At 64.5% G+C, this 57671-nt stretch carries 44 protein-coding genes, 1 tRNA gene and 1 other RNA gene (2 of these 46 only partly in view); 16 read left to right on the top strand and 30 right to left on the bottom strand.

Going from position 1 to position 57671, the window contains the following annotated elements:
• Nucleotides 1–40 carry the 3' end of an alpha-amylase family glycosyl hydrolase gene (locus H162_RS0106690; RefSeq protein ID WP_020652682.1) on the top strand. 1283 nt of this gene lie to the left of the window's left edge, so the window shows 40 of its 1323 coding nt (coding positions 1284–1323); its start codon lies beyond the left edge, outside the window; it ends in the stop codon at nt 38–40.
• A 105-nt stretch (nt 41–145) separates the two neighbouring features.
• Here the strand turns inward: H162_RS0106690 and H162_RS0106685 are convergent, their stop codons facing one another.
• Nucleotides 146–877, bottom strand: coding sequence for a helix-turn-helix domain-containing protein (locus H162_RS0106685; RefSeq protein ID WP_026354322.1), 732 nt, complete (start codon nt 875–877; stop codon nt 146–148).
• Nucleotides 832–2640 carry a sensor domain-containing diguanylate cyclase gene (locus H162_RS30280; RefSeq protein WP_051109890.1) on the bottom strand — a complete coding sequence of 603 codons (1809 nt, stop codon included), beginning with the start codon at nt 2638–2640 and terminating at the stop codon, nt 832–834. Before H162_RS30280 ends, H162_RS0106685 begins: the two co-directional genes overlap by 46 nt.
• A 242-nt stretch (nt 2641–2882) precedes the next feature.
• Here H162_RS30280 and H162_RS0106675 point away from each other — a divergent pair, with 242 nt between their 5' ends.
• The 3 genes from H162_RS0106675 to H162_RS0106665 all read left to right on the top strand — a co-directional run bounded on the left by H162_RS0106675 (nt 2883) and on the right by H162_RS0106665 (nt 6536).
• Nucleotides 2883–3779: a LysR family transcriptional regulator gene (locus tag H162_RS0106675; RefSeq protein ID WP_020652679.1), complete on the top strand. Its 897-nt coding sequence runs from the start codon at nt 2883–2885 to the stop codon at nt 3777–3779.
• Nucleotides 3780–3911: 132 nt separating this feature from the next.
• Nucleotides 3912–5318, top strand: coding sequence for a carboxylesterase/lipase family protein (locus H162_RS0106670; RefSeq protein ID WP_229451962.1), 1407 nt, complete (start codon nt 3912–3914; stop codon nt 5316–5318).
• 267 nt (nt 5319–5585) lie between these two features.
• A complete protein-coding gene (locus H162_RS0106665) occupies nt 5586–6536 on the top strand; it encodes an acyltransferase family protein (protein ID WP_020652677.1) in 951 nt (316 codons plus the stop codon).
• Between the two features lie 27 nt (nt 6537–6563).
• Here the strand turns inward: H162_RS0106665 and H162_RS0106660 are convergent, their stop codons facing one another.
• Together H162_RS0106660 and H162_RS0106655 are read right to left on the bottom strand one after the other, a co-directional pair.
• Nucleotides 6564–7964 (bottom strand): M20/M25/M40 family metallo-hydrolase, encoded by a 1401-nt coding sequence (locus H162_RS0106660; protein ID WP_169444452.1) that lies wholly within the window; start codon nt 7962–7964, stop codon nt 6564–6566.
• A gap of 127 nt (nt 7965–8091) precedes the next feature.
• On the bottom strand, nt 8092–8739 hold the full coding sequence (locus H162_RS0106655) for a YitT family protein (protein ID WP_020652675.1): 648 nt from the start codon (nt 8737–8739) through the stop codon (nt 8092–8094).
• Between the two features lie 517 nt (nt 8740–9256).
• Here H162_RS0106655 and H162_RS0106650 point away from each other — a divergent pair.
• Together H162_RS0106650 and H162_RS0106645 are read left to right on the top strand one after the other, a co-directional pair.
• The gene (locus tag H162_RS0106650; protein WP_020652674.1) at nt 9257–9985 is read left to right on the top strand and encodes an SDR family NAD(P)-dependent oxidoreductase; all 729 of its coding nucleotides are present in this window, start codon (nt 9257–9259) and stop codon (nt 9983–9985) included.
• Nucleotides 9986–10109: 124 nt separating this feature from the next.
• Nucleotides 10110–11117: a Bug family tripartite tricarboxylate transporter substrate binding protein gene (locus H162_RS0106645; RefSeq protein WP_020652673.1), complete on the top strand. Its 1008-nt coding sequence runs from the start codon at nt 10110–10112 to the stop codon at nt 11115–11117.
• Nucleotides 11118–11448: 331 nt separating this feature from the next.
• Here the strand turns inward: H162_RS0106645 and H162_RS33915 are convergent, their stop codons facing one another.
• From H162_RS33915 to H162_RS0106630, 5 genes are all read right to left on the bottom strand, one after another.
• Nucleotides 11449–12141, bottom strand: a complete 693-nt coding sequence (locus tag H162_RS33915; protein ID WP_156885492.1) for an MAE_28990/MAE_18760 family HEPN-like nuclease — start codon at nt 12139–12141, stop codon at nt 11449–11451.
• Nucleotides 12138–13292, bottom strand: coding sequence for a DUF262 domain-containing protein (locus H162_RS33130; RefSeq protein WP_084676949.1), 1155 nt, complete (start codon nt 13290–13292; stop codon nt 12138–12140). Before H162_RS33130 ends, H162_RS33915 begins: the two co-directional genes overlap by 4 nt.
• A gap of 381 nt (nt 13293–13673) precedes the next feature.
• Complete coding sequence (locus H162_RS0106635; RefSeq protein ID WP_020652671.1) at nt 13674–15677, bottom strand: DUF3732 domain-containing protein; 2004 nt, start codon at nt 15675–15677, stop codon at nt 13674–13676.
• Complete coding sequence (locus H162_RS33125; RefSeq protein WP_084676948.1) at nt 15674–16135, bottom strand: three component ABC system middle component; 462 nt, start codon at nt 16133–16135, stop codon at nt 15674–15676. Before H162_RS33125 ends, H162_RS0106635 begins: the two co-directional genes overlap by 4 nt.
• Nucleotides 16132–17364 (bottom strand): hypothetical protein, encoded by a 1233-nt coding sequence (locus H162_RS0106630; RefSeq protein ID WP_020652670.1) that lies wholly within the window; start codon nt 17362–17364, stop codon nt 16132–16134. Before H162_RS0106630 ends, H162_RS33125 begins: the two co-directional genes overlap by 4 nt.
• Nucleotides 17365–18209: 845 nt before the next feature.
• On the opposite strand from H162_RS0106630, the gene H162_RS0106625 reads away from it, so the two are divergent.
• Nucleotides 18210–18464 (top strand): helix-turn-helix transcriptional regulator, encoded by a 255-nt coding sequence (locus H162_RS0106625; RefSeq protein WP_020652669.1) that lies wholly within the window; start codon nt 18210–18212, stop codon nt 18462–18464.
• Here H162_RS0106625 and H162_RS30270 read toward each other — a convergent pair.
• Nucleotides 18461–19318, bottom strand: a complete 858-nt coding sequence (locus tag H162_RS30270; protein WP_020652668.1) for a nucleotidyl transferase AbiEii/AbiGii toxin family protein — start codon at nt 19316–19318, stop codon at nt 18461–18463. The genes H162_RS0106625 and H162_RS30270 overlap by 4 nt on opposite strands.
• Entirely contained in the window at nt 19315–19920 is a 606-nt protein-coding gene (locus H162_RS0106615; RefSeq protein WP_026354318.1) for a type IV toxin-antitoxin system AbiEi family antitoxin domain-containing protein, read from the bottom strand. Before H162_RS0106615 ends, H162_RS30270 begins: the two co-directional genes overlap by 4 nt.
• A gap of 204 nt (nt 19921–20124) precedes the next feature.
• Here H162_RS0106615 and H162_RS30265 point away from each other — a divergent pair, with 204 nt between their 5' ends.
• On the top strand, nt 20125–21861 hold the full coding sequence (locus tag H162_RS30265; protein ID WP_020652666.1) for a class I SAM-dependent methyltransferase: 1737 nt from the start codon (nt 20125–20127) through the stop codon (nt 21859–21861).
• A 54-nt stretch (nt 21862–21915) separates the two neighbouring features.
• Here the strand turns inward: H162_RS30265 and H162_RS34965 are convergent, their stop codons facing one another.
• From H162_RS34965 to H162_RS0106575, 7 genes are all read right to left on the bottom strand, one after another.
• Nucleotides 21916–22233: a hypothetical protein gene (locus H162_RS34965; RefSeq protein ID WP_020652665.1), complete on the bottom strand. Its 318-nt coding sequence runs from the start codon at nt 22231–22233 to the stop codon at nt 21916–21918.
• Between the two features lie 129 nt (nt 22234–22362).
• A complete protein-coding gene (locus H162_RS0106600; RefSeq protein WP_020652664.1) occupies nt 22363–23571 on the bottom strand; it encodes a tyrosine-type recombinase/integrase in 1209 nt (402 codons plus the stop codon).
• 177 nt (nt 23572–23748) lie between these two features.
• Nucleotides 23749–23838, bottom strand: a tRNA-Ser gene (locus H162_RS0106595).
• A 58-nt stretch (nt 23839–23896) separates the two neighbouring features.
• Nucleotides 23897–25933, bottom strand: coding sequence for a putative bifunctional diguanylate cyclase/phosphodiesterase (locus H162_RS0106590; RefSeq protein WP_020652663.1), 2037 nt, complete (start codon nt 25931–25933; stop codon nt 23897–23899).
• Between the two features lies 1 nt (nt 25934).
• Nucleotides 25935–27107, bottom strand: coding sequence for an HDOD domain-containing protein (locus tag H162_RS0106585; protein ID WP_026354316.1), 1173 nt, complete (start codon nt 27105–27107; stop codon nt 25935–25937).
• A gap of 94 nt (nt 27108–27201) precedes the next feature.
• Complete coding sequence (locus H162_RS0106580; protein ID WP_020652661.1) at nt 27202–27882, bottom strand: response regulator transcription factor; 681 nt, start codon at nt 27880–27882, stop codon at nt 27202–27204.
• Nucleotides 27879–29243, bottom strand: a complete 1365-nt coding sequence (locus H162_RS0106575) for a cache domain-containing protein (RefSeq protein WP_020652660.1) — start codon at nt 29241–29243, stop codon at nt 27879–27881. Before H162_RS0106575 ends, H162_RS0106580 begins: the two co-directional genes overlap by 4 nt.
• Nucleotides 29244–29442: 199 nt before the next feature.
• Here H162_RS0106575 and H162_RS0106570 point away from each other — a divergent pair, with 199 nt between their 5' ends.
• From H162_RS0106570 to H162_RS0106555, 4 genes are all read left to right on the top strand, one after another.
• Nucleotides 29443–31509: a carbon starvation CstA family protein gene (locus H162_RS0106570; RefSeq protein ID WP_020652659.1), complete on the top strand. Its 2067-nt coding sequence runs from the start codon at nt 29443–29445 to the stop codon at nt 31507–31509.
• Nucleotides 31509–31706, top strand: coding sequence for a YbdD/YjiX family protein (locus H162_RS0106565; RefSeq protein ID WP_026354314.1), 198 nt, complete (start codon nt 31509–31511; stop codon nt 31704–31706). The genes H162_RS0106570 and H162_RS0106565 overlap by 1 nt, the downstream gene beginning before the upstream one ends.
• Nucleotides 31707–31859: 153 nt before the next feature.
• The gene (locus tag H162_RS0106560; protein ID WP_020652657.1) at nt 31860–34793 is read left to right on the top strand and encodes a hybrid sensor histidine kinase/response regulator; all 2934 of its coding nucleotides are present in this window, start codon (nt 31860–31862) and stop codon (nt 34791–34793) included.
• Entirely contained in the window at nt 34793–36931 is a 2139-nt protein-coding gene (locus H162_RS0106555; protein WP_020652656.1) for a putative bifunctional diguanylate cyclase/phosphodiesterase, read from the top strand. Before H162_RS0106560 ends, H162_RS0106555 begins: the two co-directional genes overlap by 1 nt.
• 105 nt (nt 36932–37036) lie before the next feature.
• On the opposite strand, the gene H162_RS0106550 is transcribed toward H162_RS0106555, so the two are convergent.
• Nucleotides 37037–39433: a penicillin acylase family protein gene (locus H162_RS0106550; protein ID WP_020652655.1), complete on the bottom strand. Its 2397-nt coding sequence runs from the start codon at nt 39431–39433 to the stop codon at nt 37037–37039.
• A gap of 181 nt (nt 39434–39614) precedes the next feature.
• Here H162_RS0106550 and H162_RS0106545 point away from each other — a divergent pair, with 181 nt between their 5' ends.
• Nucleotides 39615–39911 (top strand): hypothetical protein, encoded by a 297-nt coding sequence (locus tag H162_RS0106545; protein ID WP_040786658.1) that lies wholly within the window; start codon nt 39615–39617, stop codon nt 39909–39911.
• A gap of 207 nt (nt 39912–40118) precedes the next feature.
• Here H162_RS0106545 and H162_RS30255 read toward each other — a convergent pair whose 3' ends face one another.
• The 7 genes from H162_RS30255 to ubiD all read right to left on the bottom strand — a co-directional run bounded on the left by H162_RS30255 (nt 40119) and on the right by ubiD (nt 47140).
• The gene (locus tag H162_RS30255) at nt 40119–40943 is read right to left on the bottom strand and encodes a DUF2334 domain-containing protein (protein WP_040786657.1); all 825 of its coding nucleotides are present in this window, start codon (nt 40941–40943) and stop codon (nt 40119–40121) included.
• Entirely contained in the window at nt 40930–42069 is a 1140-nt protein-coding gene (locus H162_RS0106535) for a glycosyltransferase (RefSeq protein WP_020652652.1), read from the bottom strand. Before H162_RS0106535 ends, H162_RS30255 begins: the two co-directional genes overlap by 14 nt.
• Nucleotides 42070–42171: 102 nt before the next feature.
• On the bottom strand, nt 42172–42762 hold the full coding sequence (gene recR / locus H162_RS0106530; RefSeq protein WP_020652651.1) for a recombination mediator RecR: 591 nt from the start codon (nt 42760–42762) through the stop codon (nt 42172–42174).
• Between the two features lie 40 nt (nt 42763–42802).
• Nucleotides 42803–43129 (bottom strand): YbaB/EbfC family nucleoid-associated protein, encoded by a 327-nt coding sequence (locus tag H162_RS0106525; RefSeq protein WP_020652650.1) that lies wholly within the window; start codon nt 43127–43129, stop codon nt 42803–42805.
• 37 nt (nt 43130–43166) lie between these two features.
• Nucleotides 43167–45320, bottom strand: a complete 2154-nt coding sequence (locus H162_RS0106520; RefSeq protein ID WP_020652649.1) for a DNA polymerase III subunit gamma/tau — start codon at nt 45318–45320, stop codon at nt 43167–43169.
• A gap of 170 nt (nt 45321–45490) precedes the next feature.
• Nucleotides 45491–45589, bottom strand: an RNA gene (gene ffs, locus H162_RS33120) — signal recognition particle sRNA small type.
• Nucleotides 45590–45655: 66 nt separating this feature from the next.
• Complete coding sequence (gene ubiD / locus H162_RS0106515; protein WP_026354311.1) at nt 45656–47140, bottom strand: 4-hydroxy-3-polyprenylbenzoate decarboxylase; 1485 nt, start codon at nt 47138–47140, stop codon at nt 45656–45658.
• A 624-nt stretch (nt 47141–47764) separates the two neighbouring features.
• On the opposite strand from ubiD, the gene H162_RS0106510 reads away from it, so the two are divergent.
• Nucleotides 47765–48514, top strand: coding sequence for a transglycosylase SLT domain-containing protein (locus H162_RS0106510; protein ID WP_020652647.1), 750 nt, complete (start codon nt 47765–47767; stop codon nt 48512–48514).
• 516 nt (nt 48515–49030) lie between these two features.
• Here the strand turns inward: H162_RS0106510 and nusB are convergent.
• Genes nusB through ribBA form a run of 3 tightly spaced genes read right to left on the bottom strand, consistent with a single transcriptional unit; the run spans nt 49031 to nt 51160 of the window.
• Nucleotides 49031–49501 carry a transcription antitermination factor NusB gene (gene nusB, locus H162_RS0106505; RefSeq protein ID WP_020652646.1) on the bottom strand — a complete coding sequence of 157 codons (471 nt, stop codon included), beginning with the start codon at nt 49499–49501 and terminating at the stop codon, nt 49031–49033.
• A 17-nt stretch (nt 49502–49518) separates the two neighbouring features.
• Nucleotides 49519–49998: a 6,7-dimethyl-8-ribityllumazine synthase gene (gene ribH / locus H162_RS0106500; protein ID WP_020652645.1), complete on the bottom strand. Its 480-nt coding sequence runs from the start codon at nt 49996–49998 to the stop codon at nt 49519–49521.
• A 49-nt stretch (nt 49999–50047) separates the two neighbouring features.
• Complete coding sequence (gene ribBA, locus H162_RS0106495) at nt 50048–51160, bottom strand: bifunctional 3,4-dihydroxy-2-butanone-4-phosphate synthase/GTP cyclohydrolase II (RefSeq protein WP_026354309.1); 1113 nt, start codon at nt 51158–51160, stop codon at nt 50048–50050.
• Nucleotides 51161–51512: 352 nt separating this feature from the next.
• On the opposite strand from ribBA, the gene H162_RS0106490 reads away from it, so the two are divergent.
• Together H162_RS0106490 and H162_RS0106485 are read left to right on the top strand one after the other, a co-directional pair.
• Nucleotides 51513–54185 (top strand): two-component system response regulator, encoded by a 2673-nt coding sequence (locus H162_RS0106490; RefSeq protein WP_051109893.1) that lies wholly within the window; start codon nt 51513–51515, stop codon nt 54183–54185.
• Between the two features lie 85 nt (nt 54186–54270).
• Nucleotides 54271–57120 (top strand): M16 family metallopeptidase, encoded by a 2850-nt coding sequence (locus H162_RS0106485; RefSeq protein ID WP_020652642.1) that lies wholly within the window; start codon nt 54271–54273, stop codon nt 57118–57120.
• Nucleotides 57121–57178: 58 nt separating this feature from the next.
• Here the strand turns inward: H162_RS0106485 and H162_RS0106480 are convergent, their stop codons facing one another.
• On the bottom strand, nt 57179–57671 hold the 3' portion of the coding sequence (locus H162_RS0106480) for a riboflavin synthase (RefSeq protein ID WP_020652641.1). The gene runs 134 nt beyond the window's last position; 493 of the gene's 627 nt are visible here — the last part of the coding sequence; its start codon lies off the right edge, out of view — the gene reads right to left on this strand; it ends in the stop codon at nt 57179–57181.

Here is a 57671-nt window from a genome sequence, read left to right as displayed (position 1 = left end):
CAGGCTGGCGGCCTGGGATTACCGGATCGACGCGCAGTAGCGTGGGCGGGTCTCCCGCCCACGCGTTCAACCGGCGTTCACACCCCCGATATGCGATTTGCCCGTATCACCGCGTGGGCGGAATCCGCCCACCCTACGTGTTCAACTACCGCCGCAAGGCCCCGAACGCCGCCGGCTCCCACTCGCGCAGCGCCAGCAGCAGGCCGCTGCCGCGGCGCTGCGCCAGCGGCGCCGCCAGGCTCTCCTCGTGCAGCTGCGCGAAGCGCGCCCGCAATTGCCGCAGTTCCGCGCGCAGCTTGGCCTGCGCGCTCTCGGTCAGCATGCCGTGCGCGAAATCGAGCGACTCGCCCTGCTGGTCGAAACCGCCATCGAGGAATTCGTGCATGCCCTGTTCGCGGAAGTAGCGCCGGATCGGCCCGTCGGCCAGCCAGTCGAAATCGCGCGCCACGTTCAGGCGGATGCGGTTACCCGGCAACAGCGTGATCAGCCGCAGGCGGTCCAGGCGCAGCAAATGCTGCACGCATTCGGCTTCGGTCAGCCGGTAGACGGCCAGCATGTCGGCCAGGCTCCAGTGATTCAGCGCGCACACCGCCACCAGCAGCAGCTTCGCGTCCGACACCAGCTCGCCCTCCTGCTCCGCGCTCAGGGTGCGCAGGCGGCGCTGGCCCTGCTGCGCTTCCTGCGCCAGTTCGGCCAGCGTGAAGCCGAGCAGGTTGCAGACCTCGATCACCCGGTCCAGCGTGAACTGCTCGCTCGCGAACAGGCGCTTGACGCTCGGCTCGGACAGGCCGAGGGCCGCCGCCACGTCGCGATAAGTCATCCCCTGCTGCTTCAGCTGGCGCTTGAGGGTGACGATGAGTTGGCTGATTTCTGACATGGCGTTCGGGCGACGGGAAGTGCGGCGAATGGTAGCAGCCCGCTTTGCATCCGGGCAAGCCCGCCCTCAGACAGGGTCGCCGCCAGCGCCACCTGGTTCTTGCCGGCGCGCTTGGCCGCATACATCGCGTGGTCGGCGCGCGCCAACCAGCCGTCCAGGTCCGGCGCCTCGTCCGGCCGGTGCAGCGCCACCCCGATGCTGGCGCCGACCGTCACCTCGGTGGTGCGCAGCGCGAAGGGTTCCTGGATGCGTTCCAGCAGCTTGCGCGCCGTGTCCTCGGCATCCAGGCCGTCGGTCAGCATCTCCAGCACGACGACGAACTCGTCGCCGGCCAGGCGCGCCACCATGTCGGTCTTGCGCAGGGCGTGGGCCAGGCGCGCGCCGAACTGGCGCAGCAGCTCGTCGCCCTCTTCGTGGCCATAGGTATCGTTGACCGCCTTGAAGCCGTCCATGTCGATGAACAGCAGGGCCGCCGGCCGGCCGACGCGCCGCGCGCGGCCCATCGCTTCCGGCAAGGCGCCGAGCAGCGCGCGGCGGTTCGGCAGGCCGGTCAGCACGTCGCGCAGCAGCAGCGCCTGCAGTTCGGCGGTGCGCTCGGCAACCGCGGTTTCCAGCCGCTCGTTCAGCGCCAGCAGCGCGCAGCGGCTTTCCCATTCGCTGCGCACGAGCTTGCCCATCGTGCTCGACAAGACATTGGCTTCATGGAAACCGTCGACCTGCGGGATCGGCGGCGGCTCCGCCCCGAGGGCGGTCGCCTCGGTGGCGCGTTCGATGGCCTGGCCCAGCTGCGCCATGGGACGGCTCAGGCGGCGCGCCAGCAGGGCCACGACGATGACCAGCGCCACGGCAAGCAGGATACTGCCGAGCAGCATGCGCCGCTGCAGGTCGCGCGTGCCTTCGAGCGCCTTGTCCTCGACCTGGCGCACCAGGACCGCCCAGCGCAGCGAGGCCGGATTGTCCGCTTCGCCGGTCTGGCTGTAGCCGGTCAGGTAGGTGCGGCCGTCCGGCCAGCGCTCGCGCAGCGCCCCGGTCTCGCCCTGCAGGGCCAGTTGCAGGCTGGTGGTCACGATCTTCTTCTCGACCAGCTCGTCCGGGCCGAGCATCACGGTGCCGTCGCCGCGCACCACGATGATCTCGGCGCCGTACTGGCGCAGGGCCGGGGTCAGCAGCCTGCGCGCGCGGCGCCGCGCCCAGTCCCAGCTCAGGTGCACCCCGAGCACGCCCAGCACCTCGCCCTTGGGCCCGAGCACCGGTCCGGAGAGATCGACGAAGCGCCAGGGGTCGGGGCTGCGCGGCAGCAGCTTGTCGAGCAGCAGCGCCGGATGGTAGTCGGTGGCATGGACGGTGTGCCGCCCGGCCTGGAACCAGGGACGCGCGCCGACGTTCGCGCCCTCCAGCAAGCCCTTGGTCGAGGCCACCACCTTGCCCTCGGGGTCGGCGATGCCGATCCAGGCGTAGTCGGGGAAGGTGCGCTGCAGGCTTTCCAGCGCCGCCCGGGCCGCGGCGGGATCGCGCGCCTGGCGTACCTGGGGCAGCTCGGTCAGCAGGCGGATGTCGCCGCCGGCCTGCTCGATGACCCGGTTCAGCGAGTCGCGCATCTGCCAGGACAATTGCTGCAGCCGCAGCTCGGCCTCGGCGCCGGCCTGGCGTACCGCGAAGTGGTTTACCAAAGTCAGTTGCAACACGACGGTCAGCGCCACGGTCGCGCATACGGCAATGGTCACCAGGCTGGACAGCCGCAATCTGCAGAGGAAGCCTTTCATGCAACACGAATGAAGTCAAAAGCTGACGATGATACTGCGATCCGGCGCTCACGTTGCCGAAAAGGCAGTACTTAACGGAATCTTTTATTCCCAAGAGGCTATTTTGGCTGAAAAGCAACACTCTCACACAAAATCACACTTCCGCAGCGCCTGTCCTGACCGGAAATCGCGGCATTGTGCTGCCGAACAATTACAAGCATGATCGCCATACTTCATCCAGGGATAACAGCATGACAAGCCACATGGACCGGTTCCAGGAGATGCAGATCTTTACCCGCATCGTGGAACGGCGCAGCTTCACCCTGGCCGCCGACGAACTGCAACTGCCGCGTGCGACCGTGACCAACGCCATCAAGCGCCTGGAAACCCGGATCGGCGCGCGGCTGCTGGAACGCACGACCCGGGTGGTGGCGCCGACGCTCGACGGCCAGGCGTATTACGAGCGCTGCGTGCGCCTGCTGGGCGACCTGGACGAGATGGACAGCGCGTTCTCGCAGTCCGCGCCGAGCGGCCTGTTGCGCGTCAGCCTGCAGGCAAGCCTGGCGCGCCATGTCGTCGCGCCCGCCCTGCCCGCTTTCCTGGCGCGCTATCCCGGCCTCGAGCTCCAGATCGGCGAAGGCGACCGCCTGGTCGACCTGGTGCGCGAAGGCATCGATTGCGTCCTGCGCGCGGGAAAGCTGCAGGATTCGTCGATGGTGGCGCAGCAGGTGACCCGGCTGGAACAGGTGAGTTGCGCCAGCCCCGCCTACCTGGCGCGCCACGGCCGGCCCGGCAGCCTGGACGAACTCGGGCGCCATCGCGCCGTCAATTTCATCTCGTCCGCGACCGGCAGGCCCTACCCGCTCGAATTCGTCGTGGACGGCGAACTGCGCCAGCTGACCCTGGCGGGCCCGGTAGCCGTGACGGGCGCCGACATGTACGCCGCCTGCGCGCTGGCCGGCCTGGGCATCGTGCAGGTGCCGCGCTACCGGATCGAGGCCGAACTGCGCGCCGGCGCACTCGAGATCGTCCTGCCCGCCCTGGCGCCGCCGCCGCTGCCGGTCTCGGTGCTGTATCCGCAGAGCCGGCAGCTGTCGCCACGGGTACGGGTCTTCGTCGACTGGCTCAGGGAGATCTTCGCCGGCAAAGATTCACGTTGACGAGCTGCCGGGCCCTCATTACGATCGAGACAAGTTTGTCGCATGCCCACGCTCCGGCCGTCGTTCCCGCTCATCCACACCAACACCACAGGAGACTCACCGATGCCCATCCCCCGCTCTCGCTCCCTGATTATGTTAGCGGTACCACTTGCCTTGTTCGCGCCGCTGGCGTCCGCATCCACCGGTCCGGTGATCAGGATCGACACGGGCAAGATCGAGGGCGCGATCAGCCACGGTATCGCAAGCTGGAAAGGCATCCCCTTCGCCGCCCCGCCGGTGGGCGCCCTGCGCTGGCGCGCGCCGCAGCCGGCGGCGGCGTGGAGCGGCGTGCGCCAGGCGGGCAGCTACGCCGCCGACTGCATGCAGCTGCCGTTCGCCAGCGATGCCGCCCCGCTCGGCACGGCGCCGGCCGAGGACTGCCTGTACCTGAACGTGTGGAAGCCGGCCAGGGCCAGCGGCAAGCTGCCGGTCATCGTCTGGATCTACGGCGGCGGCTTCGTGAACGGCGGATCGTCGCCGCCGACCTACTCTGGCGCCCCGCTGGCGCAGCAGGGGGCGGTGCTGGTCAGCTTCAACTATCGCCTCGGCCGCTTCGGCTTCTTCGCCCACCCGCAGCTCACGCGCGAGCATGCCGACGGCGCCCCGCTCGGCAACTACGGCTTCATGGACCAGCTGGCCGCGCTGCAGTGGGTCAAGCGCAATGTGGCGGCCTTCGGCGGCGATCCGGCCAACATCACCCTCATCGGTGAATCGGCGGGCGGCATGTCGGTCAACACCCTCCTGACCTCGCCCATGGCCAGGGGCCTGTTCGCGAAGGCCGTGGTGCTGTCCGGCGGCGACGGCGGCACGCCCGCGCCTGGCCTGGGCGCCGTCGAAAGGATCGGCGCCGATTTCGCCGCCGGCAAAGGCATCGCGGCGGACGATCCGCAGGCGCTGGACAAGCTGCGCGCCCTGCCCGCCGAACAGGTGGTCGATGGCCTCAACCTGGCGAACCGCTCGGTGCAGGGCGCGCCGACCTACCACGGCCCGTTCGCCGACGGCACACTGGCGATCGACTCGGGCGCCGCCTTCGCCGCGGGGCGCTTCCACAAGGTGCCGGTGATGATCGGCGCGACCGGCGCCGACATCGGCGGCAAGACCGGCTTCATGGTGGCCGGCGCGCGCAGCCTGGCCGCCACCCTGGCCGACCAGGGCGTGCCGGTGTACGCCTACCGCTTCTCGTATGTCGCCGACTCCGTGGGCGTGCCGGGCGCCCGCCATGCGACCGACATCCCCTTCTTCTTCGATACCGCCGACATCAAGTACGGCGCGAAGAGCACGGCCAGGGATGCCGCCATGAGCCGGGCGATGGCGACTTACCTGGTGAACTTCGCCAGGAAAGGCGATCCGAACGGCGCCGGGCTGCCGGCCTGGCCGCGCTACGCGCGCGCCAGGGACGAGATCATGGATTTCGCCGACACCGGCAAGCCGGTGGTGACGAAGGACCCATGGGGCGCCGAGATCGACGCTGCGCGGGCGGCGGTCGCCAGGCGCCAGTGACGGACCGGAACGGGCGGACGCTACCGGCGGCGACAGCCGGTAGCGGTCCGCTCGTTCGCCATGTGGCCAATTCGGTACATACAAAGAAAATATGTGTGAACTTGCCTTTACCCGAAGTTACAATATTATAAATTTCTTATAGACGATTCATCGTTCCCGTCTCGCGAGCTTGAAAAGACGTCCTGTCTTCCTTGCAGCATTGCAAGGCTTGTTTCTGACTACCTATTCAACCTACGGGCAGCCTGCTGCCCCGTTGCCCATTGGATCATGGATAGCAAAACTCTCAGCCAGAACTTTTCAGTCGCCAAGGTACTCGCCATTTTCATGGTGGTAACCAGCCACTGGTTCACCCATCTTCCCCTGTGGATTCCGTCTGCCGTCGCCCTGTTCATCTTCGGGTTTGCCTCGACCTTCTTTACCAGCCGGCTCCACGGGACGATCATCGATGTCGGGGCATTCTGGAAAAACAAAATCCAGCGGCTCGGCATCCGATATTGGTTCATCCTGGGCGTGCTGTCGGTGCTACTTATCCTGCAAGGCAAGGAGGTGTTCCACTGGCATAGCCTCGTCCATTTCATGGGGATGTCCGGGATCCTGAATCTCTTTGGAGCGAGTGAAAGCGGCCTGGGTCGCGGATTGTGGTTCTTCACGCTGTTATTGCTGTTCTATGTGCTCTACCCATATACAGCGAAAAGGCTGATTGCCTCCCGGGAGACCCCTTTTCTGCTGGCGATCGTGGTGGCAGCCCTGTTGCTTGTCAACCAGGAAGTACGCCTGGGTTTTTCGCTTTGGCTGACGATGATCGGCTTTATTCTCGGGATGTATATCGGCGTTAACCGCTTTCGACTGTCGCGGGCTTTATTGCTTGCCCTTGTTCTGCTATCCGCCTGCGCCTTCGGCATGCTGAATGCGTTCTTCGCCTACCGGGAACTGAACGGCCTGCTGTTATTTGTCCTGTCGACGGCGCTCGCGCTATGGCTCACGGTGGCCGAATGCCCCCGGTTTCAATTCATCGGTTCACTCGCCAGACTGGAAAAATATCTGCTTGAAATCTATCTGATCCACAGCTATTTCTTCATTCGTCCGACAGGTAACCCGATCGTCGATTTCGTTCTCAGTCTCGGGCTGATCCTCGCGGTGGCGATGATATTGAATACTGCCGGGAACAAAATCGTCGGATGGATGTTCCAGGCCAAGCCTCTGCGGGCTGCCCCATGAAGTCGCGTGCGACTTCATGGGGACCGCTCAGGGTTTTCCCGCCAGCCTGCCCAGCATGAATACCCAGTGGTCGACGTCGTCGTCGAGCGCCTTGACCGGCAGCCGTTCATCGCGGCCGTGCGCCCGCAGGTCATCCGGGACGATGCCCCACGAACCATCCACGCCATAGATCGGGATCCCGGCGATGCGGAACGGATTCGCGTCGCTGGCGCCGGTGCTCATTTCCGGGAACACGGGGGAGTCCGGGTGGCGCGCCTTCACCGCGTCCGTGTAGGCGCCGACCACGTCGGGCCGCAGGGGCGAGACGAGCGAGGACACCGCCTCGTCGTTGCGCGTCACGGCGATCGTCCGGTCGGCCACGATCTTCTCGAGTTCCGCCTTGATCGCATCGGGCGAGACGCCCGGCATGATGCGGCAGTTGACCGTGGCCGTCGCCAGCTGGGGCAAGGCATTGTCGGCATGGCCGCCGGCCAGGCGGGTGGCGACGCAGCGGGTGCGCGTGAGGCCGGTCTCGCCCTCGTCCGCCTCGATGGCGTCGGCGGCGCGGCCATCCTTCGGGTTCTTGAGCCACGCGCGCATGGCCTTGCCGAGTGCGCCGGGTTCGGTCTTTTCGCGTCCCGCGAAGTAGGCGCGGGTGGTCTCGTTGAGGCTTGGCGTGAAGCGGTAGCTTTCGAGGCGCCGCAGCGCGTTGGACAGCGCGTAGATGGCGTTGTCGGCGCGCGGCTTCGACGAATGCCCGCCGCGGTTGCGTGCGCTGAAGGTATAGGTCGCATAGGTCTTCTCGGCCGCCTGCAGCGAGAATCCGAGCGCCCGTCCGTCCGGCGCGAAGCCGCCGCCGCCGCCATCGGCATTCAGGCCGAATTCGACGTCGAGCAGCTCGCGCCAGGTAGTGGCGCCCAGTTCGGCGCCGTGGCTGGCCGTCTCCTCGTCCCCGGTGTAGAACACGATGATGTCGCGCGTCGGCTGGAAGCCACCTGCCCTGAGCTTCATGAGCGCCGCCGTGGTGGCCGCGATGCCCTGCTTGATGTCGCTGGTGCCGCGGCCGTAGTAGTAGCCGTCCTTCTCGGTGAAGACGAAGGGATCGGTGTCGCCCCAGTCCTCGCGCTTGGCCTCGACCACGTCCATGTGGGCCATGACCATGATCGGGCGCGCCGTCGGATTGCTTGCCCGCCAGCGCACGATCAGGGCCGCGGTTTTCTCATAGGGCATGACCCGGATATCGGCGTCCGGGAACCCGGCCGCACGGTACTGCTCAGCCAGGTAATGCGCCATTTCCGGAGTCCGCGTACCGCTCGGGACGGTCGGGATATTCACGGTGCGCTCCAGCAGTTCGCGCGCTTTCGCGTGCCAGGGGTCGTCGGCCGGGGTCGCGGTGGCGGCGCCGGCTGCACACAGCGCGGCGATCGGAAGCAGTTTGCGCAAGCTCATCTGGGGCATCCGGGGTAAGTTGTGATGCCCCAGTGTAACTGTTCAATTTATTAACAACAAGCGTGGAGCGATGCCGGCCGCGGCCTGATTGCTTGTGCAGGGGATCGGCGCCAGGCGCCCGTGGCGCTCAGCTGCCGAAGTAGCGCCCCGCCCGGTGCCAGGCCATCACCATGCCGCTCATGGCGATGGCGCTCAGCGCCGACCAGCCCACGCGTTGCGGCGCCACGAGCGACAGCGCCACCAGCAGGATGACGCTGTCGATGAGCACCTGGGTGCGGCCGGCATTGATGGCATAGGTCTTCTGCATCCACAGCGTGAGAATGCCGGTGCCGCCGACGCCGGCGCCATGGCGCGCCAGGGCCAGGATGCCCATGCCGCAGAAGGTGCCGCCGCCCAGGGCAGCCACCATGGGATCCACGTGCCCGATCACCAGCCCTTGGGGGATGAGCTTGAGCAGGGTCATGATCAGCACGCTGCCGGCCAGCGACTTCATGGTGAAGAGCGGCCCCATGAACAGGTAGCCGAACAGGAAGAACGGCACATTGATCAGCATGAACAGCAGGCCGACCGGTTGCTCGGTCACGTAGGACACCAGCAGCGCAATGCCCGCCACCCCGCCCGTGATCAGTCCGGCGGCCTGCAGCAGCAGGATCCCGGTGGAGACGAACAGCACGCCCACGGCGATCCCGTAGACGTCGTCCAGCAGGGAATGCGGCTTGACCGAAAGCGGACGGCTTGCCGGCGCCGTTTGCCGTTGCAGGGCGCCCTGCATCATCGCACCACCGCTGCGACCGGGGCGGAGAACGGCGTTGACGCGCGTCCGCGCGCACGCGGACAGCCGGCCGCGAATACGAAACCGCCCAGGCGGGACGAACACTCGACGAACATGGCGCGCCCGACCGGGGCGGGCAGGAGATGATGCTTCATTTTCCTTACAGTGTACAAAGGCAAACCCAGCCGCTGGTCGTGTCTGACCGTGGCAATCATGGTAATGAAATGGGGAAATCCGGGCGATAGCCCTCCATTATCGCCCATGTTGCACCGCAATGTAACTAAGGGACATCCACAAGTACATCACTCGGCGGCAAGTTGTTTAATACTCTACTGGTTTCGCCCATGGCAAAAGGGTAATGGCCAGGGAAAGCCTGCTAATATTACAAAAACAATGCCTGTCCAGTCGGGAGACGATCGCCCTGTCCCGGGCTGTCGTTTCGACGGACAAGGCAGACATTCATCCCGCACGCGTCCGGTTTCCTGCATGCGTGCGGTGACTATCAGTTCTGGAGACAAAGATGAGTCAACAACAAGTCGCCCTGGTCACGGGCGGCAGCGCCGGCATCGGCCGGGCCATTTGCGAAGCCTTGCTCGCGCAGGGCCGCACTGTCGTCAATCTCGACTACAACAAGCCGGACTGGAGCCACGAGAATCTCGTGTCCTTCCAGGCCGACCTGACGAAGGAACAGGAAACCAAGGCCATTGCCCAGCAGATCACGTCGGCCTACGACGTCACGGCGCTGGTCAACAACGCCGGCGCCACGCGCCCCGGCACGATCGACACGGCCACGATGGCCGACCTCGACTACGTGGTCGACCTGCACTTCAAGGCCACCATCATCCTGATCCAGGCGGCGCTGCCGGCGATGCGCGCCTCGGGCCAGGGCCGCATCGTCAACATGTCCTCGCGCGCCAGCCTCGGCAAGCCCGAGCGCATCGTCTATTCGGCCACCAAGGCCGGGCTGGTCGGCCTCACGCGCACGCTGGCGCTGGAGCTCGGCGGCGACGGCATCACGGTCAATGCCGTGGCGCCGGGCCCGATCGCGACGGACCTCTTCCGCAAGAGCAATCCCGACGGGGCGCCGCAGACGAAGCGCATCATCGACAGCATCGTCGTGAAGCGTCTCGGCACGCCGGAGGACGTGGCGCGCGCCGCCATGTTCTTCCTGTCGCCCGACAACGGGTTCGTCACCGGCCAGGTGCTCTATGTATGCGGCGGCACGACGCTCGGCGTTGCACCGATCTGATCCAGCTTCGCTACGGGGCCGCAGACCGTGCACCCGTGCATTCCTGTGGACGGGCCTGTCCCGTCCGCTTTGCGCCCAGGCGGCAACCCGCCTGTGTTGATTCAACTTCCTCGGAGGCTCTTCCATGCCACGTTTCTCTTCTGATGCCGCTCTGAAGCGCCGCACCTTCATCCTCGCCGCCGGGGCCGCCGTCGGCGCCCTGTCGCTGGCGCCCCTGGCTGCGCACGCCCAGGCGTTCCCGACCAAGTCCATCACGATCGTCGTGCCCTTCTCGGCCGGTGGCACCACCGACATCCTGGCGCGCGTCATCGGACAATACATGAGCAAGGACCTTGGCCAGCCGGTGATCGTGGACAACCGCGCCGGCGCCGGCGGCAACATCGGCGCCCAGGCCGTGGCGCGTGCCACGCCCGACGGCTACACGCTGCTCATGGGTACGGTCGGTACGCATGCCATCAACCAGAGCCTCTACAAGAAGATGTCGTTCGACCCGATCAAGGACTTCGCGCCGCTGTCGCGCGTGGCCCTGGTGCCGAACCTGCTGGTGGCCAACCCGTCGCAGCCCTTCAAGAATGTGAAGGAAATGATTGCTTATGCCAAGGCCAATCCGGGCAAGGTCACTTTCGGCTCGTCGGGCAATGGCAGCTCCATTCACCTTTCCGGCGAACTGTTCAAGCACATGGCCGGCGTCGACATGCAGCACGTGGCGTATCGCGGCAGTGCGCCGGCGGTGACCGACCTGCTCGGCGGGCAGATCGCGGTGATGTTCGACAATATGCCGTCGGCGATTGGGCATGTGAAGACCGGAAAGCTGCGTCCGCTGGCGGTGACCACGCCGAAGCGCTCGCCGGCGCTGCCGGATGTGCCGACCATTGCCGAGGCTGGCGTGCCGGGGTATGAAGCGACGTCGTGGTTCGGGTTGCTGGCGCCGGCCAAGACGCCTGCGACGGTGGTGGCCAAGCTGAATGCGTCCATTCTCAAGGCGCTGGCTGATCCGGAGGTGAAGAAGAAGATGGCGGAGCAAGGAGCGGAGCCGTATGGGGAGAAGCCGGAGCAGTTTGCGGCCTTTATTCAGAGCGAGACGGCGAAGTGGGGCAAGATTGTGAAGCAGTCGGGGGCGACTGCGGAGTGATCGCGAGATAGCCTAGTCTTTCTCCGCAAGAAGAACAAAAAGCCCCAACTTCTGGGGCTTTTTCACAATTGTAGTGGAAGCGGTGTCAGCAGTATTTTCACTATGAAAAAGAAGACATTTTTTAGCGGCTACCCACCGGCCTACCCACTGCCCTCTTCACTCAACGTTTTAGGAAATATTCCTTAGTATAGATTCGGCGCCGAATCGTCCAGTAAATTCCACGATCGACGCAGGCTGTGTAAAAACGCTGGCAAGAGGCTGCACCGCAAAACCCAGCCTCTCAAAACGGCCGCTACGGCTGCGCATGAATACGCACCCATTACAAGCAATATTATCCAGCCTCAAGTCGATAACCTGCGCTATTTACATATTCCTCAACTTCATCAATCAGGTTCTTCAAATAATTGAGCGTAGCGTCCTTGAGTGCACTTAATTGCTGAATGGACAATTCGCGACCATACTCTTCAAAAGAAACTTCACCATGAGCTAATTTATTTCTTCCATTCTTGATTGTTTGCAGCTCACTTGCAGTTTCCCTCACCACCACCCCATATTTTGAAAAAGTTTCTTTGATTTTTCGGGAATCAAGGTTCCCGCTATAGAGAGAATAGTGCTTTTCCATTTCCTCATAGGAAACTTCAAATTTCGCATTTCTCATCAACATACCAATTAAACTTTGAACAAAAGGAACGGCATCATGAAAGCTTTGCTTCTTCTCGATCACAGAATTAAAATATACCAGGGTAAGATCCTTGATTTTATCATTTAAATCAAAATACCCCACATCCTTAGATATTACGACTTCATGAATCCTAATCAATAGCTTAGTAACCACCGATTCTACAATGTTATACAAGAGTAGTATGGCCGAAGCTTTTTGCGTTGTCTTAACAGTGGTAGGCAAATTCACATAATTGCCTTGATAATGCAAAAGATACTCACCATCTTCAATCTTCCTCAACAGATCGAGGTATTGATCGATCTCACTCCTTCTAGCGGTAAAATCACCACGTATTGAAATCATTTTGCACCAAGCTCAATAAGCATATCGAAAATAAAATCAACTCGACCTTTGAGGCGAGTCTTCTGGTGCAATTCATTGGCAACGTGGGTAAACTTCTTAAACTCGCCGTCCTTTAGATATTTTTCAATAGTTTCAGGCTTAAACTTCTCGAAGTCTGGCTTATGGTTAACACTTTCGAGATAGCGCCAAACCCCCACAGAAATAGCCTCGAATACTGAACGCTTGGTTTGCGGATTTCTAGTATGTCTAAACCCATATGGGAAACATTTATCGACGAAATCGACCACAGCATTAATTTTACGCGCATGCTTTGACATTTCAATCTCACGCCCGGTCTCGTCCAAGTCTTCTAATTCTCTATTCTTTTTATCCAAGTATGCATCCAAATAGCCAGCAATACCGCTACCGCTGATCCCTTTCTGATGCATATCATTTTCAGAAATCGCAAAGAATCTCAACAGCAACTCTTCACGCTCTTGCCGCTTCTCCAGCCATTTGTCAATTAGCGTAAGATTCGAGAATTTCTCCTCCGTCTTACAGTAATCATATAGGAATTCATTAAACGGCCCAATATAGATGCCTTTTCTCTTCTCCATCGGCTTTAGAAGATCGCTACCCCTATTAATCCTTTCAAACATGTCCTTTTTAACATCATCGGCAGTTTCTTCGGAAAGGACGATAAGCCGTAAAGCTGTGCTCAATATCTTGCCTCGGCGCGAAACGTCTAGTTCATTAAATTTATATCCATTTAGAGCATCAAGCGATTCCAGATTATTGAGTTCAAGCTCATTCCTAACGAAACTGTGGAGCGTTCGCACCCTCTGGGAACCGTCTACTATTTCCCAAGAGCTATCCTTGTTTTCGGCGACAAAAATGAAGGGAATTGGCAATCCGAGAATAATAGATTCGATCAGCTTAGACTGTCTTTTCCGATCCCAAGTAAAGTCACGCTGATATTCTGGAATAAAGATGTAATTATACTTCCCTGGATCCGTTACCTTTTCCGAGTTTACCTCATCAAGACTTGAATCGTATTTTGCGACAATTACCTCGACAGTTAAGTCGCGAATGTCATAACGTACAGATTTTCTTTTCTGATAAATCTGGTCCTCAACCTCTGATAACTGCATGCGATGGTTTTGGCTACTCATAAATATTTTCCAATAACGTGTAAAGTGGTTAGGCAAAGCAAACTTTTAGCAGGTCGACCAAGTTTATTTCAGGCTGGAGATGACGTAACGAACGTGCATTGGCACCTTTAGAATTTTTAGCAAAGAGCGGGATTACCTGCTTACGAAGTTATAGAGACTTTCATGATTTACGATGTCAATAAGAATTAGCAATCTCAAAAATCCCTCAGGAACTCGAAAGACTCAGTAGAATTTGACATCATTAAGGAACTAAAAACACGCATTCTAGAAGTCATAGGGGAGTCAGACCTAATACTAGACCAGACATAGAGCTTGTTTCTGTACTGTATTTACAATACGAATTTGATGGAAACTCAGCTTCACCTCGCTTCACCATCGATATCAATTTTCCGAAATGAAGCCACGCGTGCGCCAGATCGCGCGGACGTAATCTTGAAATCTATATCCCTCGCCGAGCAAGAGCTTGTCAGCGTGGTCCGATACGATGACTTGAGGGATCACGCCAGTGCGCTTACCTGTCTCTGCGCAAAATTTCGCGAGTTGAGTAAACATGTTGGTCACGGCCTTCATATCTTCATCAACGTCGTCCTCGCGCTTAGCTTGCTTGGCCAACACCCCAGCGTCGAATTCATCCGCATCATCTAAAGACGCCGGGAAGTAAACTTGGGTAGGTTGATCCAAGAAGAGGATTGGCGGAATTTTACAGCCACTCTCTGAACGCGCGGCGAATTGGTAGTGTAATGCCATAAATAGGACCAAGTGGGAGTACAGCCAATTCGCACCACTTCCCATTGACCGGAGATAAACGCGCGTTTTAGCATCCTGCTGATACCACAGATCAAACGTCTCTATATCGAACCGAAGTGCCGAAGGTTTGTACGTTTCCTCAAAGTCAAAGTGGTTGCCGAGCTCGCACATTTTAGCATCGATATCTTGACTCAATAGATGGAGCCTATCTTTAATGTCGTATTGAGCGAGTAGCCCAGCAAGTCGTTCCACCTCTTTGAGCCAAAGTTTTTCTTGCTCAGATAGCTCTGATTCAGGTTTAGCCAACTGATCTTGAATAGCGATCTCCAGTCGGAGCTTGGCTTTTGTCGCCTGTTCATTAATCGATTTTGAAGTTTTGAGCCTTTCGATTTCTTCATCGAACGGCCGGATATCGGCCTGAATGTGACGAAGCTCCTCATTTACAACGTTGAGTTCATTCAAGAGCTTTCGGCGCTCATCCGCGAAGCTCTCTCGGGCATAGGAAGAGAGTTTGAGCTCCTTGTTTAGCCACTCAATAGCACCTACAAGCTTGTTGGCTTCAACAGCAGGAGTTGAACTGTGAGTTTCACACAGAGGACAGTAGGCCTCAGATAACACCGTGGACACTGGCAACCTTTCCGCCATCATGCCCAGGCTAAATTGAGTTGCCGATGTGATTGAGTCATTAATCATCCTAACTTGGCCCTGAAGCTTACGCTTCTTTACAAGGGCGTTCGATTGCTGTGCTTGTAGTTCCCCCCGGCGTATTTCGATTTTATCCGAAAGAACATCAATTTTAATCGAGCGTTCGGAAATTAATTTTAGAAATAGCTTTGGCTTTAGATATATCTCTTCAGCCGTGGCATTCACAAGTGAAAAGCCGGCCAAGCTCTCGAAATCGGTTAAGTGGCGATTATAAGAAGCAATAGCCGCTTCTCTACGCTGTGCCTGCTTTGGAATTTGTGCCTGGAGTTTGTTAAGCTCGTATTTTGCAACCTCGAATTCCTTATAAAGGTCGAAATAGTTTTCATCGACAAGGCCCATGAGGATTTTAAAATGGTTGATTGCTTGGTCGCGCTTTTCCTTCTCGTCAAAGCGATAAAAGATTGCATGCTTGTTAGCAATCAAATTCTGGTGCTGAAGCATGAAGGACAAAAAACTCCGAACTGACGGAGTTGGAGATTTTTTGCGACCTACCGCTTTGAGGAATGGATCTTCATCAACATTTTCCAAAGTGATCCCAAAATACCTCCCGATGCTTTTCTTAAAGTCAGAAAGCGGCATGTAGTGTTTGGGATCGAAAAATGCTTTCGGTCGCTCGATGAATTTTAACAGTTGATCTGCATCGGTACCTTGTACCTCTAACAGGAAGCAGCGTTCCGATTTCTTCTTCCGTCCAGCTACGAGAAAGTAACCGGGAAATTGCAGCGCGATGAAGAACATCTCGGCTCGCTCAGTGATTTTGCCCACGGGAATAGTATCTTCGGTACTACCTAGACAATAATCGAATATTTCAAGGATCGCACTTTTGCCAGTGGAGGACTTACCGGTGATTACATTGAGCCCAGACTCGAAACGTACATAGTGAAGCTTCTCTTTGATGTCAACGACACCGATGTATCGCAGAAAGCATTTCATAGCGACTTAAATCCTAACGTCCTGTAAATGGAAACAATATCGACTTCAGCGAAAATGATAGACAGTCGGCGAGCGGCTTCAAGTTGATTTGGGTTGGCATTATCTGTCGTGACATCGCCTGCTGTCTTCACCGTCAAGCCATCCGTGATTTCAATCTTTCCCTCTGCTTTAAGAACAAGCATTGCAGCGTGAGTCAGCGGTTTGAACTGCTGAGCGTTTCGAGTCAATCCCACAAGCCTAGACTGCTCTTTACAGAGGGTCCGAAGATTGCTAGTTTTCCTTACAGTAAGAAGATATTCCTGCATAGCAGGGTATAACACCATAGGAAGCACTAAATAGCTGAGCAGAAAATCTCTTTCGCGAGGCTGAGAGCTGGCGAAGAACTGATGAATGACTGGAGCTAATGCAATAGGTGAGCGATGAAGCGTAAAAAGGTGTTCAACAGGGCCTCTAGTCATTTCCAAAGCCTCCAGTGAAACTCCTTAAGTGGGCTTGCAGGCTCTTCGTCAGCCAACATATGGTAAATTCCATTACGGAATTCAATAGGCGTGAAATCGTAGGTACTAAAGCGCTCAGCAGCTTCGGCGCAACGTTCATCATAAAAAGTACAGGATGCCTTTTGTAGCTCAGCATGAGACCACGCCGAACTACATTTCCGCATGAAGCTCGACCGACTAGATCGATGCATCCTTAGCTGATTCTTGCTGTAGTCTTCTATGTCCTCTTGGGCCGTAGTGCAGTCCTTGATCAGTTCAGCAATGTATTGCTGTGCATGAAGCAAGTCAGCTGTTGCTTGAAGAATGATCTCTTCGTCACTGCCAATTTCATCTAGTTTTATGGCATAGAGGCGATCGCGCACATCCATTCTGGAGGCTTCGATCTCTACATCATCGCTGTTAAGACGCGGGAATTTCAACGACCCAATAAGGTATCGGGCGGTAAGTTCAGCGAATTTTTTATCAAACTCTGCAGCGGTAAATCTCCAGCCTCCTGTAATCTTAAGAGCGCTGGTCATGAAACCGAAGAGGTCATCTAGAAAAGAGTCCATGCGATGCGGTTGGATACCCTTGAGATAGCGCATTTTGTATGTGGAAATCAGCCCTAGCAAGTCGGGCTGGTCCGTGATTATCTTGACCTTAGATAAAGCTTCCATCAATGACTCTCGAACGTTCGTTGCCAACACCTTGCGCTGAAGTTTCAGCACTTCCGATGGATTGACACTTTTACGCTCAATCTTCCCATCGTCAGAGGCCTTATCGTTTGGCTTGCTTCCGCCGTTATCCGCAGATTGCTTTGCCTTTTCAAACCTAGCCTCGGCCGCCTCGTGAATAGTTTTAAGTACAGCCAGACGGCCATGGACATCGAGTTGCTCCCAATTCTTTAGCGACGCACGCTCGCCATATGCTTGAGTCGTCAAAAGAATAAGATTGGCATATTGTTGGTGACGAAAATCGGGCTTTAGCCAATTATTGAGTGTGTTCCAAAAATTTTCGTGACCGTCGGTCAAGCTATCACCGTAGTCCTTGATCTCTACTTGGTCACGCCCCTCCACAGTCACGTCACCGAAGACCTCAATCCATAGCACGTCGTGCTTTTCGAGAGTATGACAGTAGTTAATCGCCACATGAATCTGGTACTTCAAAGCCTCAAAAAGCTTCGTAGCATCAAAGTCGAGTTTTACGTTCACACCGCTCCAATCTTTATAAAAACGATCGACGACACAACAATTGGTTGCGCTTTTTTCGCCTGGGATTATCCTATACTGTATAAAAATACAGCTTTTCCCTGAGAAGACTAAAGCTTATCAGCATTCATTGGCCGAAAGCAATTCATGACATTGCTCAGTTCAATTTGGCACCTTCGCGCTTTGCAAGCCTGGAAACGAGCCCTGTATCGTAGTAGCTAGGGCTGTGGGGTAAGAAACGCTGGGACTTGGCTGTTCAAGACTTCCGCTGTGCAGCTTTCGCGAGGGTAGGACAGGTAACCCTTTCGAGGCAAATTCAGTGCCAACGCGTCACGACATGTGCCGGTACAGACAGCCAGATAGAACTTTATCGCCTACGGTCCGCTGTTTCGAAATCCCGCACTGGCAATATTTGGGGCAGCGGGAAGCCACGGCGTGAGGGATGTATGCCGCTCCCTTCGCTGATGTTTACTCGGGCGGCAGCGGTAGATTAAAGCCTCTGGCGTAGATGATGATGCATTAGCGGGGCTCTTCCTTGTTGGACGGCTCCTCCCTAATCAACATCGCTTGCCCAACGAGCAAAGGTTAACGTTTTGAGACGCTAGTCTATCCTGCCCGAAGAACCGAACCCAAAAATGCAGTCTTCAACGCGTTCGATCTCCATGCGAACGGCGCCGACACCGGCATTTGCGCAATACCTCAGCAGTCACCGGAAGTCAAACTGCCGTTCAGCATCCGCACCACATGACCCTGCCACGCGCTTACGCAACTGCGAGGCGACGCGGCACTAAATCAATCTGGCCGATGCGACCATAGGGCAACGGCTCACATTCACACTGGAGGCATACATGGATCAGCAAGCGATTGACACCGTTATCGAGCGGCGCGCATCAAGCAACCGTGCCGACATTCGGTTCATCAGGTTGAAGGAGGTGATGGCGATCTGCGGGAAGTCGCGCAGCAGTGTCTACGACGCGATCAAGAGGGGCGCTTTCCCAAGACCAGTAAAGCTCCAGGGTCGATCGGCGGCATGGATCAAGAGCGAAGTCGAGCAGTGGGCCGTGCAGTGCATTCGTGCTAGCCGCCGAGACTGCAACTCCTAGCCTGCCGCCCCACTGTCGAGTAATCCCAAGAGACGCCGTAGTTCCGCTGTCACTTCCGTCAGGCCCGGCGCTATGAGCTTGCTTTTCGAGAGGAAGGCTTGCCACTGCTGCTGTTTGATCGGACTCACCGCAAAGGAATCAGATAGCCCGAGGGGCGCCGCCTTCGGCACCTCGATTCGGCGGCGGGCAAACGTGGCCTGGATCGCCTGAGGGAGAACAGCCTCATCGATTTCAGCATAGGTGGCAAGGAACCACAGGTCGAAGTAATCCTTCAGGCGCGTGTTGGCCATACCCAGGCTGACGATCGCTTCGTACTTCTCGGCGATCACGGTGTACACGGGATAGGCACGCAACGATGGTGGCGCGACATCCTCCAGGAGCGCCGGAAACTGCACGAGTTCTGCTGCAGGCGTAACGGCATCGCCGTATCCAACGTCGATCTGCACCGAGCAGCGCGCACCGTCCAGTGTGCCGAGCAGTGTAACTCGCACGCCTTCATAGTTGGCTTCCTTGCGAATCCGCGCCGCCTGCACGCTGCCCTGGTCGAAGACCATCCCGTCATCGGATGGCTGAACACAGACCTGCTGAAAGACCTCGATCAGGTCGTCAAGCTCGGAAGGTCCGAAGCCAAGCAAGTCGATGTCCCGGGTTGGCCAGTGCGGCTGGTCGAACCACAAGTCGAAGAGGAGCGCCCCCTTCAGCAGGAACTGATCGGTCCAAGGCGACACGCTCAAACGGTACAGCAGCCGCTCGAGCGAATACCGCGTCAGGATCAGGTTGAAGTCCGTCCTGTCGGCCCTTGCGCGGTTCAGAAGCCGTGCGCGAACCGATGCAGCGCGATTCGTTGCTTTCATGCCGCCCCCACCGCTTCCAGATACGGACGCATGACGTTTGCTACCCTGCAGATCTCCGCGTAGCGCCACAGTTCGTCCATCGTCGCACGCTTACCGTTCCAGGCTTCGCGCAGGGCCTCGAGCGCAACATCGAGGCCAATCTTGTTGCGGAACTTGAAGCAGTCAGCAACCGTCTTCGCCACGCTGAACACGCGCACCTGGGCGCCAGCAAGGTCTGCAATTTCGACGCCCTCGGTCATCGCCGGTCCCGACATGCGGACTACCCGTAGCGGCGGATAATCGAAACGCGGAGCACGAGCCTTGTGCGGTATGGCGAGCCAGACGTCGGATGACTGCTGCGTGGTCAGATCATGAAAACGCAGCGCGGAAAGCAGGCATAGCACCCCGCTTCCACTGCGTGTCGTTACCTCGGCAAAGCTCTCGTACTCGGACGCAGACCGGTCGGGCAATGTGTACAGGCCTCGGCCGAGTTTGAGCAGCCGGCCTTCGTCGGTCAGCGAGGCCAGCAGTGCGCGCGATGCACCGGCACTGTCCACATCTCGTGTACGCAGTATGCCTTTGGACCGGGCAAGCTCAAGAATTCGTTCAGCTTGTTGACTCATGAAGCCAGTCTACACAAAACATCGGCACTTATCCATATTTGCCGACATTTTGTTCAATATCTCCTATTCTGGAGTGCCTGAACTGGATGCAGACTGAAGGTATCGAATCCACTAGATTTGCCTACGATTGCAAAACCGATCGATTGCCCTACGGCAGCATGCTTCGGCATACAATTGATGAGTCGACAAAACACACCGAAGGTCATGCAGACCATTCCTCACTACGATCAGAACGCCGAGCAGCTTGTCTACCAGTACGAATCGCTGACCTTCGAGCATGTGCACCCTGCTCTGCTGGATCTGCTGCCACCGCCCGGCGCGACGATTCTGGACGTCGGCGCCGGTTCCGGAAGGGACGCCGCCTGGTTTGCGGCCAAAGGATACGATGTCGTCGCCGCCGAGCCCTCGGAAGCGATGCGCACGCTGGCGCGCCAGCGCCATCCTTCGCCACGCATTCACTGGCTGGCTGACAGCCTGCCGGACCTGGCCCAGGTACGCCGGCTGGGACTTACCTTCGATCTGATCCTGCTCTCGGCGGTCTGGATGCACGTTCCACCGGCTGCACGCCAGCGTGCCCTGCGAAAGCTGGCGACGCTGCTGTCGCCAAATGGGCGCATCGCCATCAGCCTTCGCATCGGCCCACCCGATACCGATCGCGCCATGTACGAGGTGACGCTGCCGGAGCTGACGTCGATGGCCCAGCAGTTCGGCCTCAGGCTGGTACGCACCGACGACAGCCCCGACCGGTTGGGCCGGCCGGGCATTTCGTGGACGACTGCAGTTCTTGGGCTACCGGATGATGGCTTGGGCGCACTTCCCCTGCTACGCCATTTGATCCTCACAGACAGCAAGGCATCGACCTACAAGATCGCACTGCTGCGCATCCTCGCCAGGATCGCCGATACCGCGGCGGGTGCCGCGCGCCACGAGTCGGAGTTCGTCGTCCTGCCAATGGGCCTGGTGGCACTGTTCTGGCTACGCATGTACAAGCCACTCATCGAAGGCGGGCTTCCCCAGATGCCACCCAACCGGGCCGGAAACGCTCCAGGCTTCGTGGACAACAACTTCACGGCCTTACGTCCTATTCGCCCGGTGGACCTGCGCGCTGGGATGGCGTTCCATGACGACACGGCGCGGCACCTTCATGGCAGCCTGTGGGAGATCTCCAGGCTGATACGCGACATGCCAGTCAAACACCTGCGCTGGCCGGCGAGCGACGAGAACATCTTCCACATCAGGCACCAGCGTCGCACATCGACACCGGCAAGCCTGACGATCGACGACCCTTTCCTGTGGAGCTTCGGCGAGTTCCACGTTCCGCTCCAGATCTGGGATGCGCTGAGCCACTACAGCGTGTGGGTCGAACCAGTCCTCGTTGCGGAATGGGTGCGCCTGATGGAGTCCTACGCGGGGCAACTCGGCCCGGCACTCGGCCAGACTGCGTATTCGCTGCTTGCCTGGGCAAACCCCGAACGCGACACCAGCTTCGCCCGTGCCGCCGTCGAACGGCTTCGCACCCGGGGCAAGTCCGTCTACTGCGTCTGGTCGGGCCAACGCCTGCGGGACGACTACGACATCGACCACTGCTTTCCCTTCGCCGCCTGGCCCTGCGGGGACGCCTGGAACTTGATGCCGGCATCGAAGCGGATCAACAACGAGAAGTCGAACCGCCTCGTCACGCAGACTGCGCTGGAGCGGGCCAGCGACCGGATCACCGCATGGTGGGAAGAGGCCTTCCTGACGGCGGGTACCGATGCACGTCACCGTTTTTTTCTCGAAGCTGAACAAACCCTGCCGATGCTGGAGAGCGCCGCTTCTCCGTCAGACCTGATCGATGCGATGAAGGTGCAGCGCATTCGCCTGGCCAGGGAACAGGGTTTGCGTCCATGGGAGCCGGCGGCGTGCCGGAAGCGGCTCATGTTCGATCCGGAGCTCGGCTGACCGATAACTGAGCCAAGGTCCCGAATTTCGTCATGACGTAATTCGCTGACGCATTCACTTCAGGGGAGAGGGTGTGTCGCCTGCGTGTAACGTCGCCCCTGCCTCGGCACGCATAGGCTTTACCTGGAAATACGCGCTCCACTCCGGGGAATCGAGCGCCATCGTCGCGAGAACCTTGTCGTCCTCTGCCAGGACGAGCTTTTCAACGAATTCTCGTTGCGTGCTGCCGTGGCGTCTCGCGAGTCTCGCCAAGGCCAGGGCACAACCAGTGCTGAGCCATAGACTAACCCTCTTCTGCCCGTCGTTTGCGCCGCATGCCTGCCGCGCCCGATACGCCGCTTGTCGTTCCGCCGTCGTTTTCGCTTTGCTCATGGCCCCCCTCGATGGAAAGGAAAAGGTAGTCCGTTAGAGCGTAACGGATCGCCATGGTGGATTGCTTGATCCAGGTCGCGTGTTCACGACTGACCTCTCTACCCACCGGTATCGATCGCGGACGCGCCGTCAGCGCCTGGGCGCCGGATCGACTGCGCAGTAGTCGGCCCAGGCCTGCATCAGGACGACACGCTTGTCGAGCAGGTCCCCGCGCCGGTATGCCGCCTCCACCCTGTCGGGCAGGTTGTGCGCCAGCGCGTGTTCGCACACCTCGCGAGGGAACGCGTTATTTTCCCACTCCGCACACCAGTCGCGGAACGTCGAACGGAAGCCGTGAACGGTGATGTCACTGCGTCCCATTCGCCGCAGGACGGCCGTCAGGCTCATGTCGGAAAGTGTCGCCTTCGTGTCCCGCCCTGGAAAAACAAAGCGCCCACGGCGCTCCAGCGCACGCAGGAGAGCGATCACGCCCGTGGACAGCGGGACGCGGTGCTCCTTCCCTGCCTTCATGCGCTCGGCGGGGATGGTCCACAGCTTCGCTTCCAGGTCGATCTCGTCCCAGCTTGCGCCACGCACTTCGCCCGACCGGCACGCCGTCAGGATCGCGAACTCGATCGCGCGAGCCGAGCTACCCTCGCGCTGCCGCAGCACCGTCATGAAGCTGCCCACTTCACGCCATGGCAACGCGGGATGGTTCTTGACCGGCGCGATCTTGTTCGGGTTGGCGAGCAGGTTCTCCAGGTGCCCGCGCCAGCGCGCCGGATTTACGTCATGACGTAATTTGCGCGTGGCCGCCCAGTCCAGGATGCTCTCGATGCGCCCGCGCAGGCGGGTGGCGGTCTCCGTCTTCGTCTTCCAGATGGGACTGAGCACCTTCACGACCAGGTCCGTATCCACGTCGGCCACCGGCAGCGAACCGATGACAGGGCTGGCATACATGGCGAGCGTGGTCTCCCATTGCGCCGTATGTTTGGCATTCTTCCAGCTGCCGCGATGCGCGTCGATGTACGATGCGGCGCATTCGTCGAAAGTCACGCGCTTGGCCTGGCGCTGCGCATGCTCGGCGCGGGCTTTGTCCCGTTCTTCCAGCGGGTCGCGCTTATCCAGCAGAAGCAGGCGGCATTCCCGGGCCTTTTCACGCGCCAGCGCCAGGTCCACGGTAATGCATGATCCGAGCCCCATTTCGCGGCGCCGGCCGGCGAGATCGTAGCGAAAAATCCAGCTCTTCGATCCGCTTTTCGAGACCTGGAGCCACAATCCGCCGCCGTCGCCGTAAAGACCTGGCCGCGTCACGGAACGCACCTTGATCGCAGAGAGCTTGTTGATCGTGTAGCTCATCAGTGTACCCACCTTTCGACCACATTCTTCACTCTCAAACCTACCCACCGCCCTACCCACTCTGAAGAGCGGGATGCAGGTAAATTCTAGTGGACGTCGGTGGACACCGATTTTGACATTTCTCCTATGAGGAGACGAAAAAAAGCCCCAACATGTGGGGCTCTTGTTCAGTATGCTTGGCGGAAGCGGTGAGATTCGAACTCACGAACGGTTTCACCCGTCGGCAGTTTTCAAGACTGCTGCCTTCAACCACTCGGCCACGCTTCCTTGGGGGAACCGGCATTATACATAAATCATGCGCCGGTCAGGCACTTCTCATCCGTGTTCAGCCGATGACCAGCCAGTTCTCGCGCAAGCTCCGTTCGAACTCATAAGCCGGCAGCGGCTTCGCATACAGGTAGCCCTGCACCTCATCGCACCCCGCTTCGCGCAGGAACTCCAGCTGCTCGACCGTCTCCACCCCTTCCGCGATCACCCGCAAGCGAAGCTGGCGCGCCATGCTGATGATGGTCCCCGCGATCGCGCAGTCGCTGAAGTCCGCCGGTATCCCGGTGGTAAACGACCGATCGATCTTCAAGGTATGAATCGGGAAGCGCTTCAGGTACGACAGGCTCGAATACCCGGTCCCGAAGTCATCCAGCGACAACGCCACCCCCAGCGCCGTGATCCGATCCATGATCCCGGTCACCCGCTCGAAGTCGTGCATCAGCGTGCTCTCGGTGATCTCCAGCTCCAGCCACGACGCATCGAGCCGATAGCGCCGCAGCGTATCCGCCACCCGCGACGGCAGCGACTGCGTGAACTCGCGCGCCGACACATTCACCGCCAGCCTGAACGGCGACAACCCTGCGCGCTGCCAGATCGCAGCCTGCGCGCAGGCCTGCTCCAGCACCCACTCGCCCACCTGCACGATCAGCCCCGTGGTCTCGGCCAGCGGAATGAACTCCACCGGCGGAATCAGCCCGCGCTGCGGATGCACCCAGCGCACCAGCGCCTCCGCGCCCACGATGCGGCCGCTGGCGATCTCGAACTTCGGCTGGTAGTACAGGATCAGCTCACCATTGCCGAGCGCATGGCGCAGCCCGGATTCGATCCGCATCCGCTCCTGCATCCCCTGGTTCATGTCCTGGCTGTAGAACGCCACGCTGCGGTCCGGATTGGCGTCGGCCTGCTTGGCGCGCTCCATCGCGATATCGGCCAGCCCGATCAGGGTCTCGGCATCGTTGCCGTTCTGCGGGAAGACGCTGATGCCGATGCTGGCGCCCACGCGCAGGTCGTGGCCCGCGATCATGAAGGGCGCGTCGAGCGCGGCCTGCAGCTTCTGGGCCACGGTGGTGGCTTCGAAGTGCTGGCGCATGTCGAACAGCCCAATGGCGAATTCGTCGCCGCTCAGGCGCGCCACCACGTCCTCGTCGCGCAACGTGTCGCGGAAGCGCTGCGCCACCTGGCACAGCAGCTCGTCGCCGATGCGGCGACCCAGGGTGTCGTTGATGCGCTTGAAGCGGTTCAGGTCGACGAACAGCACGCAGCCCGAGCCTTCGTTGCGCTGGGCGACGATCAGGGCCTGGTCGACCAGGCGCGCGAACAGCGTGCGGTTCGGCAGGTCGGTCAGCTCGTCGTAGTAGGCCAGGTGGTGCAGCTGTTCCTCGGCCTGCTTGCGCTCGGTGATGTCGGTCAGGTAGGCGATCAGCCCGATCGGCCGCTCGGCCAGGTCGCGCAGCGGCGACAGCGACAGGCTGGCCCAGAACACTTCGCCCGATTTCTTGCGGCGCCGGACTTCCATCATGCGCCCGCCCTGCTCCGCGAACACGTCGTGGAAGCCCTCTTCCTCGTCGGCGTACAGGAACAGGATGTTGCGGCCGATCGCTTCCAGCGCGGAGTAGCCGAACAGCTGCTCGGCGCCGCGGTTCCAGCTGGTGATGTAGCCCATCTGGTCCATGGTCAGCACCGACTCGTGGATCTGGTCCAGGATCTGCGACTGGTGCGCCAGCTGCGCCTCCATCTGCGCGTAGGCATGGGTCGAGCGCTGGGCCAGCGTATGCATCTGCATCAGGCTGGCCGTCAGGTGCGCCAGCGCCGCCAGCTGGCGCTGCTCGTGGTCGCAGTAGACGGGGAGTCCGCTGACCTCGTAGTAGCCAAGCTGCTCGGTCCCCGCGACCACGGCGTGGCGCAGCACCGGCGCACCGCAGCCGCCCGGCTCGACAGGTGCTGCATCCAGGACGAAGCGCCCCTCCGGGCTGGCCAGCAGTTCGCGCGCCACGCGGCCCAGTTCCAGCGCCAGCGCCTCGCCGCGCAGGCGCAGCACGGCATCGCACACGGCGGTCGTGCCGCCGACAAAGTCAACCGATACCAGCTCGTGCATGTCAGACATTCCGGCTCACCTGGATCGCCCAGTGGTAGGCCAGCAGCTGGCTGCGCCACCAGCCATCGCGGTCCACGCCCGCCTCCAGCAGGTCGCGCTCGGCCGGATGGCTTTCGGTCAGGCGCAGCCAGCTTCCCAGGGTGCCGGATCGCTCCAGCAGCGCGCCCGCGACCTCGTCCGGCAGGCAGAGGTCGGCCGCGATGTCGCACATCGGCATGCGCAGCAGGCGGTCGAGCAGCGAGAACACGCCGGTCATGAAGGCCAGGTCCTGCTCGTCGCGCTCGCCGCCCTGCTGCTTGCACAGCGCCTCCAGCTGGGCGCCGCGGCGCGCCGCCAGCGGCAGCAGCAGGTTGGGCAGGCCGTCCGGCTGCTGGCGCGCGTACAGCAGCAGCTGCAGCCAGCGCTGCAGCTGGCGCCGGCCCAGCAGGTTGATCGCCTGGTTGAAGCTGGTGATCTGGGTGCTGACCGCGAAGGCCGCCGAATTCACCAGCTTGAGCAGGTGGTAGGACAGGGTCGGGTCCTGGCGCAGCTGCTGTTCCAGCTCGCGCGAATCGGCGTCGCGCGCCAGCAGGCCGAGCAGGGTCAGCAGGCGGCGGCGCGAGCTGCCGTCGTCGCCCGGGGACGGCGCCGCATCCGGGTCGACGGGATAATCGCCGCTGAACCAGTCGAAGCCGGCGTTCTCGCATTCGGAGAAGCGCTGGGCGCTCCCGATGCCATGCGCCAGGTGCGGCCCGAACAGCGCCGCCAGGCGGCCTGCGGGTGGCGCATCGAGGGCGCAGTCGCGCGCCACCGAGCGCAGCGCGGCCGGCGCCTTGACACCGTCCGGGAGCGGGCCGTCGAGCCAGACGCGGTAGCCGAATTCATGGAGTTCGACCAGGCGGCGCGGCGCGCCCTCCTGCTCCAGCGCGGCGGCCGGGATCACGAAGCCGATGCGGTTGGCCGGCAGCAGCGCCAGCACCGGCGGGGTCAGGTCCGCCGGGCGCTCGAGCATCAGGAGCGCGTCCAGCGGGGCGATCGCGGCCAGCAGGTCGGGCTGGCCGAACACGGCCTGCAGGCGCGCCGGAAGATCGGCGCCGCCGCGCAGCCGCAGGCATAGCGCCACCCACTCGTTCTGCGCGTTCGCGACCGGTTCGATTGCTACCAATGGTGATGGGTCGGGGTCCTGCGCAGCCATTTGATGATTCTGAATAGTTATTCAGCCAATCTTATTGCACTGATTATCAGAATGCAACCACTTATGTTTCCATGAGGATACACTTTGTCAATATTCAGACGTTTTCGTCGAAACCCGCGCGCTGGACCGCGAAACGGATCAGTCCAGCCTGCCCCTCGATCCCGAGCTTGCGCTTGATGTTGAGGCGGTGGGTTTCGACGGTCCGCACCGACAGGTCGAGCTCGCGCGCGATCTGCTTGTTCGACTGGCCGGCCGCGATATGCTTCAGGACTTCCTGCTCGCGCTGGGTCAGCTGGTTGTCCGAGGACAGCGGGCTGGCGAGCTGGCGCGCCAGCGCGGCGCTGTAGTAGATGCCGCCGCGTACCACGGTGTCGATCGCCAGCACGATGTCCTTGCCGGGGGCGTCCTTCAGCACATAGCCGCGCGCGCCCGCCTGCATCGCCTGGCTGACGTATTCCGGCTTGTCGTGCATCGACAGGATCAGCACCGCGATGCCCGGATAGCGCGCGGTCAGCTGGGCGGTCGCCTCGATGCCGCTGCCGCCGCGCATGTTCACGTCCATCAGCACCAGGTCGGGCTTGCACTCCCCCGCCCGCTCGAGCGCTTCCTGGCCCGATCCGGCCTCGCCGATCACGCGCAGGTGCGGCGCCGCTTCCAGCCGGGCGCGCAGGCCGTCGCGCACCAGGGGGTGGTCGTCCACCAGCAGGATCTTCACCTGCTGATTCGTCGCCTGTTGATTCGTCGGCTCTTGATTCGTCGCTTCCTGGGTCGTCATGCCTGTTCCTTCAGGTCGATGCGGGCCGTCACGCAGGTGCCGGCCGGCGAGGAGTCGATCGCGAACCGGCCGCCGATCGCTTCCATCCTTTCCATCATGTTGCGCAGCCCGATGCCGCGCTGCGGGTGCACGGCCACGCCGTCGGCGTCGAAGCCGGCGCCGTCGTCGGCGATCGTCAGGCTCACGCAGCAGCCGTGGCGCACCAGCGCCATGTCGATGCGCTCGGCGCCCGCGTGGCGCTCGGCGTTCGTCAGCGCCTCCTGCGCGATGCGGAACAGCACCGTGCCAGCCATCTCGGGCAAGGCCTCGAAGGCGCCTTCGGCGCGGAAGCGCACCGGGGTGCCGGCATGCTGGCCGAATTCGCTCGCCAGGTGGTCGAGCGCGGGCGCCAGGCCCATGTCGTCCAGCAGGCTCGGACGCAGGTCGTGCGAGATGCGGCGCACTTCGCCCAGCACCGACTTGACCTGCTCCACGGTGCGCTCCAGGCCCGCGCGCGCCTGCTGGCGCTTTTCCTCGTCGCCGCCGAGGCGGATGATGCCCGCCTCCAGCTGCAGCTTGACCGAGACCAGCGCCTGGCTGATCCCGTCGTGCAGGTCGCGCGACAGGCGCGCGCGCTCCTCTTCCTGCGATTCGACCACGCGCTGCGCCAGCGCCTTGAGCTTGGCGTCGGCCACGCGGTGCTCGCTGATGTTCAGCGCCAGCCCGCCCGAGGCCACGGCCAGCGCCGCCAGGATCGCCAGCCCGGCGATCCACAGCAGGGTTTCCTCGATGTTGCGCGACTGCTGGGCGTCGACCTGGGCCAGCGCGGCCTCGACGTCGTCGAGGTAGATGCCGGTGCCCATGGTCCAGCCCCAGTTCGCGACCGGCACCACGTAGCCGAGCTTGGGCGCGGGCTTGGCCGCGGAGGGCTTGACCCAGAAGTAGCGGTGGAAACCGCCGCCGGACCGGGCCCGCTCGACCAGGCGCTGGATGGTCAGCTCGCCGGTGGTGTCGCGCCACTCCCACATGTTGGTGCCGACCAGCTCCGGCTGGCGCGGGTGCATCAGGTTATTCCCCTGCATGTCGTACAGGAAGAAGTAGCCGTCGTCGCCATAGCTGAGCGCGGCCAGGATGCGCTTGGCCTCGGCCAGGGTGGCCGGGTCGCTGCGCCCGGACCGGGTCAGGTGGGCGATCGACTGCGTGGCCAGCGCCACGTAGTGGCGCAGCTCGGCCTCCTTGCTGTCCAGGTAGGCGCGCTGGATGGTGGCGCGCTGCTGCTGCGCCAGCGTGACCGCCTGCTCGCGCACGAACAGGGCGATCGCGCACAGCGCCACGATCAGCGGCGCGATCGCCAGCACGGTGACTTTTTGCCTCAGGCGCATAGGCGCTCCGCATCGAATACTTGCATGGACGCATTCTACGTCCGCGCAGGGAAACAGGTCTACGTACTAGTACGTAGCGACTGCGTAATCATGCGCTTGCGGCGCTGTTAATAGTGCAAGATACTCGCCGGTAGCTGTGAATAATGCATCGGCACGCACCGGTGAATAACAAGTACCCATCCATTTCGGAGGAGCCACCATGAAACGTATATCGAACGCGCTCGGCTGGATCGCGCTGTCGATTCTGGGCGCATTTTCGCTCGGATACATCGCCGTCAAGCGCGGTGAAACCATCAACGCAATGTGGGTCGTCGCGGCCGCAGTCTGCGTCTACCTGATCGCTTACCGCTTCTACAGCCTGTACATCGCGAAGAACGTGATGCAGCTGGACCCCAAGCGCCAGACCCCTGCCTACAAATACAACGATGGTCTCGATTACGTCCCGACCAACAAGTACGTGCTGTTCGGTCACCACTTCGCGGCGATCGCCGGCGCCGGCCCGCTGGTCGGCCCGGTGCTGGCCGCCCAGATGGGCTACCTGCCCGGCATGATGTGGATCCTGGCCGGCGTCGTGTTCGCCGGCGCGGTCCAGGACTTCATCGTGCTGTTCATGTCGACGCGCCGCGACGGCCGCTCGCTGGGCGACCTGATCAAGTCCGAGATGGGCGAGATCCCCGGCATGATCGCGCTGCTCGGCACCTTCATGATCATGGTCATCATCCTGGCGGTGCTGGCGCTGATCGTCGTGAAGGCGCTGGCCGGCTCGCCGTGGGGCACCTTCACCGTGATGGCGACGATCCCGATCGCGCTGTTCATGGGCCTGTATTCGCGCTACGTGCGCGTCGGCCGCATCGGCGAGATCTCGCTGATCGGCTTCGTGCTGCTGATGCTCGCCATCATCGGCGGCCAGTGGGTGCATGACTCCCCGACCCTGGGCCCGATGTTCACCTTCAACGGCACCCAGCTGACCTGGATGCTGATCGGCTACGGCTTCGTCGCCGCCTCGATTCCCGTGTGGCTGCTGCTGGCCCCGCGCGACTACCTGTCGACCTTCCTGAAGATCGGCACCATCGTCGGCCTGGCGATCGGCATCCTGATCGTGGCGCCGGACCTGCGCATGCCGGCCGTGACCAAGTTCATCGACGGCTCCGGCCCGGTATGGTCGGGCAACCTGTTCCCCTTCCTGTTCATCACCATCGCCTGCGGCGCGGTGTCGGGCTTCCACGCGCTGATCTCCTCGGGCACCACGCCGAAGATGATCGAGAACGAATCGCACGCCCGCTTCATCGGCTACGGCGGCATGCTGATGGAATCCTTCGTCGCCATCATGGCGCTGGTGGCCGCCGCCACCATCGACCCGGGCGTCTACTTCGCGATGAACAGCCCGGCCGCATTGCTGGGCACCACCGCGCAGTCGGCCGCGGCCGCCGTGTCGCAGATGGGCTTCGTGATCACGCCCGAAACGCTCGACCAGATGGCCAAGGACGTCGGCGAGCACACCATCATCTCGCGCGCCGGCGGCGCCCCGACCCTGGCGGTCGGCATGGCCCACATCCTGTCGAACGTGATCGGCGGCCAGGCCATGATGGCGTTCTGGTACCACTTCGCGATCCTGTTCGAGGCGCTGTTCATCCTGACCGCCGTCGACGCGGGCACCCGCGCCGGCCGCTTCATGCTGCAGGACCTGCTGGGCGCCTTCGCTCCGGCGCTGAAGCGCACCGACTCGCTGCCGGCCAACCTGCTGGCCACCGGCCTGTGCGTCGCTGCCTGGGGTTATTTCCTGTACCAGGGCGTGGTCGATCCGCTGGGCGGCATCAACACCCTGTGGCCGCTGTTCGGCATCGCCAACCAGATGCTGGCCGGTATCGCGCTGATGCTGGGCACCTGCGTGCTGTTCAAGATGAAGCGCGCCAAGTACGCCTGGGTCACCATCGTGCCGACCCTGTGGCTGCTGGCCTGCACCCTGACCGCCGGCTGGCAGAAGATCTTCCACGCCGATCCGAAGGTCGGTTTCATCGCCCACGCCAACAAGTTCCAGGCCGCGCACGACGCCGGCACGGTGCTGGCCCCGGCCAAGACGGTCGAGCAGATGGAGCGCATCATCTTCAACGACTATGTCGACGCCACCCTGGCCGGCTTCTTCATGTTCGTGGTACTGTCGGTGCTGGTGTACGGCGTCCGCACGGTGATGGCGGCGCGCGCGCTCGACAGGCCGAGCGCGAAGGAGACCCCGTACGTCGCCATGTCGAACCCGCAGGTGCAGTGATGTTCGGCACCCTGGCCCAGGCAGGCAAGTACCTCGGGCAGAGCCTGCGCCTGATGGTCGGCCTGCCCGAATACGACACCTACCTGGCGCACATGGAGCGTACTCACCCGGATCAAACGCCGATGAGCTACGAGGAATTCTTCCGTGAACGCCAGGAGGCACGCTACAACAGCGCCAAGGCCGGGCGCTGCTGCTGAGTCGGCAGCCGGAAGACCGAGGAAAGGGATGCTGCGGCATCCCTTTTTTCATGGACGCAACACAACGCTTTGCTTCCCCGCACTTTGCGCTTGCGCAAGGCCGCCCCCTTCCCACCCACGTATATTTTTTTCTTGCGGAAATTGCATTCCGTAATGGAGGACCTGCCTCGTCCGTCGCCGGTCCGCTCCGCCGTGCCTGCGGGAATCGCGATGCCGAACTTCGAGCGCTCCAGCCTGAACCAGAAGCTGACCATCATCTCGCTGCTCTCGACCGCGACGGCGCTGCTGTTCGTGTTCGTCGCCTTCGCCGTGACCTCGGTGCTGAACCACCGCAAGGACGAGGCCATGCAACTGGCCTCGTTCGCGCGCGTGATCGGCGCTGCCAGCGCCGGCTCGCTGCTGCTGGTCGACCGCGGCCAGGCGAACACCACCCTGGCCGCGCTCGAGGGCCAGCGCGGCATCTCGGCCGCCACCCTGTACGACCGCCTCGGCCGGCCGCTGGCGCAGCACCGCGCTCCCGGGCGCAGCGAAGCCGGGCTGGAACCGCTCGACGCGGTCGACGCCGCCACGCTGCTTGACGCGAACCGGCGCGGCCAGTCGCTGCTGTCGCGCCACATGCGGGTGTTCCGCCAGGTCGACCACGGCGCGCTGCCGGTCGGGGTGGTGATGCTCGAAGCCGACCTGCTGCCCATGTGGCTCGACATCCTCGCCAGCCTGGGCGTGATCGGCCTGGCGATGGGCGCCTCGCTGCCGGTCTCGCTGGTGCTGGTGGGCCGCTTCAAGCACAGCGTCGCCGAACCGATCACGAAGCTGATCCATGCGGCGCAGAAGGTCTCGGCCAGCCAGAACTACGGCCTGCGCGTGAGCCACGGGCGCAGCGACGAACTGGGCCTGCTGATCGACAGCTTCAACACCATGCTGGCCCAGATCGAGGACCGCGGCGCGGCCCTGCTGCACCACCGCGACGAGCTGGAACGCCAGGTCGGGGTGCGCACCGAGCAGCTGGAAAAGGCCAAGAACGCCGCCGAGGCCGCGAGCCGGGCCAAGAGCGGCTTCCTGGCGACCATGAGCCACGAGATCCGCACGCCCATGAACGGGGTGCTGGGCATGACCGAGATGCTGCTGGCCACCGGCCTCACCGAGGCCCAGCGCAACTACACCACCCTGGTCAAGCGCTCGGGCGAGCACCTGCTGGTGATCATCAACGACATCCTCGACTTCTCGAAGATCGAGGCCGGCAAGCTGGCCATCGAGTACATCAACTTCAACCTGTGGGACCTGCTCGACGACATCCACAACGTCTACACCCCGCAGGCCGCCGGAAAAGGCATCGGCTTCGATTTCGACATCGCCAACGACATCCCGGTGGCGATCTGCGGCGACCCGAACCGGCTGCGCCAGATCATGGCCAACCTGCTCGGCAACGCGATCAAGTTCACCGACCAGGGCCGGATCATGGCGCGGGTGCGGGTGGCCGGCGAGGACGCGCAGAAGGTGGAGCTGCGCTTCGAGGTGCACGACACCGGCATCGGCATCTCGCGCGAGGCGCGCGCCCGCATCTTCGACGCGTTCTCGCAGGCCGACGACTCGACCACCCGCAAGTACGGCGGCACCGGCCTGGGCCTGGCGATCTCGAAGCAGCTGGTGGAGCTGATGGGCGGCACGATCGGAGTCGACAACGCCGCCACCCGCGGCTCGGTGTTCTGGTTCACGGTCAGCTTCGACAAGCGCCGGGTCGATCCGGACGCCCCCGGCCACCGCCAGCACACGCTGGAGGGCCTGCGGGTGCTGGTGGTCGACGAGCAGGACGCGAGCCGGCTCGAGCTCACCCAGCAGCTGGAAGCCTGGCGCGCATCCTGCGACGGCGCGGCCAGCGCCGCCGCGGCCTACGAGCGCCTGATGCAGGCGGCGCGCGCCGGCCGCCCCTACGATGCGGCGCTGCTGGACATGGAACTGAGCCGCACCAGCGGCCTGGCGCTGGCGGCCTCGATCCGCGCCGAGCCGGCGGCGCGTGCCACCCACCTGGTGCTACTCAGCCCCGAGCGGCTGGCGGCCGACCCGGTGCAGCGGCGCGAAGCCGGGGTCGCCTACCAGCTGGTCAAGCCGGCGCGCGCTGCCGACCTGTACGCCTGCATGGCGGCGCGCGCGGCGCGCCTGCACGGCGCCGCGACCCAGGCCGCGCCGCTGCCTGCCGAGCGGCCGGCGGCCTGCGTCACCGTCACGCCGCGTCCCGCCAGCGGGCGGCGCGCGCGGCGCGTGCTGCTGGCCGAGGACAATCCGGTGAACGTGGAGGTGGCCAGGGCGATGCTCGAGAGCCTGGGCCTGGAGGCGCACTGCGCGCGCAACGGCAGGGAAGCCCTGGACGCGGTGCAGGGCGGCGCCTGGGACGCGGTGCTGATGGATTGCCAGATGCCGGTCATGGACGGCTTCGCCGCCACCTCCGCGATCCGCCGCCACGAGCGCGAGGCCGGCCGCGCGCGCACCCTGCCCGTCATCGCCATCACCGCCAACGCGCTGCAGGGCGACCGCGAAGCCTGCCTCGCGGCCGGCATGGACGACTACCTGTCCAAGCCCTTCACCCAGCAGCAGCTGGCGGCCGTGATCGGGCGCTGGGTGGCCCTGCCGCTCACGGCCCAGCGCCACCACCTCGACCCGCCGCAGCCGGTGCGCGCCGCATCACCTGCGCCGCCGCCCGCGCCGCCGCGCCAGGAGCCGCCGGCGCAAGCCAGCCGGGACGCGGTCAGCCCGGCCGCGCTGGAGAATATCCGCGCCCTCGGCCGCGACGGCGGCGACGCGCTGGTGCAGAAGGTGGTGTCGGCCTACATGCGCGAGACCCCGCGCCACCTGGCGGCGCTGCGCGAGGCGCTGGCGGTCCTGGATGCCGAAGCGATCCGGCGCATCGCCCACAGCCTCAAGTCGGCCAGCGCCAACATCGGCGCGGGACGGCTGGCGGCGCTGTGCCGCGACCTCGAACAGCTCGGGCGTGCCGGCAGCGTCGACGGCGCCGCGCCGCTTCTCGCCGACCTGGAACGGGAATTTCCGTCGGTCAGACTATCGCTCCACGCCCTGCTAGAAAAGGAAACCTGATGCCAGCCTCATCGCAAACCCAGCGCGGAACGGTCCTGGTGGCGGACGACGATCCGGTGATGCGTCTCCTGATGCTCGAGATGCTGGCCCAGGTCGGGCTCGACGCCATCGAGGCCACCGACGGCCTCGACGCGGTCGAGCTGGCGCACAGCCGCAAGCCCGACCTGATCCTGATGGACGTCGACATGCCGCGCATGGACGGTTTCGCCGCCTGCGCCGCGATCCGCCGCGCCGAGCGCGACGGCGCCAGCGTGCCGGTCGTGATGGTCACCGGGGGCGACGACCTGGAGGCGGTGACCCATGCCTACGAGGCCGGCGCGACCGACTTCGTGTCCAAGCCGATCAACTGGCCGATCCTGGGTCATCGCGTGCTCTACGTGCTGCGCGCCAGCGACGCCATCGCCCGCCTGCGCATCGCCGACGCCCACAACCGCGCGGTGCTGGCGGCCATTCCCGACACCTTCTTCCGCCTCGACGCGGACGGTTTCTACCTCGACTACGAGCCGGGCCACGAGAGGCCCGGGCAGGAGCGCAGCGGCGGCGGACACCCTGCCCAGCCGGCGCCCGGCGAGCAGCGCTTCGTCGGCCGCCACATCGGCGACGTGCTGCCAGCGGACATCGCGCAGCGGGTGATGGAACAGATGAAGACCGTGCTCGCCACCCAGCAGGTGCGCTCGGTCGAATACGAACTGCTGGACTGCGGCGTGGTCCAGCATGTCGAGGCGCGCCTGGTGGCCACCAGCCCGTCGCAGGTGCTGGGCCTGGTGCGCGACATCAGCGAGCGCAAGCGCGCCGAGGAACAGATCCGGCGCCTGGCCTACTGCGACGGCCTGACCGGCATCCCGAACCGCCAGGCCTTCCTGGAGACCCTGGAGCGCGAGCTGCAGCGCTCCAAGGTCGGCAACAAGAAGTTCGCGGTGCTGTTCATGGACCTGGACGCCTTCAAGCGCATCAACGACACGCTCGGCCACAATGCCGGCGACCAGCTGCTGAAGATGGTCTCGGACCGGCTGCGCGAGACCACGCGCCCGAGCGACCTGGTGTCGCGCGGCGACAATGCCAGCAACCTCGCGCGCCTGGGCGGCGACGAATTCACGATCCTGATTCCCGACCTGGAACGGGTCGAGCATGCGCTCAATGTCGCGCACCGGGTCAAGGAAGCGATGCGGCGCCCCTTCCTCATCGAGGGCAACGAGATCTTTGTGACGGCCAGCATCGGCATCTCGCTGTTCCCCGAGGATGGCGACGACTGCGGTTCGCTGCTCAAGTACGCCGACACCGCGATGTACCACGCCAAGAACTGCGGCAAGAACAACGCCAAGCTGTACAGCTCCTCGCTGACCATGCAGATCATGAGCCACGTGAAGCTCGAGGTGGGTTTGCGCAAGGCGCTCCAGAACGACGAGCTGTACCTGCTGTACCAGCCGCAGCGCGACGTGCGTTCGTCCGAGATCGTCGGGGTCGAGGCGCTGGTGCGCTGGCGCCATCCCGAGCGCGGCCTGGTGCCGCCGACCGAGTTCATCCCGCTGGCCGAGGAGACCGGCCTGATCGTCCCGATCGGCGAATGGGTGCTGCGCACCGCCTGCCGCCAGGCGCGCGCCTGGCAGCGCCTGACCCGGCGCACCCTGCGCATGGCGGTCAACCTGTCGGCCAAGCAGTTCAAGGACGAGAACCTGTCGCAGATCGTGCTGTCGGCGCTGCACGACACGGGGCTCGATCCGCGCCTGCTGGAGCTGGAACTGACCGAAGGCACCCTGATGGACGACGCCCGCGCCACCCTGGTCACGCTGGAGCAGCTGCGCGGCATCGGCGTGTACCTGTCGATCGACGACTTCGGCACCGGCTATTCGTCGATGAACTACCTGAAGCGCTTCGACGTGCGCGCGCTGAAGATCGACCGCAGCTTCATCTGCGGCCTGCCCCAGGATTCCGAGAACGCGGCCATCACGCGCGCCATCATCGCGATGGCGCACGGACTGAAGATGGTGGTGGTGGCGGAAGGGGTGGAGACCGGGGAGCAGCTGCTGCTGCTCGAGGAGTATGGCTGCGATATGGTGCAGGGCTACTACCTGGGGCATCCGTCGAGTGCGGAGGCGATTACCGACATGCTGGGGAGCATACGACTTGCCCTGCCGTAGGGCGGGCGGGTGCCCCGCCCACGCGGTGATAGCTACAGGCGGGATTATCGTGCCCGATAGCGGAACCGTTAACGATCACCGCGTGGACGGCGCAAGCCGTCCACCCTACGGGACGAAGCGCAAGGTATGCCGCGCCGCCCCCGGCAACAGCGGCACCGCCCTGCCCTCCGCCCACTCCGCATGCCCGGCCAGGAAGAACGGCGACAGCGGATGCCCGCTCTGCCCGCCCGGCATGTTGAACAGCCCTTCCTCCTCCCGGCCCGGCGACACCACCAGCCGCTCCGACTGGCCGAACTTCGGGCCGGCCACGCGCGGCATGTGGGCGTCGCCCGCCAGCCGGTCTTCCGGCGCGGCCAGCAGCACGCGCAATGCCGGCGCCGCCATGCTGATCGGATGCGCGATGTTCGCCCTGTTGCGCTCGCCCCAGGAGGCCTGGGCCAGGGTCTTGCCGTCCGCCGTCAGCGCCCCGATCACGCGGTCGATCGCGGCCAGTTGCAGCGCGCGCCAGCTGGCGTGGCCGGCCGGCAGCCAGCCCTGCGGCTCCTCGTCGAGCAGGCGCGCGACCACCAGCGGCCAGCGGGTGCCGGCGAGCGCCGCCGTCGCCTTCGGGTCGAGTTCCCTGAGCGCCGCGTCGGCGCGCCCGTACAGCAGCTCGTGCAGCGCCCACATGGCGTCGCGCGCCAGCCGGTAGCCCACCGAGCCGACGCTGGCCCGGCCGTCCCAGCTGGATTCCAGCAGGCGCCGGAACTCGGCGCGCTGCGGATGGCCGGCCAGCGCGCCGGCATCCAGCACCGCCAGCGCGCGCCGGCGCCAGTCGGCGATGAACAGCGCGCGGTCGTCGAGCGCCGCGCCGAAGGCCCGGGGCACGTCCATCTTGTCACCGAGCGCGCCCAGCGCCTCGCCCAGCTGGTGGTTGCGCGCGCCGAGGTCGAAGCCGCCGTCGCCGATCCGGGTCGCGCCCTCGCCCAGCAGCTGGCGGCTGTTGGCGGTGGTGATCTGGCCGGTGAGCGGGTTCAGCACGCGCGGATAGTCCTGCGGCGCCAGCAGCCCGCTCCAGGTCGCGGCCGCGCCGTCCAGCGCGATCGGGAAGGTGGCGGCCGGCGGCGCCATGGTGCGCCGCGGCAGCACCCCGGCGATGGTCCAGCCGATGTTGCCGCTCGCATCGCCCGCGACGAAGTTCTGCGCCGGGATGCCGTCGCCGGCCGCGATCGCCAGCGCCGCGTCGACGCTGGCCGCCTGCTCCAGCCTGACGTGGTGCATGTTCAGGGCCGCCGGATCGTGGGCGATCCAGTGCACGGCGTACTCGCGCCCCTTGACGGCGCGGATCGGTCCGAGCGAGGTCTCGCGCACCACCATGCGTTCCGGCGGCGCGCCCTTCACCGCGATCGTCTCGACATGGCTGGCCGGGGTCTCCCAGCCGCCAGGCGTGCGCACCTGTCCCGGACGCGCGGGATCGCGGCCGAGTTCGACCAGGTCGAGCAGGTCGGCATAGCTGTTGGTGAAGCCCCAGGCCACCTGGCCGTTGCTGCCGACGATGAGCGAGGGCGGCGTGCCCGGCAGGGTGACGCCGACCAGGCGCCGCTGGCCGCCGCGCGGATCCGGGAAACGCAGCGCCAGGCGGTACCAGGTATTCGGCAGCTGCAGGCCCAGGTGCATGTCGTCGGCCACGATCGCCGCGCCGGTGCTGCTGCGGCTGCCGGCCACCGCATAGTTGTTGCTGCCGACCGCATCGGTGACATCGGCCCCGGCCAGCGTCGCCGGGGTGACCGGCGCTGCGCCCCACCAGCCGGGTGCGCGCGCCGGAATCGGGGCCGGCGGCGGCGCCGCGCCGCCGTCGAGCGCCAGGTCGAAGCGGCTCGCATCCGGCAGCAGGAAGGCCAGCTGGGCGGCGTCGCTGTGCTCGCGCATCCAGCCGCGCGCCAGCTCGCGCGGCGCGATGTTGCTCTGCAGGTCGAGGTACATCGCCCACACCACCAGCAGCGAATCCTGCGCCGTCCAGGGACGCGGCGTGCTGCCGGCCAGCGCGTATTCGAAGGGATGCGCGCGCAGCGCTTCGATACCGTCGTTGACGCCGCTCACGTAGCGGTCCAGGAACGCGCGTTCCGACGCGTCCAGCCGCCCGATGGCGGCCTCGGCGCGGGCGCGGAAGCGGTGCAGGCGGTGCGCGCGATCGAGCGGCGCGGCCTTGGGACCGAACAGTTCGGCCAGTTCGCCGGCCGCGGTGCGGCGCAGCAGGTCCATCTGGAAGAAGCGGTCCTGGGCATGGACGAACCCGGTCGCATAGGCGAGGTCCAGCCGGTGCGCGCCGCTGATCGAGGGCACCCCGGCGGCGTCGCGCGTCACCGTCACCTCGCCTGCGATGCCGGGAGTGCGCCGCTCGCCGTCGAGCTGGGCCAGGCTGGCGCGCAGGTACAGCCAGGCCGCCAGCAGCGCCAGCACGGCCAGCGCCAGCACGGCCCCGAGCCCGCGCAGGGTCCAGCTCTTCCATCCACGCTTGCGCATGTCTCCTCCATGTTTTCAGGGGGCCTATCTTGCCAGAAAAATGCCAGCAAATTGCCAGAAATCTCTTCTGCCGGCGAAGGACCCGCGGCAGCGTTGGCGCACGATTGACGCCCGGCGGATGTGGCGCCGCTTGGAGGTCTATACTGAATCAGCGCCGTGATATGGCGCAATTGGAGGAGCCATGCGACTTCCTTACTTGACGGCCGCCCTGGCGGGCCTGGCCATGTCCCTCGCGGGGTGCACCACCACGCAGGACCGCGCCGCGCGCGCGCAGGCCGATATGGCCAAGATGATCACCATCTACGGCCCGGCCTGTGTGCAGCTCGGCTATGCCGACAAGACCGACCAGTGGCGTCAATGCGTGCTCCAGCTCAGCACACGCGAAGAAATGGAGCGTGCCAGCGCGAGTGCATCGTACTACTCGGGCTGGGGACCGGGCTACTGGCGCGGACGCGGCTACTGGGGACCCTACTGGTGAACCGGCCCTGAGCGGCGCCAATCACGCCTGCACGGCGTGAAGGCGTGAAGGCGACGACAGGCCCGCCCCGGCACATCCCATCGATACCGCCCGACGGTATCCGGCCGGGTGCGGCCTGCAAAAAGCCAATGCAGATCGGTACGCCCGGCCTGGGCGCGGCCATGCTGCCGGTGGCAAGCGCCTCCTCGTTCCGCTGTTCGCGGCGCGCTACCGCCAGGGCATGCGCCAGTCGCGCAAGGCCTGGGCGCCGCCGGCCGCGGGCCTGGCGCCGGCCGGTACGGCCAGCTGCAGGCGCTGCGCGAAGCCCGCCTTGGTCAGCGGGGCGCGCGTGCCCAGCAGTTGCCGGACCAGGTGTTGCGCATGCCGGACCAGGTGGGGATGGCGCAGGTCGGGCGGATGCAGGCCCAGGCGCACGAGCGGCGCGCGCGCCAGCCCGGCCGCGAGCAGGCTGGCCGTCGGTGGCGACAGCAGCCGTCCGCTGCGGTTGCGCGCCGCGTACACCAGCGCCGGCGAGAACGGCGACAGGCAGGCGACGCCGCCGGCGAGCAGGTGGAAGCGCGTATAGGTGGTGGTGTACTCGAAGCGGAAGCCGCGCAGCGCCTCCCAGGCGCCCTCGCCCAGCAGCCAGGCCGGCGCGATGAAGCCGCTGACGGGCCAGCCGCGCTCCGCGAACCAGGCCAGCCCGAGGCGGATGCGGCGCGCCGCTTCCTCCGCCGGCAGCGCCGCGAATTCCCCTTCGCGGCTGTAGACGCCGCGCAGGAAGCCGTCGCGCCACCCCAGGCCGTGCGGACCGCTGTCGAGATGGGTGTAGCCATGCAGGGCCAGTTCGTCGCCGCGCGCCAGCGCCGCCGCGAGTCCGGCGTCCATGCGCGCCGCGTCCCCGCCTGCGCGGTGGTAGGCCGGCACCACCAGCCAGGTCAGCGGGATGTCGGCCACGGCGCGGATCGCCTCGGCCAGGCGTGCGCACTCGTCCCACGTGGCTGGCGCCACGTCGTGGATCGAGACGCACAGCGTCCGCTCAGTCGGTAACACAGACGCGTTCCAGGGCCAGCTGGGCCGCCTGGCGGCCGGCCAGCAGGCGGCTGTAGCGGCGCATGATCTGCGGGAAGATCCGTTCCCAGTCGAAGTATTCGCGCGCCTTGTGGCGCGCATGGCGGCCGGCCTCGGCCAGGTCGCGCCGATAGACCGCTTCGATCGCGCCGGCCAGGCTGCGCGCGCAGTTCGGCTGCGCCAGGATGCCGGTGCGCTCGTCGACCAGCTCGGCCACGCCGCCGCCGCTGGTCGCCACCACCGGCAGGCCGCAGGCCATGGCTTCGAGGACGATCAGGCCAAAGGTCTCGCAGTCGCCCGGATGGACCAGCACGTCGCACCCGGCCAGCAGGCGCGCCAGGTCGCGCTGGTTGCGCTGGAACGGCAGCACGCTGATCGCGGGATGCGGCGGCGGCGGCTCCTCGCCCGCCCCCACCATGAGCAGGTGGTAGGGCCGGCCCAGCCTGCCCACCGCCTCGGCCAGCACGGACAGCTTCTTGTCCGGCGTGAAGCGGCCCGCATACACCAGCAGGCGGGCGTCCGGCGCCAGGCCGAGCTCGGCGCGCAGGTCGCCACGGCGCCGCCCGGGATGGAACACCTCGCTGTCGATGCCCAGCGGCTGGTGCAGCGCGCCCTGCACGCCCATCGCGGCCAGCTGGTCGACCATCAGCCGGCTGGGGGCCAGCACCAGGTCGAATTCGCGGTACAGGTGGCACAGGTACTTGCACACGGCCTGGGCGGCGGCGTGGCCGAAGCGGTTCTGCACCAGGCGCGGCAGGTCGGAATGGTAGAAGGCGACGGCCGGTATGCCGAGCCGGTCGCGCGCCCGCAGGGCGGCCCAGGCGCTGTGGCCGGCGTCGCCGACTTCGATCAGGTCGGGTTCGGCGGCGCGCAGGCGGCGCGCGATGGCGCCGACCGAGAACGGCATGCGGTAGCCATTGATGCCGGGCAGCGGCACGCCGGGAACGCGCACCAGCGAGGGGATCTCGCCGCCGTCATCGACATTCGGGCTCATGATGGTATGCCGCAGCACGCTGTGGCGCGCCAGCCACTGCGACTTGGCATTCAGGTAGGTGCTGACGCCTCCGCCTTCGGCGGCATAGAACATCGTGATATCGACGAGGTGCATGTCTGGTCCGCTGAAAGTGCCCACGATAACAGCGACAAGCCGACGCTCCGTGCACGCACGGACGCCGGCGCCGACAGCGCTACCGGGACGTCACCGGGACCATTATGCGCTACGGCGATCGAGCATGGCGCGCGCAATCGTGCCGGCATCGACATATTCGAGCTCGCCGCCGACGGGCACGCCGCGCGCCAGCCGGCTGACTTTCAGCCCGCGCGCCTTCAGCATTTCACTGATGTAATGGGCGGTGGCTTCGCCCTCGTTGGTGAAGTTGGTGGCCAGCACCACCTCCTGGACCACGCCATCGGCAGCGCGCGCCACCAGCTTGTCCAGGTGCAAGTCCTTGGGGCCGATGCCGTCGAGCGGCGACAGCCGCCCCATCAGCACGAAATACAGGCCGCGCCAGGTCAGGGTCTGCTCGATCATCATCTGGTCGGCCGGGGTTTCGACGATGCACAGCAGTGCGCGGTCGCGCTGCTCGTCGGCGCACAGGTCGCATACCTCGGTGTCGGAGAAGGTGTTGCACATGGCGCAGTGGTGCACCGTGTCGACCGCCTGGTAGAGCGCGCGCGACAGCTGCGCGGCGCCCTCGCGGTCATGCTGCAGCAAATGGAAGGCCATGCGCTGCGCCGACTTCGGGCCAACGCCCGGCAGGCGCCGCAAGGCTTCAGTGAGGAATTCGAGCGACTTGGACATGTGAGATGCCCGCCCGGCATGGCCGAGCGGGCAGGATCCCTTAGAACGGCATCTTGAAGCCGGGCGGCAGCGGCATGCCGGCGGTCAGGCCGCTCATCTTCTCGGCGGCGGTGGCCTCGGCCTTGCGCACGGCGTCGTTGAACGCGGCGGCGACCAGGTCTTCCAGCATGTCGCGGTCATCGGCCAGCAGCGAAGGGTCGATGGTGACGCGCTTGACGTCGTTCTTGCAGGTCATCACGACCTTGACGAGGCCGGCGCCCGACTGGCCCTCGACTTCGATCAGAGCCAGCTGCTCCTGCGCCTTCTTCATGTTGTCCTGCATGGCTTGCGCCTGTTTCATCAAGCCTGCGAGCTGGTTTTTCATCATGGTGCTATCTCCAATAAATCGGGATGGGTTGAACGGTTCAGGCGACCGGGGGCTTCACCGAGCCCGGCACGATGAACGCGCCGAAGCCGCGTTCCATCTCCTGTACGAAGGGGTCGGCGGCCACGGTCGCCTCGGTCTGGCGCTGGAGTTCCTCGCGCGCCGCCTTCTGCTCGGCGCCGGCGGTGTACCACACGGGGCCGATCTCGGTGTCGACGGTGACGCGCAGGTCCGGGAAGCGCTCCTGCAGGGCCGCGGCCAGCTTCTCGCTGTTGCCGCTGGCGCGCAGGGTGTCGACCGGCACGCGCAGGCGGAAGGTGACGGCGCGCTCCGCCGCGATGCAATTGATCAGCTCGGTCTGCAGGGCCAGCTGCTGGGCCACGCCACGCAGCGCCAGGCCGCCGGCCAGGGCCGGCCAGTTGCCGTCCCAGCCGATCTCGGGTACCGGGGTGACGACATAGGCATGCGGCGGCGCGGCGGACGCGCGCACCGGCGGCGGCGCGACCACGGCCTGGGCCTCGGCGGCGACCGCGGTGTCGTCGGAAAATTCGGTGACCCAGGATGGCGGCTCGTCCTCGGCCGGCGCCTCGCGGCCGCGCATCGCCGGCTGCGGCTGGGCCATGGCCTTGGGCTGGGACTGTTCCCAGGGCGGGGCCGCGGCCGGTGCACCTGCCTGCGGCCGCGCTGCGGCTTCGCGCGCGGGCGCCGCCGAGGCAGCCGCGGCGCCGGCCGATGGCGCGGACGGCAGCGCGGCGCCCGGGCCCGGGGCTGCCGGCGGCGCGGGCTGGGCCGGCGCCGGCGCCGGGGCTGCAGCGGGAGCGGCTTCCGGACGCCTTGCGCCGCCCGAGCGGCCCGAGGCGGCACGCGCCGCTTCGAGCGCGGCATTGATGGCGGCGCGCGCCGAGTTCATCGCCGGAGCGGGACTGGCGGCGGCCGGCGGCGCGGGCCTGCCGGCTGGCGGCGCGGAAGGCGCGGCGGGCGGCGGCGCTGCCAGGCGCGGGGCCACGGCGGCATGGCTGACGGCGGCCGCGGCGGCGGCGCGTGCGGGCGCCGTCGCCGGCGCAGCACTTACCGCCGGCGCCTCGGCGCCGCCCTGGCCGGGGCGAAAGGCCAGCATGCGCAGCAGGGTCATGGTGAAGCCGGCGTATTCGTCGGGCGCCAGGCCGATCTCGTTGCGGCCGTGGACCGCGATCTGGTAATACAGCTGCACTTCCTGCGGCTCGAAGGCCTGGGCCAGGCGCAGGATGTCGGCCAGCTCGGGCAGGTCCTGCGGCACCGCCGACGGCACCGTCTGCGCCAGCGCGATGCGGTGCAGCAGGGTGCCGAGGTCTTGCAGCGCGCCGTTGTACGACAGGCTGCGGCTGGCCATTTCATCGGCCACCGCCATCAGGTCGGCGCCGTCCTGCGCCACCAGCGCGTCGAGCAGGCGCACCAGGTAGCTCTGGTCGAGCGCGCCCAGCATGCCCTGCACCGCATCCAGCGTGACCTGGCCGGCGGCATAGGCGATCGCCTGGTCGGTGAGGGACAGCGCGTCGCGCATCGAACCATGGGCGCCCTGCGCCAGCAGGCGCAGCGCCGGCTGCTCGAACGTGACGCCTTCCTGGCCCAGGATGTTCTCCAGGTGGCCGACGATATGCCCCGGCGGCATCTGCTTGAGGTTGAACTGCAGGCAGCGCGACAGCACCGTGACCGGGATCTTTTGCGGGTCGGTGGTCGCGAGGATGAACTTGACGTGCGGCGGCGGTTCCTCGAGCGTCTTGAGCATCGCGTTGAACGCGTGGTTGGTCAGCATGTGCACCTCGTCGATCATGTAGACCTTGAAGCGCGCATTGCTCGGCGCATACACCGCCTGCTCGAGCAGCTGGGCCATCTCGTCGACGCCGCGGTTGGACGCCGCATCCATCTCGATATAGTCGACGAAGCGGCCGGCGTCGATCGCGCGGCAGGCTTCGCAGGCGCCGCAGGGCTCGGCCGTGATGTCGCCCTGCCCGTCGGTTCCGGTGCAGTTGAGCGACTTGGCCAGGATGCGCGACAGCGTGGTCTTGCCGACCCCGCGCGTGCCCGTGAACAGGTAGGCGTGGTGCAGGCGGCCCGTCCGCAACGCGTGGCTCAGTGCACGGACCACGTGCTCCTGGCCGACCAGCGTTTCGAAATTCTTGGGGCGGTATTTGCGGGCGAGGACTTGATAGGACATGTCGAGATTTTACCGCAGTTGTGCGTTGCCGCGAACAATTGCGACCGTGCCCGGCGGCAATCACGCCGCGCAGGCGGGTGCGGCATGGACGCGTGATGGCCTTCGCGGGCGCAACAAGGGCCGGCAATGAAGAAGGAACGAAGGTGGGAGCGACAACGGGAGGGAAGATAAGAGGCGAGCCTGATCTGCGGCACTTGCGGTGAACGGCTTTGGCTGCTTCGTTCCCGACCTGACCAGGTAAACCATGCCACAATGCGCAGGGGCCCGCCAGCAGCCATTATACCTCACGGCACGGCTTTTGGAAAACGGCCGGAAAATTCCGGCCGCTAACTCGTTTAGATCCCCAGTTGCTGCCAGATCGCGTCGACCTTTTCCTTGACCCTGGGGTCCATCACGATCGGGGTGCCCCACTCGCGATTGGTCTCGCCCGGCCACTTGTTGGTGGCGTCGATGCCCATCTTGCTGCCCAGTCCGCTGATCGGCGACGCGAAGTCGAGGTAGTCGATCGGCGTGTTGTCGACCATGACGGTGTCGCGGGCCGGGTCGACCCGGGTCGTGATCGCCCAGATCACTTCCTTCCAGTCGCGCACGTCGACGTCCTCGTCCACCACCACGATGAACTTGGTATACATGAACTGGCGCAGGAAGCTCCAGACCCCGAACATCACGCGCTTGGCGTGGCCCGCGTACTGCTTGCGCATCTGCACCACCGCCATGCGGTAGCTGCAGCCTTCGGGCGGCAGGTAGAAGTCGGTGATCTCGCTGAACTGCTTCTGCAGCAGCGGGATGAACACCTCGTTCAGCGCCACGCCCAGCACCGCCGGCTCGTCGGGCGGCTTGCCGGTGTAGGTGGAGTGATAGATGGGATCGCGGCGCATGGTGATGCGGTCGATGGTGAACACCGGGAAGCTGTCCTGTTCGTTGTAATAGCCGGTGTGGTCGCCGTACGGGCCTTCGAGCGCGTGCTCGAAGCCGGACGGGTGGTTCGGATCCGGGTAGATATGCCCTTCCAGCACGATCTCGGCGGAGGCCGGCACGCGCAGCTCGCTGCCGATCGCCTTCACCAGGGTCGTGCGGCTGCCGCGCAGCAGGCCGGCGAACTGGTATTCGGACAGGCTGTCGGGAACCGGCGTGACGGCGCCGAGGATGGTGGCCGGGTCGGCGCCCAGGGCCACCGCGATCGGATACGGCTTGCCGGGGTGGGCCAGCGCGTGCTCGCGGAAATCGAGCGCGCCGCCGCGGTGCGCCAGCCAGCGCATGATGACCTTGTTCGGCCCCAGCACCTGCTGGCGGTAGATGCCCAGGTTCTGGCGTTTCTTGTTCGGACCCTTGGTGATCACCAGGCCCCAGGTGATCAGGGGTGCGACGTCGCCCGGCCAGCAGTGCTGGATCGGCAGCCGTCCCAGGTCGACGTCCTGCCCTTCCCACACGATTTCCTGGCAGGGTGCGCCGCGTACTTCCTTCGGCGCCATGTCCCAGACCGCCTTCACGAGCGAGCCCAGGCCCATGATGTCCTTGAAGCCCTTGGGCGGTTCAGGCTCCTTCAGGCGCGCCAGCACGTGGCCGATGCGGCGCAGCTCGCCGACATCGTCGGCGCCCATGCCCAGCGCCACCCGGCGCGGGGTGCCGAACAGGTTGCCCAGCACCGGGATCGTGTGGCCGCCGGGTCGGGTAAACAGCAAGGCCGGACCGCCGGCGCGCAGGGTACGGTCGCACACTTCGGTCATCTCGAGGTGCGGCGATACCGGGATGTCGACCCGCTTGAGCTCGCCCATGGCATCCAGTTGGGTCATGAAATCCCGTAAATCTGTATATTTCATCAACTTTTTTTCGTTTTCTCGACTATAGAAGCTTAGTGAAGAGTCTGCTCCAACTAACTGATTTTGAAAGAATTTTTTTCAACGCCACTGGAAAGTCAGACCTAAAAGTAATAAAGAATCAAGGTGCTAGGGTTGACTTGATATAAAAGTCGCCCCTACAATCCGTCTTACTTGATGAGGCAAGCAGGATCGTTTTGACATGATTTTAGCCTGTTCTCATGCATTCACGGGGTCGGGGCCCCACATGACATTTTGAGGAGTGTTTTCATTGGGCGTCTGCCCAGATCCCCGAGACAGTTGTTGAGCTACTGGTTTCTCTGCCCGCCATGGGTTAGCAGTCCAGCTGAAGCAAGGCAATGACGGCGTTATTCGCCCCGCGGCGATAGACGATTTTTCTGATGCACGGCAAATGCACACCCTAACGTAGCGCTCGCGCGCCGCGACAGGATCGTTTTTGCCGCGACAAAGGGGAATACGATGATGCATCGTTTCACCACGAGCGCAAGGCTCGTGCAATCCAAGGCCGGCCAGCCTGTCACGGTGTCTTCCGTGACGAAAGCGGTACGCGGTTTATTGACGACCGCACGATATACGCTGACCATGTTCGGTCTTTCGGCAATCGCGATGCTCGCAGTGCTGTATACCAATGAGGATGTCGCCAAGCGCGTCTCCCAATTGCTGCATCCGCAGCAACCCACCATCGTGGTGACCGCGCCTGCTGCGCCGGCCCCGGTGGCAACCACCGAGGCCGTGGCCGAGGAAACGACCCATGCGGCGTCCCATCCGGCGCTGGCCAACACCAAGCAGCAGCAATGGGTCACCGACTGGCTGTCGAAGCGCTACCGCGTCGCCAGCGACGCCGCCAACATGCTGGTCTCGACCGCCTACATGACGGCGCACGAGGTCAAGCTCGATCCGCTGCTGATCCTGGCGGTGATGGCGATCGAATCCGGCCTGAACCCGTTCGCGGAAAGCCCGGTGGGCGCCAAGGGCCTGATGCAGGTGATGGCCAAGGTCCATCACGACAAGTTCGCCGAAGTGGGCGGCCAGCAGGCGGCGCTGAACCCGGTCGCCAACATCCGTGTCGGCGCCCTGATCCTGAAGGATTACGTGAAGCGCACCGGCTCGGTCGAGGGCGGCCTGAAGACCTATGTGGGCGCGGCCGACCTGGAAACCGATTCCGGCTACGGCTCGAAGGTACTGGCCGAATACCGCCGCCTGAAGCAGGTGGCCAAGGGTCACAAGGTGCCGACCGTGACCAGGTCGGTGCCGACCCAGACCGTCGTCAGCAAGCCGGCCGAGGCGCCGCCCGCGAAGCCGACCGTGGCGACCGCGGAAGGCGGCCAGGCGGCGGAAACGCTGGCAGGGCTGTAATACGCAAAGCACTCCTCGCGTGCCACCGAAGACGGTGGCTTTTTTTTGGGCGCCCGCTTGAGGGCACAGGCCGGAAAGGACGCTTCGCGTCCGCCGCTGCAGCACATCCCCGCGCCATCTATATATATATATATAGAGCAAACGCATTCAGGGTCAGGTCTGTCATTCGGACACCGGTCGTACACCTTTACGCTATCTCAACATGCTGGCTTGCTTATCCCAAGAGCAAACGCATTCAGGGTCAGGTCTGTCATTCGGACACCGGCCGTGCACCTTTGCGCTATCTCAACATGCTGGCTTGCTTATCCCAAACCCGTCAATGCTCGGCCCACATTTGTCACCGCGACCGCGCATCACAGACCATGTCGGAACGAGGAAAAAAGTCTCAGCATACTTAAAACCGTGCTGAGATTTCGCAAGGATTGTGCGTCCATGTCCGAATGACAGACCTGACCCCGAACCAAAAAAAAAAGCCACCGGGCTCGCGCGCGGTGGCTTGGTCGGGCGCGAACGCGATCAGCCGCGTCCGCCCGCCGTCACTTCATCCGGACGCAGGGTCGAGGCCAGGCGGTCCAGCACGCCGTTGACGTACTTGTGGCCGTCGATGCCGCCGAAGGACTTGGTCAGCTCGACCGCTTCGTTGATCACGACGCGGTACGGGATTTCCGGGTGGTTCTTCAGCTCGTAGGCGCCCAGCAGCAGCACCGCGTGCTCGATCGGCGACAGCTCGGCCAGGCTGCGGTCGATCAGCGGGGCGATCGATTCGCGCAGCTCGATCGAGGTGCTGATCGTGCCGTTGAGCAGCGCGGAGAAGAACTCGCCGTCGGCCTTCTCGAAACCATGGGCGCTGCGGATGTTGGTGGCGATGCTGCGTGCCGGTTCATTGTTCAGCAGCCATTGATACAGCCCCTGCAGCGCGAACTCGCGCGCGCGGTGGCGCGGCGTGCGATTCTTGCTGGGATTGGCGTGCGTACTCTTGTCAGTCATCTTGTTACCTTCTCTGATTACTCTTCCTCTGCCGACAGCTCTTCGAGCCCGATCAGCAGGTTGGACATCTCGACCGCGACACGCGCCGCGTCGGCGCCCTTCTCGGCCATGCGGACTTCCGCCTGCTCGTCGGTTTCGGTGGTCAGCACGGCGTTCGCGATCGGCATGCCGTAGTCCAGGCCGATGCGGGTGATGCCGGCGCCCGATTCGTTCGAGACCAGTTCGAAATGGTAGGTCTCGCCGCGGATCACCGCGCCCAGCGCGATCAGGGCGTCGAACTGCTGGGTTTCAGCCATCTTCTGCAGCGCCAGCGGGATTTCCAGGGCGCCCGGCACGGTCACGTGCAGGATGTCCTCGTCGGCCACGCCCAGGCGCTTGAGCTCGGCCAGGCAGGACGACAGCAGGCCATGGCCGACGTCGGCGTTGAAACGGGCCTGCACGATCCCGATGCGCAGGCCTTCGCCTGCCAGATTGCTTTCAAAAGTTCCTACCGTCATGGCTGACCTCTTTTATCTTGTCTGTGTAAGTGAATTCTAATGCGGACGCTCAAACACCCGGGCACGGCAGGTAGCCGGTGACTTCCAGGTCGAAGCCCGTCATCGACGGCATCTTGCGCGGATTGGCCAGCAGCTGCATCTTGCCCACGCCCAGGTCGCGCAGGATCTGGGCGCCGATGCCGTAGGTGCGCAGGTCCATCGACGCGGCGCGCGCGCTGGCGCGCCCCTCCTTGCCGTCGCGCGGCGCGAACTGCGCGAACAGCTGCTCGGCGGTCTCGCCGCAGTTGAGCAGCACGATCACGCCGCGCTCGCTCTTCTGGATGGCGCGCATGGCCGAGGCCATGTCCCACGAGTGGGTGGTGGCGCGGTTTTCCAGCATGTCGAGCAGCGACACCGGCTGGTGCACGCGCACCAGCGCCTCGTGTTCCGGCGACATCTCGCCGTGCACCAGGGCCAGGTGGGCCGAACCGCTCGGCGTGTCGCGGAAGGCGATCAGCCTGAACTCGCCGTGCTCGGTCGACAGCGGACGCTCGGCCACCTTCTCGACCAGCGACTCGTTCTGGCTGCGGTAGTGGATCAGGTCGGCGATGGTGCCGATCTTGAGATTGTGTTCCTTCGCGAATTCGATCAGGTCCGGCAGGCGCGCCATGGTGCCGTCTTCCTTGATGATCTCGCAGATCACCGAGGCCGGGGTCAGGCCCGCCATCTGGGTCAGGTCGCAGCCGGCTTCGGTATGGCCGGCGCGCATCAGGACGCCGCCCTTCTGGGCGCGCAGCGGGAAGATGTGGCCGGGCTGCACCAGGTCGTCCGGGGTGGCGTCCTTGCTGACGGCCACCTGGATGGTGCGTGCGCGGTCGGCCGCCGAGATGCCGGTGGTGACGCCCTCGGCCGCCTCGATCGACACCGTGAAATTGGTCCCGAACGAGGTGCCGTTACGCGTCGTCATCATCGGCAGCGCCAGCTGGTTGCAGCGTTCCTCGGTCAGGGTCAGGCACACCAGGCCGCGCGCATGGCGAATCATGAAATTGATGGCATCGGGCGTGACGAAATCGGCGGCGAGCACGAGGTCGCCTTCATTCTCGCGATCCTCTTCATCGACCAGAATGACCATGCGGCCGGCACGAATTTCGGCAACGATTTCCTCGGTGCTGGAGATAGACATACGAATTCCTTGGAGCGGACAGGTTGTGCGTGGGTGCAATCCGCTATTTTAATGGATTTACAGCGTTCCAGCCGGCTTTCCCACCCCCGACTCACCCAAAGTTGGCAGCACAAGCCTGTCAACGCGTCAAGCAGAGTTGCAAATGGGCAACAATGGTGCTTGTTCGGCGTAGAATTGTTAAGCTAAAAACGTTTTCATGCGCAACATTGTGGGCGTTTACGCTTGACTCGATTATGATAAAAACATCGCCGCCACATCCTTCCCGAGACCGCGGCAGCATACGCACCGGAGTTGCCATGTCGGTAGTTCCCCTCTCTTGCGGCAGCGCCGCCATCGCGGCAAGGCTGTCCTGATGGCCACGATCCTGATCGTCGACGATCGGCCGAGCAACCGCGCCTTCCTCGGCGCCCTGCTCGGCTATACGGGTCACCGGCTGCTGGAGGCGGAAGACGGCGCGCAGGCGCTGGCGCTCACGCGCGCCGAGCGGCCCGACCTGATCATCACCGACATCCTGATGCCGACCATGGACGGCTACGAGTTCGTGCAGCAGCTGCGCGCCGATCCGGCGCTGCGCGCGATCCGGGTCATCTTCTTCTCGGCCGTCTATTCCGAGCACGAGACGGTCGCCATGGCGGCGCGCTGCGGCGTGGCCACGGTGCTGGCCAAGCCGTCCGACCCGCACCAGATCCTCGACGCCGTGAATGCCGAACTGGGGGTGGCCGAAGGCGCGCCCGCGCCGCCGCTGCCCGCCACCCGCGAGCGCGACCGCGAACTGCCGTTCGACCTGTGCGCGCGCCTGGGCGAGCTGGAACGGATGTGCCTTGCACTGGTGGGCGAGCGCCGCGTCGACGCGCTCGCCACCGTCTTCGTGGACGCCGCGCGGCGCGTGCTGAATGCCGACACGGTCGCCCTGTGCCTGATCGAAAGCACCGAACGCGCCGTGCGCCACCTGGGCACCCACGGCGTGGACAGCGCGCTGCTGGCGCCGCACGCGCTCGATGACGGACGCCTGCCCGGGGTGCTGCTGCGGGTGCGGGCCCCGCTGCGCCTGTCCGGAGACGACGCCCTGCTCTCCAGCCTGCCGCGCGAACATCCCGCACTCGGACACCTGCTGGGCCTGCAGGTGCACGACCTGCAGCACCCGCTCGGCTGGCTGTACTGCGGGCGCCGGCCCGACGCCCCGCCGTTCAGCGAAGAGGAAGAACGCTGGGCGATGGCGCTGGCGGCCCAGCTGGCGGTCGCCTACGAGAACCTCAACCTGTACGAAGTCGTGCAGCGCCACGCCGCCCAGCTGCAGCTGGAAGCGATCGCGCGCGCCGACGCCGACGCCGCGCTGCGCGAGAGCGAGCACCGGCTGGTGCTGGCGCGCCAGGTGTTCGACAGCACCCAGGAAAGCATCATGATGACGGACGCGCAGGCCAACATCGTGGCCGTCAATCCCGCCTTCGAACAGGTCACCGGCTTCACCGAGGCCGAGGTGCTGGGCCAGAACCCGCGCGTGCTGCGCTCGGGCCGCCACGACCTGGCCTACTACCGCGATATCTGGACCTGCCTCGAGCGGGAAGGCCAGTGGCGCGGCGAGATCTGGAACCGCCGCAAGAACGGCGAGATCTACCCGGAGAGCAAGAGCATCAGCGAGGTGCGCGACGACAGCGGCAGGCTGACCGCCTACGTCTCGGTCTCGACCGACCTGTCGGCCCTGAAGGCCGCCCACCACCAGCTCGATTTCGTGCAGAACCACGACATCCTGACCCTGCTGCCGAACCGCTCGCTGTTCAACGACCGCCTGCAGCAGGCGCTGGCGGCGGCGCGCCAGGGCGGCAGCCAGCTGGCCCTGCTGCTGTTCAATGTCGACCGCCTGTCCCGCATCAACGAGAGCCTCGGGCACGCGGCGGGCGACGCCGTGCTGCGCGAGGTGGCGCGCCGCGCCAGCGCCATCGCCGGGCCGACCGATACCGTCGCGCGCCTGTCGGGCGACGAGTTCGTGCTGCTCCTGACCAGCTGCGAAGACACCGAGGACATCATCTACGCCGCGCAGCGCCTGATCGACGCGGTCGCCCAGCCGCATACGGTGGGCGGGCACGACGTGGTCGTCACCGGCAGCGTCGGCATCAGCGTCTATCCGCGCGACGGCAACGCGACCGGCGACCTGCTGAAGGCCGCCGACGCCGCCCTGAGCCACATGAAGGAATCGGGGCGCAACGGCTTCCGCTTCTTCAAGGGCGAGATGAACGCCGAGGCGCTGCGCTGGCTGGCGCTGGAAACGCGCCTGCGGCGCGCCATCGAGCGCGACGAACTGTTCCTGCACTACCAGCCCCAGGTCTCGCGCATCGACGGCCGCGTGGTCGGCATCGAAGCCCTGCTGCGCTGGCGCAGCGAAGAGATCGGCAACGTGTCGCCGGGCGACTTCATCCCGCTGGCCGAGGACACCGGCCTGATCCACGCGATCGGCGAATGGGTGGTGCGCCAGGCCTGCTTCCAGAACAAGGCATGGCAGAACGCGGGCCTGATGCCGGTGCGGGTCGCGGTCAACGTCTCGGCCAGCCAGTTCCAGGCCGGCACCGTGGTCGAGGTGGTGCGCGCCGCGCTCAGGGACAGCGGACTGGCGCCGCGCTGGCTCGAAGTCGAGCTGACCGAAAGCGTGATGCTGGGCGACAGCACCCTGGCCGAGACGCAGATGGCGGAACTGCGCGCGCTGGGCGTGTCGCTGTCGCTGGACGACTTCGGCACCGGCTACTCCTCGCTCGGCTACCTGTCGCGCTTCCCGCTCGACAAGCTGAAGATCGACCAGACCTTCGTGCGCAACATCACCACCGAGCAGCGCAGCGCCGCCATCGCCCAGGCCACCATCGCGCTGGCCAAGGGCCTGTCGCTGTCGGTCGTGGCCGAAGGGGTCGAGACGATCGGCCAGCGCGACTTCCTCGGCACCATCGGCTGCGACGTGTTCCAGGGCTACCTGTACAGCAGGCCGGTGGCGGCCTACGAACTGGCCCAGCTGCTGGCGAAGGGCCGCGTGCCTGTCTAAAATGCAACACTCCATGCTCCAGCCTCCCGTCCGGCAAGCCGGGCCGGGTTAGAATGGACTGGACCATTTCACCTGGAATCACCTGATGAGCAACAATCTCGTGCGCGGCCTGTGCCTGGCCGCGGTACTGTTCGCGCACTCGCTGGCGCACGCAGCGCTCAAGCTGGACGCCCCGATTCCGGTCGGCCCGCAAGTCAAGGTCGGCAAGCTGGCCAACGGCCTGACGTATTACATCCAGCGCAATGCGCGGCCCGAGCGCAAGCTCGAGCTGCGGCTGGTGGTCAAGGCCGGCTCCATCCTCGAGGACGAGGACCAGCGCGGCCTGGCCCACTTCGTCGAGCACATGGCCTTCAACGGCAGCACCCATTTCCGCAAGCACGAGCTGGTGTCCTACCTGCAGTCGATCGGGGTCGGCTTCGGCGCCGACCTGAACGCGTATACCTCGTTCGACGAGACGGTGTACATCCTGCCGATTCCGACCGATAAACCGGAACATGTGACCAAGGCCTTCCAGGTGCTGGAGGACTGGGCCCACGGCGTGCAATTCGCCCCCGACGCCATCGACAAGGAGCGCGGCATCGTGCTCGAGGAACTCCGGCTCGGCAAGGGCGCCGCCGACCGCATGGGCAAGCAGATCTACCCGCGCCTCTTCAACGGCTCGAAGTACGCCGAGCGCCTGCCGATCGGGCGCGAGGAGGTGCTGCGCAGCTTCAGGCCGGACACCTTGCGCCGCTTCTACCGCGACTGGTACCGTCCCGACCTGATGGCCGTGGTGGTGGTCGGCGACATCGATCCGGCGCGCGCCGAAAAGCTGATCACCACCCATTTCACGCGCCTGAAGAATCCGGCGCGGCCGCGCCCGCGCGAGTACGCCGCCATTCCGCCGCGCCAGGACACCGAGGCGCTGGTGGTGACCGATCCCGAGGCCAACGGCAACTCGGTGCTGATCCGCTACCCGGTGCAGCCGGTGCGCGAGCCGGGCACCATCGGCGCCTACCGCGACGAGCTGGTGCAGGCCCTGTTCGGCGCCATGCTCAACCAGCGGCTGGCGGAACTGGTCCAGCTGCCGGAAGCGCCCTTCCTCGGCGCCAGCAGCTCGCTCGGCAAGCTGACCCCGCGCTACCACTCGTACAACGCCTCCGCGGCCCTCGGACCGCGCGGCGCGGCGCCCGCGATCGCCGCGCTGGTGCAGGAAAACGAACGCGCGCGCCGGCACGGCTTCGGCGCCGCCGAACTGGAGCGCGCCAAGAAGAACATGATGCGCAACTACGAGCAGGCCTGGAACGAACGCGCCAAGAGCGACTCGGCCACCTATGCCGCCGAGTACATCCGCAACTTCCTGCAGCAGGAAGCGATTCCCGGCATCGACACCGAGTACCGCTACGTGCAGGAACTGGTGCCGGGCATCACGCTCGACGAGATGAACGCCTATGCGCGCCGCACCATCCCGGCCGACTCGGGCAAGCTGGTGCTGTACACCGGCGTCGACAAGCCGGAGCCGCCCACCGGCGCGCAGCTGCTGGCGGCGGTGGCCGAGGCCGAGCGCGCGCAGGTGGCGCCGCACGACGAGAAGGCGGTCGCGGCGCTCCTGATGGAGAAGCCGCCGGCGCCCGGCGCCATCGTCTCCCAGCGCGAGGACAAGGCGCTCGGGCTGACCCACCTGCTGCTGTCGAACGGGGTCAAGGTCATCCTCAAGCCGACCGATTTCCGCAACGACCAGGTGATGCTGAGCGCCGCCCGTTTCGGCGGCCAGAGCCTGTACGGCGACGGCGACATCCTGAATGCGCGCTTCGCCAACGCCATCGTGGCCAGCATGGGCGTGCCGAACTTCTCGCCGCTCGACATGCGCAAGATCCTGGCCGGCAAGGCGGCCGGCGTCACGGTCGGCCTGGGCAGCTATACCGACGTGGTGGCGGGCGCCTCGGGCGCCTCGGACGTGGAAACCATGCTCCAGCTGCTGTGGCTGAAGTTCTCCGGCGTGCGCCGCGACGAGGACCTGTTCCGCTCCTACGTCGGCAAGCAGGCCGAGATCGCCCGCAACCAGAGCGCCCAGCCGGGCAGGCGCTTCGGCGACGCCCTGGTGTCGGCCCTGTTCAACGACCACCCGCGCGCGCCGCGCAGCCTGCAGGCGGACGAGTACGCGAAGATCGACCTGGACCGCAGCATCGACATCTTCCGCCAGCGCTTTTCCAGCGCCAGGGACCTGACCTTCATCGTGGTCGGCAGTTTCGATCCGGCTGCGATCAAGCCGCTGCTGGCGACCTACCTCGGCAGCCTGCCGACGCCCGAGCTGCCGGTAGCCTACCGCGACGTCGGCCTGCGCCCGGTGACCGGCGTGGTCAAGCGCGAAGTGCGCAGCGGGACCGAACCGAAGAGCACCGTGTCACTGAATTTCACGGGGCCGGCCGAATTCTCCGAGGCCGAGCAGCTGCGCCTGTCGGCGCTGATCGAAGTGGCCAACCTGCGCATCATCGACGTCCTGCGCGAACAGATGGCGATGATCTACGGCGGCGGCGCCTCGGGGGCGCTGAGCAAGATCCCGTACGGGAATTACTCGATCAGCATCAACCTGCCGACGGGACCGGAACACGTGGACAAGGTGCTGGCCGCGACCTTCGCCGAGATCAGGCGCCTGCAGGAGAAAGGGCCGGATGCGGCGGACCTGGCGAAGGTGAAGAGCAACTGGATCCAGAACCACCGGCGCTCGCTGCGCGAGAACGGCTACTGGGTGGCGAACCTGCAGTCGGCCCTGACCGAAGGGACCGATCCGGCGTCGATCCTGGAGGTCGAGAAGCAGGTGCAGGCCTTGAGCACGCATGACGTCCAGGCGGCGGCGCGGCGCTACTTCGACACGAACAACTATGTGCAGGTGGTGCTCAATCCCGAGAAGCCGGCGACGGAGGCCGCGGAGGCGGCGGCGACGCCCAAGGGTTGAAGCGGCAGGCGTGCCGATGCCCGCGCCATCCGGCGCGGGAAAATGAGGGCGGTCCCGCTCAGCCCTTGGCGGACAGCATGCGCTCGACGTAGCGCGCGATCAGGTCGATCTCCAGGTTCACCTTCGACCCCGCCCGCAGGTGCTTGAGGGTGGTCACCTCGATCGTGTGCGGGATCAGGTTGATCGAGAAACGGCAGACCTTGCCGCCATCGGCCTCGAGGTCCTCGACCCGGTTCACGGTCAGCGACACGCCGTTGACCACCACCGAGCCCTTATAGGCCAGGAACTTGGCCAGCTCGTGCGGCGCGTCGATCACCAGTTCGCGCGACTCGCCCACCGGCTCGAAGCTGTGCACCACGCCCAGCCCGTCCACGTGGCCGGACACCAGGTGGCCGCCCAGGCGCTCGGCCAGGGTCAGGGCCTTTTCCAGGTTGACTTCGCCCGGCTGCTCCAGGCCCACGGTACGGTTCAGGCTCTCGCGCGAGACGTCCACCGCGAAGCTGGCCGCGCCTTTTTCGACCACGGTCATGCAGGCGCCGTTGATGGCGATC

Source organism: Massilia niastensis DSM 21313, from assembly GCF_000382345.1.
Taxonomy (GTDB): domain Bacteria; phylum Pseudomonadota; class Gammaproteobacteria; order Burkholderiales; family Burkholderiaceae_D; genus Telluria; species Telluria niastensis.
The sequence above is the reverse complement of the archived record's forward strand: the minus strand, read 5'-3'. Positions and strand labels throughout refer to the sequence as shown.

What these genes read in the sequence shown, in the direction of transcription:
- recR (WP_020652651.1), bottom strand. Translation starts at nt 42,762, where the DNA reads ATGTCCAAGTCGCTCGAATTCCTCACTGAAGCCTTGCGGCGCCTGCCG.
- H162_RS0106555 (WP_020652656.1), top strand. Translation starts at nt 34,793, where the DNA reads ATGCCAGCCTCATCGCAAACCCAGCGCGGAACGGTCCTGGTGGCGGAC.
- H162_RS0106560 (WP_020652657.1), top strand. Translation starts at nt 31,860, where the DNA reads ATGGAGGACCTGCCTCGTCCGTCGCCGGTCCGCTCCGCCGTGCCTGCG.
- H162_RS0106600 (WP_020652664.1), bottom strand. Translation starts at nt 23,571, where the DNA reads ATGAGCTACACGATCAACAAGCTCTCTGCGATCAAGGTGCGTTCCGTG.
- H162_RS0106585 (WP_026354316.1), bottom strand. Translation starts at nt 27,107, where the DNA reads ATGGCTGCGCAGGACCCCGACCCATCACCATTGGTAGCAATCGAACCG.
- H162_RS30265 (WP_020652666.1), top strand. Translation starts at nt 20,125, where the DNA reads ATGCAGACCATTCCTCACTACGATCAGAACGCCGAGCAGCTTGTCTAC.
- H162_RS0106625 (WP_020652669.1), top strand. Translation starts at nt 18,210, where the DNA reads ATGGATCAGCAAGCGATTGACACCGTTATCGAGCGGCGCGCATCAAGC.
- ubiD (WP_026354311.1), bottom strand. Translation starts at nt 47,140, where the DNA reads ATGAAATATACAGATTTACGGGATTTCATGACCCAACTGGATGCCATG.
- H162_RS0106570 (WP_020652659.1), top strand. Translation starts at nt 29,443, where the DNA reads ATGAAACGTATATCGAACGCGCTCGGCTGGATCGCGCTGTCGATTCTG.
- H162_RS33125 (WP_084676948.1), bottom strand. Translation starts at nt 16,135, where the DNA reads ATGACTAGAGGCCCTGTTGAACACCTTTTTACGCTTCATCGCTCACCT.
- H162_RS0106660 (WP_169444452.1), bottom strand. Translation starts at nt 7,964, where the DNA reads ATGAGCTTGCGCAAACTGCTTCCGATCGCCGCGCTGTGTGCAGCCGGC.
- H162_RS0106565 (WP_026354314.1), top strand. Translation starts at nt 31,509, where the DNA reads ATGTTCGGCACCCTGGCCCAGGCAGGCAAGTACCTCGGGCAGAGCCTG.
- ribH (WP_020652645.1), bottom strand. Translation starts at nt 49,998, where the DNA reads ATGACGGTAGGAACTTTTGAAAGCAATCTGGCAGGCGAAGGCCTGCGC.
- H162_RS30280 (WP_051109890.1), bottom strand. Translation starts at nt 2,640, where the DNA reads ATGAAAGGCTTCCTCTGCAGATTGCGGCTGTCCAGCCTGGTGACCATT.
- H162_RS0106615 (WP_026354318.1), bottom strand. Translation starts at nt 19,920, where the DNA reads ATGAGTCAACAAGCTGAACGAATTCTTGAGCTTGCCCGGTCCAAAGGC.
- H162_RS0106670 (WP_229451962.1), top strand. Translation starts at nt 3,912, where the DNA reads ATGTTAGCGGTACCACTTGCCTTGTTCGCGCCGCTGGCGTCCGCATCC.
- ribBA (WP_026354309.1), bottom strand. Translation starts at nt 51,160, where the DNA reads ATGTCTATCTCCAGCACCGAGGAAATCGTTGCCGAAATTCGTGCCGGC.
- H162_RS0106655 (WP_020652675.1), bottom strand. Translation starts at nt 8,739, where the DNA reads ATGATGCAGGGCGCCCTGCAACGGCAAACGGCGCCGGCAAGCCGTCCG.
- H162_RS33130 (WP_084676949.1), bottom strand. Translation starts at nt 13,292, where the DNA reads ATGAGTAGCCAAAACCATCGCATGCAGTTATCAGAGGTTGAGGACCAG.
- H162_RS0106545 (WP_040786658.1), top strand. Translation starts at nt 39,615, where the DNA reads ATGCGACTTCCTTACTTGACGGCCGCCCTGGCGGGCCTGGCCATGTCC.
- H162_RS0106685 (WP_026354322.1), bottom strand. Translation starts at nt 877, where the DNA reads ATGTCAGAAATCAGCCAACTCATCGTCACCCTCAAGCGCCAGCTGAAG.
- H162_RS0106525 (WP_020652650.1), bottom strand. Translation starts at nt 43,129, where the DNA reads ATGATGAAAAACCAGCTCGCAGGCTTGATGAAACAGGCGCAAGCCATG.
- nusB (WP_020652646.1), bottom strand. Translation starts at nt 49,501, where the DNA reads ATGACTGACAAGAGTACGCACGCCAATCCCAGCAAGAATCGCACGCCG.
- H162_RS0106510 (WP_020652647.1), top strand. Translation starts at nt 47,765, where the DNA reads ATGCTCGCAGTGCTGTATACCAATGAGGATGTCGCCAAGCGCGTCTCC.
- H162_RS0106590 (WP_020652663.1), bottom strand. Translation starts at nt 25,933, where the DNA reads ATGCACGAGCTGGTATCGGTTGACTTTGTCGGCGGCACGACCGCCGTG.
- H162_RS0106550 (WP_020652655.1), bottom strand. Translation starts at nt 39,433, where the DNA reads ATGCGCAAGCGTGGATGGAAGAGCTGGACCCTGCGCGGGCTCGGGGCC.
- H162_RS0106535 (WP_020652652.1), bottom strand. Translation starts at nt 42,069, where the DNA reads ATGCACCTCGTCGATATCACGATGTTCTATGCCGCCGAAGGCGGAGGC.
- H162_RS0106580 (WP_020652661.1), bottom strand. Translation starts at nt 27,882, where the DNA reads ATGACGACCCAGGAAGCGACGAATCAAGAGCCGACGAATCAACAGGCG.
- H162_RS0106490 (WP_051109893.1), top strand. Translation starts at nt 51,513, where the DNA reads ATGGCCACGATCCTGATCGTCGACGATCGGCCGAGCAACCGCGCCTTC.
- H162_RS0106650 (WP_020652674.1), top strand. Translation starts at nt 9,257, where the DNA reads ATGAGTCAACAACAAGTCGCCCTGGTCACGGGCGGCAGCGCCGGCATC.
- H162_RS0106635 (WP_020652671.1), bottom strand. Translation starts at nt 15,677, where the DNA reads ATGAAATGCTTTCTGCGATACATCGGTGTCGTTGACATCAAAGAGAAG.
- H162_RS0106675 (WP_020652679.1), top strand. Translation starts at nt 2,883, where the DNA reads ATGGACCGGTTCCAGGAGATGCAGATCTTTACCCGCATCGTGGAACGG.
- H162_RS0106485 (WP_020652642.1), top strand. Translation starts at nt 54,271, where the DNA reads ATGAGCAACAATCTCGTGCGCGGCCTGTGCCTGGCCGCGGTACTGTTC.
- H162_RS0106645 (WP_020652673.1), top strand. Translation starts at nt 10,110, where the DNA reads ATGCCACGTTTCTCTTCTGATGCCGCTCTGAAGCGCCGCACCTTCATC.
- H162_RS33915 (WP_156885492.1), bottom strand. Translation starts at nt 12,141, where the DNA reads ATGATTTCAATACGTGGTGATTTTACCGCTAGAAGGAGTGAGATCGAT.
- H162_RS0106665 (WP_020652677.1), top strand. Translation starts at nt 5,586, where the DNA reads ATGGATAGCAAAACTCTCAGCCAGAACTTTTCAGTCGCCAAGGTACTC.
- H162_RS0106520 (WP_020652649.1), bottom strand. Translation starts at nt 45,320, where the DNA reads ATGTCCTATCAAGTCCTCGCCCGCAAATACCGCCCCAAGAATTTCGAA.
- H162_RS34965 (WP_020652665.1), bottom strand. Translation starts at nt 22,233, where the DNA reads ATGAGCAAAGCGAAAACGACGGCGGAACGACAAGCGGCGTATCGGGCG.
- H162_RS0106575 (WP_020652660.1), bottom strand. Translation starts at nt 29,243, where the DNA reads ATGCGCCTGAGGCAAAAAGTCACCGTGCTGGCGATCGCGCCGCTGATC.
- H162_RS30270 (WP_020652668.1), bottom strand. Translation starts at nt 19,318, where the DNA reads ATGAAAGCAACGAATCGCGCTGCATCGGTTCGCGCACGGCTTCTGAAC.